Source organism: Candidatus Nitrosoglobus terrae, from assembly GCF_002356115.1.
GTDB lineage: Bacteria > Pseudomonadota > Gammaproteobacteria > Nitrosococcales > Nitrosococcaceae > Nitrosoglobus > Nitrosoglobus terrae.
On record NZ_AP014836.1, the window covers coordinates 57,672 to 115,342 of the forward strand.

At 42.0% G+C, this 57,671-nt stretch carries 55 protein-coding genes and 1 tRNA gene (2 of these 56 cut by a window edge); 34 read left to right on the top strand and 22 right to left on the bottom strand.

Translation table 11 applies throughout. The annotated features are described in order from the left end of the window. A protein-coding gene (locus TAO_RS00315; protein WP_096527683.1) for an NAD(P)/FAD-dependent oxidoreductase crosses the window boundary here: on the bottom strand, window positions 1-1,013 show its 5' portion. It extends 241 nt beyond the left edge of the window; only the first 1,013 of its 1,254 coding nucleotides appear in the window; the start codon lies at window positions 1,011-1,013; its stop codon lies off the left edge, out of view. Between the two features lie 317 nt (window positions 1,014-1,330). Here TAO_RS00315 and TAO_RS09695 point away from each other — a divergent pair, with 317 nt between their 5' ends. The 6 genes from TAO_RS09695 (at window position 1,331) to TAO_RS00345 (ending at window position 7,399) form a co-directional block, all read left to right on the top strand. Next, complete coding sequence (locus TAO_RS09695) at window positions 1,331-2,371, top strand: hypothetical protein (RefSeq protein ID WP_197702484.1); 1,041 nt, start codon at window positions 1,331-1,333, stop codon at window positions 2,369-2,371. A 147-nt stretch (window positions 2,372-2,518) separates the two neighbouring features. After that, window positions 2,519-3,733, top strand: a complete 1,215-nt coding sequence (gene coaBC / locus TAO_RS00325) for a bifunctional phosphopantothenoylcysteine decarboxylase/phosphopantothenate--cysteine ligase CoaBC (protein ID WP_096526098.1) — start codon at window positions 2,519-2,521, stop codon at window positions 3,731-3,733. Then, a complete protein-coding gene (dut, locus tag TAO_RS00330) occupies window positions 3,714-4,169 on the top strand; it encodes a dUTP diphosphatase (protein ID WP_145955161.1) in 456 nt (151 codons plus the stop codon). The genes coaBC and dut overlap by 20 nt, the downstream gene beginning before the upstream one ends. A gap of 74 nt (window positions 4,170-4,243) precedes the next feature. After that, on the top strand, window positions 4,244-5,644 hold the full coding sequence (locus tag TAO_RS00335; protein ID WP_231910514.1) for a phosphomannomutase/phosphoglucomutase: 1,401 nt from the start codon (window positions 4,244-4,246) through the stop codon (window positions 5,642-5,644). Window positions 5,645-5,679: 35 nt separating this feature from the next. After that, entirely contained in the window at window positions 5,680-6,585 is a 906-nt protein-coding gene (gene argB / locus TAO_RS00340) for an acetylglutamate kinase (RefSeq protein WP_096526101.1), read from the top strand. 58 nt (window positions 6,586-6,643) lie between these two features. Beyond that, window positions 6,644-7,399, top strand: a complete 756-nt coding sequence (locus TAO_RS00345; protein WP_096526102.1) for a sulfite exporter TauE/SafE family protein — start codon at window positions 6,644-6,646, stop codon at window positions 7,397-7,399. Here TAO_RS00345 and pyrE read toward each other — a convergent pair. Next, window positions 7,396-8,046 (bottom strand): orotate phosphoribosyltransferase, encoded by a 651-nt coding sequence (gene pyrE, locus TAO_RS00350; protein WP_096526103.1) that lies wholly within the window; start codon window positions 8,044-8,046, stop codon window positions 7,396-7,398. The two genes, TAO_RS00345 and pyrE, sit on opposite strands and share 4 nt — an antisense overlap. Window positions 8,047-8,084: 38 nt before the next feature. Here pyrE and TAO_RS10020 point away from each other — a divergent pair, with 38 nt between their 5' ends. Continuing rightward, window positions 8,085-8,948: a TerD family protein gene (locus TAO_RS10020; RefSeq protein WP_269459391.1), complete on the top strand. Its 864-nt coding sequence runs from the start codon at window positions 8,085-8,087 to the stop codon at window positions 8,946-8,948. Here the strand turns inward: TAO_RS10020 and TAO_RS00360 are convergent. Beyond that, window positions 8,945-9,655, bottom strand: coding sequence for a tetratricopeptide repeat protein (locus tag TAO_RS00360; protein ID WP_096526105.1), 711 nt, complete (start codon window positions 9,653-9,655; stop codon window positions 8,945-8,947). The two genes, TAO_RS10020 and TAO_RS00360, sit on opposite strands and share 4 nt — an antisense overlap. A gap of 183 nt (window positions 9,656-9,838) precedes the next feature. On the opposite strand from TAO_RS00360, the gene TAO_RS00365 reads away from it, so the two are divergent. Further along, the gene (locus TAO_RS00365; protein WP_231910515.1) at window positions 9,839-11,023 is read left to right on the top strand and encodes an AmpG family muropeptide MFS transporter; all 1,185 of its coding nucleotides are present in this window, start codon (window positions 9,839-9,841) and stop codon (window positions 11,021-11,023) included. A 4-nt stretch (window positions 11,024-11,027) separates the two neighbouring features. Here TAO_RS00365 and TAO_RS00370 read toward each other — a convergent pair whose 3' ends face one another. The 4 genes from TAO_RS00370 to TAO_RS00385 are packed head-to-tail and all read right to left on the bottom strand — an operon-like array spanning window position 11,028 to window position 13,501. Next, on the bottom strand, window positions 11,028-11,336 hold the full coding sequence (locus tag TAO_RS00370; RefSeq protein ID WP_096526107.1) for a DUF167 family protein: 309 nt from the start codon (window positions 11,334-11,336) through the stop codon (window positions 11,028-11,030). Between the two features lie 7 nt (window positions 11,337-11,343). Next, window positions 11,344-11,913, bottom strand: coding sequence for a YggT family protein (locus TAO_RS00375; RefSeq protein ID WP_096526108.1), 570 nt, complete (start codon window positions 11,911-11,913; stop codon window positions 11,344-11,346). Then, on the bottom strand, window positions 11,903-12,760 hold the full coding sequence (gene proC, locus TAO_RS00380; RefSeq protein WP_096526109.1) for a pyrroline-5-carboxylate reductase: 858 nt from the start codon (window positions 12,758-12,760) through the stop codon (window positions 11,903-11,905). Before proC ends, TAO_RS00375 begins: the two co-directional genes overlap by 11 nt. Window positions 12,761-12,787: 27 nt before the next feature. Next, the gene (locus tag TAO_RS00385; protein ID WP_096526110.1) at window positions 12,788-13,501 is read right to left on the bottom strand and encodes a YggS family pyridoxal phosphate-dependent enzyme; all 714 of its coding nucleotides are present in this window, start codon (window positions 13,499-13,501) and stop codon (window positions 12,788-12,790) included. 116 nt (window positions 13,502-13,617) lie between these two features. On the opposite strand from TAO_RS00385, the gene TAO_RS00390 reads away from it, so the two are divergent. The 4 genes from TAO_RS00390 (at window position 13,618) to TAO_RS00405 (ending at window position 18,623) form a co-directional block, all read left to right on the top strand. Further along, window positions 13,618-14,655, top strand: coding sequence for a type IV pilus twitching motility protein PilT (locus TAO_RS00390; protein WP_096526111.1), 1,038 nt, complete (start codon window positions 13,618-13,620; stop codon window positions 14,653-14,655). Between the two features lie 315 nt (window positions 14,656-14,970). Next, entirely contained in the window at window positions 14,971-16,458 is a 1,488-nt protein-coding gene (locus TAO_RS00395; RefSeq protein ID WP_096526112.1) for an MBOAT family O-acyltransferase, read from the top strand. Beyond that, on the top strand, window positions 16,458-17,486 hold the full coding sequence (locus TAO_RS00400) for a hypothetical protein (protein WP_096526113.1): 1,029 nt from the start codon (window positions 16,458-16,460) through the stop codon (window positions 17,484-17,486). The genes TAO_RS00395 and TAO_RS00400 overlap by 1 nt, the downstream gene beginning before the upstream one ends. Window positions 17,487-17,981: 495 nt before the next feature. After that, complete coding sequence (locus TAO_RS00405) at window positions 17,982-18,623, top strand: hypothetical protein (RefSeq protein WP_096526114.1); 642 nt, start codon at window positions 17,982-17,984, stop codon at window positions 18,621-18,623. A 202-nt stretch (window positions 18,624-18,825) separates the two neighbouring features. On the opposite strand, the gene TAO_RS00410 is transcribed toward TAO_RS00405, so the two are convergent. The 3 genes from TAO_RS00410 to TAO_RS00420 form a co-directional block, all read right to left on the bottom strand. Beyond that, complete coding sequence (locus tag TAO_RS00410) at window positions 18,826-19,191, bottom strand: DUF6164 family protein (RefSeq protein ID WP_096526115.1); 366 nt, start codon at window positions 19,189-19,191, stop codon at window positions 18,826-18,828. Between the two features lie 13 nt (window positions 19,192-19,204). Further along, on the bottom strand, window positions 19,205-20,104 hold the full coding sequence (locus TAO_RS00415) for a DMT family transporter (protein ID WP_096526116.1): 900 nt from the start codon (window positions 20,102-20,104) through the stop codon (window positions 19,205-19,207). A 134-nt stretch (window positions 20,105-20,238) separates the two neighbouring features. Further along, window positions 20,239-20,412, bottom strand: coding sequence for a metal-sensing transcriptional repressor (locus TAO_RS00420; RefSeq protein ID WP_197702485.1), 174 nt, complete (start codon window positions 20,410-20,412; stop codon window positions 20,239-20,241). 33 nt (window positions 20,413-20,445) lie between these two features. On the opposite strand from TAO_RS00420, the gene TAO_RS10125 reads away from it, so the two are divergent. Next, on the top strand, window positions 20,446-21,507 hold the full coding sequence (locus TAO_RS10125; protein ID WP_096526117.1) for a DMT family transporter: 1,062 nt from the start codon (window positions 20,446-20,448) through the stop codon (window positions 21,505-21,507). Window positions 21,508-21,521: 14 nt separating this feature from the next. Here TAO_RS10125 and TAO_RS00430 read toward each other — a convergent pair whose 3' ends face one another. Beyond that, on the bottom strand, window positions 21,522-22,100 hold the full coding sequence (locus TAO_RS00430; RefSeq protein ID WP_096526118.1) for a TMEM165/GDT1 family protein: 579 nt from the start codon (window positions 22,098-22,100) through the stop codon (window positions 21,522-21,524). 227 nt (window positions 22,101-22,327) lie between these two features. Between TAO_RS00430 and TAO_RS00435 the strand changes: the two genes are divergently transcribed. Continuing rightward, window positions 22,328-23,569 (top strand): cation:proton antiporter, encoded by a 1,242-nt coding sequence (locus tag TAO_RS00435; RefSeq protein ID WP_096526119.1) that lies wholly within the window; start codon window positions 22,328-22,330, stop codon window positions 23,567-23,569. 56 nt (window positions 23,570-23,625) lie between these two features. Here the strand turns inward: TAO_RS00435 and TAO_RS00440 are convergent, their stop codons facing one another. The 3 genes from TAO_RS00440 to TAO_RS00450 all read right to left on the bottom strand — a co-directional run bounded on the left by TAO_RS00440 (window position 23,626) and on the right by TAO_RS00450 (window position 27,247). Then, window positions 23,626-24,474: a DUF3298 and DUF4163 domain-containing protein gene (locus tag TAO_RS00440; RefSeq protein ID WP_096526120.1), complete on the bottom strand. Its 849-nt coding sequence runs from the start codon at window positions 24,472-24,474 to the stop codon at window positions 23,626-23,628. Between the two features lie 67 nt (window positions 24,475-24,541). Next, window positions 24,542-24,751 (bottom strand): heavy-metal-associated domain-containing protein, encoded by a 210-nt coding sequence (locus tag TAO_RS00445; RefSeq protein WP_096526121.1) that lies wholly within the window; start codon window positions 24,749-24,751, stop codon window positions 24,542-24,544. Between the two features lie 39 nt (window positions 24,752-24,790). Continuing rightward, window positions 24,791-27,247, bottom strand: coding sequence for a heavy metal translocating P-type ATPase (locus TAO_RS00450; RefSeq protein WP_096526122.1), 2,457 nt, complete (start codon window positions 27,245-27,247; stop codon window positions 24,791-24,793). 176 nt (window positions 27,248-27,423) lie between these two features. On the opposite strand from TAO_RS00450, the gene TAO_RS00455 reads away from it, so the two are divergent. The 17 genes from TAO_RS00455 to TAO_RS00535 all read left to right on the top strand — a co-directional run bounded on the left by TAO_RS00455 (window position 27,424) and on the right by TAO_RS00535 (window position 41,857). Beyond that, entirely contained in the window at window positions 27,424-28,005 is a 582-nt protein-coding gene (locus TAO_RS00455; protein ID WP_096526123.1) for a tetratricopeptide repeat protein, read from the top strand. A 125-nt stretch (window positions 28,006-28,130) separates the two neighbouring features. Beyond that, window positions 28,131-31,043, top strand: coding sequence for a bifunctional [glutamate--ammonia ligase]-adenylyl-L-tyrosine phosphorylase/[glutamate--ammonia-ligase] adenylyltransferase (gene glnE / locus TAO_RS00460; protein ID WP_096526124.1), 2,913 nt, complete (start codon window positions 28,131-28,133; stop codon window positions 31,041-31,043). Window positions 31,044-31,090: 47 nt separating this feature from the next. Further along, complete coding sequence (locus TAO_RS00465; RefSeq protein ID WP_096526125.1) at window positions 31,091-32,014, top strand: branched-chain amino acid transaminase; 924 nt, start codon at window positions 31,091-31,093, stop codon at window positions 32,012-32,014. Window positions 32,015-32,062: 48 nt separating this feature from the next. Beyond that, window positions 32,063-32,809: a YebC/PmpR family DNA-binding transcriptional regulator gene (locus tag TAO_RS00470; RefSeq protein WP_096526126.1), complete on the top strand. Its 747-nt coding sequence runs from the start codon at window positions 32,063-32,065 to the stop codon at window positions 32,807-32,809. Between the two features lie 60 nt (window positions 32,810-32,869). After that, complete coding sequence (gene ruvC / locus TAO_RS00475) at window positions 32,870-33,394, top strand: crossover junction endodeoxyribonuclease RuvC (RefSeq protein ID WP_096526127.1); 525 nt, start codon at window positions 32,870-32,872, stop codon at window positions 33,392-33,394. Next, on the top strand, window positions 33,391-33,984 hold the full coding sequence (ruvA, locus tag TAO_RS00480) for a Holliday junction branch migration protein RuvA (RefSeq protein ID WP_096526128.1): 594 nt from the start codon (window positions 33,391-33,393) through the stop codon (window positions 33,982-33,984). The genes ruvC and ruvA overlap by 4 nt, the downstream gene beginning before the upstream one ends. Further along, window positions 33,981-35,006, top strand: a complete 1,026-nt coding sequence (gene ruvB / locus TAO_RS00485) for a Holliday junction branch migration DNA helicase RuvB (protein ID WP_096526129.1) — start codon at window positions 33,981-33,983, stop codon at window positions 35,004-35,006. Before ruvA ends, ruvB begins: the two co-directional genes overlap by 4 nt. Then, entirely contained in the window at window positions 35,007-35,414 is a 408-nt protein-coding gene (gene ybgC, locus TAO_RS00490; protein ID WP_096526130.1) for a tol-pal system-associated acyl-CoA thioesterase, read from the top strand. It begins immediately after the preceding gene. Further along, window positions 35,404-36,081, top strand: a complete 678-nt coding sequence (tolQ, locus tag TAO_RS00495; RefSeq protein WP_096526131.1) for a protein TolQ — start codon at window positions 35,404-35,406, stop codon at window positions 36,079-36,081. Before ybgC ends, tolQ begins: the two co-directional genes overlap by 11 nt. 11 nt (window positions 36,082-36,092) lie before the next feature. Further along, entirely contained in the window at window positions 36,093-36,539 is a 447-nt protein-coding gene (gene tolR, locus TAO_RS00500; protein ID WP_096526132.1) for a protein TolR, read from the top strand. 19 nt (window positions 36,540-36,558) lie between these two features. Continuing rightward, window positions 36,559-37,677 carry a cell envelope integrity protein TolA gene (gene tolA, locus TAO_RS00505; RefSeq protein WP_096526133.1) on the top strand — a complete coding sequence of 373 codons (1,119 nt, stop codon included), beginning with the start codon at window positions 36,559-36,561 and terminating at the stop codon, window positions 37,675-37,677. 53 nt (window positions 37,678-37,730) lie between these two features. Further along, window positions 37,731-38,981 (top strand): Tol-Pal system beta propeller repeat protein TolB, encoded by a 1,251-nt coding sequence (gene tolB / locus TAO_RS00510; protein WP_231910517.1) that lies wholly within the window; start codon window positions 37,731-37,733, stop codon window positions 38,979-38,981. 38 nt (window positions 38,982-39,019) lie between these two features. Then, entirely contained in the window at window positions 39,020-39,577 is a 558-nt protein-coding gene (pal, locus tag TAO_RS00515) for a peptidoglycan-associated lipoprotein Pal (protein WP_096526135.1), read from the top strand. Between the two features lie 11 nt (window positions 39,578-39,588). Beyond that, window positions 39,589-40,368: a tol-pal system protein YbgF gene (gene ybgF / locus TAO_RS00520; RefSeq protein ID WP_096526136.1), complete on the top strand. Its 780-nt coding sequence runs from the start codon at window positions 39,589-39,591 to the stop codon at window positions 40,366-40,368. Window positions 40,369-40,399: 31 nt separating this feature from the next. After that, complete coding sequence (gene queE / locus TAO_RS00525) at window positions 40,400-41,041, top strand: 7-carboxy-7-deazaguanine synthase QueE (RefSeq protein WP_096526137.1); 642 nt, start codon at window positions 40,400-40,402, stop codon at window positions 41,039-41,041. Further along, the gene (queC, locus tag TAO_RS00530) at window positions 41,031-41,717 is read left to right on the top strand and encodes a 7-cyano-7-deazaguanine synthase QueC (protein WP_096526138.1); all 687 of its coding nucleotides are present in this window, start codon (window positions 41,031-41,033) and stop codon (window positions 41,715-41,717) included. The genes queE and queC overlap by 11 nt, the downstream gene beginning before the upstream one ends. 64 nt (window positions 41,718-41,781) lie before the next feature. After that, a tRNA-Lys gene (locus TAO_RS00535) sits at window positions 41,782-41,857 on the top strand. A gap of 391 nt (window positions 41,858-42,248) precedes the next feature. Here TAO_RS00535 and TAO_RS00540 read toward each other — a convergent pair. From TAO_RS00540 to TAO_RS00565, 6 genes are all read right to left on the bottom strand, one after another. Next, a complete protein-coding gene (locus TAO_RS00540; RefSeq protein WP_096526139.1) occupies window positions 42,249-43,418 on the bottom strand; it encodes a DesA family fatty acid desaturase in 1,170 nt (389 codons plus the stop codon). A 321-nt stretch (window positions 43,419-43,739) separates the two neighbouring features. Further along, on the bottom strand, window positions 43,740-45,398 hold the full coding sequence (locus TAO_RS00545; protein WP_096526140.1) for an ABC transporter ATP-binding protein: 1,659 nt from the start codon (window positions 45,396-45,398) through the stop codon (window positions 43,740-43,742). Between the two features lie 55 nt (window positions 45,399-45,453). After that, entirely contained in the window at window positions 45,454-46,641 is a 1,188-nt protein-coding gene (locus tag TAO_RS00550; RefSeq protein ID WP_096526141.1) for an ABC transporter permease, read from the bottom strand. 5 nt (window positions 46,642-46,646) lie between these two features. After that, window positions 46,647-48,026 carry an ABC transporter permease gene (locus TAO_RS00555; RefSeq protein ID WP_096526142.1) on the bottom strand — a complete coding sequence of 460 codons (1,380 nt, stop codon included), beginning with the start codon at window positions 48,024-48,026 and terminating at the stop codon, window positions 46,647-46,649. Between the two features lie 7 nt (window positions 48,027-48,033). Next, entirely contained in the window at window positions 48,034-49,896 is a 1,863-nt protein-coding gene (locus tag TAO_RS00560; RefSeq protein ID WP_096526143.1) for an ABC transporter substrate-binding protein, read from the bottom strand. Between the two features lie 316 nt (window positions 49,897-50,212). Continuing rightward, window positions 50,213-50,503 (bottom strand): RNA recognition motif domain-containing protein, encoded by a 291-nt coding sequence (locus TAO_RS00565; RefSeq protein ID WP_172419094.1) that lies wholly within the window; start codon window positions 50,501-50,503, stop codon window positions 50,213-50,215. 440 nt (window positions 50,504-50,943) lie between these two features. On the opposite strand from TAO_RS00565, the gene secF reads away from it, so the two are divergent. Then, window positions 50,944-51,894 carry a protein translocase subunit SecF gene (gene secF, locus TAO_RS00570; RefSeq protein WP_096526145.1) on the top strand — a complete coding sequence of 317 codons (951 nt, stop codon included), beginning with the start codon at window positions 50,944-50,946 and terminating at the stop codon, window positions 51,892-51,894. A 226-nt stretch (window positions 51,895-52,120) separates the two neighbouring features. Here secF and TAO_RS00575 read toward each other — a convergent pair whose 3' ends face one another. Both TAO_RS00575 and TAO_RS00580 read right to left on the bottom strand, forming a co-directional pair. Then, a complete protein-coding gene (locus TAO_RS00575) occupies window positions 52,121-53,041 on the bottom strand; it encodes a formate/nitrite transporter family protein (protein ID WP_096526146.1) in 921 nt (306 codons plus the stop codon). Between the two features lie 483 nt (window positions 53,042-53,524). Further along, on the bottom strand, window positions 53,525-55,822 hold the full coding sequence (locus TAO_RS00580) for a nitric-oxide reductase large subunit (protein WP_197702486.1): 2,298 nt from the start codon (window positions 55,820-55,822) through the stop codon (window positions 53,525-53,527). Window positions 55,823-56,201: 379 nt separating this feature from the next. Between TAO_RS00580 and serS the strand changes: the two genes are divergently transcribed. Together serS and TAO_RS00590 are read left to right on the top strand one after the other, a co-directional pair. After that, on the top strand, window positions 56,202-57,470 hold the full coding sequence (serS, locus tag TAO_RS00585; RefSeq protein ID WP_096526147.1) for a serine--tRNA ligase: 1,269 nt from the start codon (window positions 56,202-56,204) through the stop codon (window positions 57,468-57,470). A 76-nt stretch (window positions 57,471-57,546) separates the two neighbouring features. Beyond that, on the top strand, window positions 57,547-57,671 hold the 5' end (the start) of the coding sequence (locus TAO_RS00590) for a site-2 protease family protein (protein WP_096526148.1). 577 nt of this gene lie beyond the right edge of the window; the window shows 125 of its 702 coding nt (coding positions 1-125); it begins with the start codon at window positions 57,547-57,549; its stop codon lies off the right edge, out of view.

Here is a 57,671-nt window from a genome sequence, read left to right on the forward strand (position 1 = left end):
TCTAATTCGCTGCCACTAATAAGATGTAAGAGATTTTTTACAACTACTGGAGCTTGCTTGCGAATAGCAGCAGCTGTTTTTGAATTGGGAGTGGAGCAAGCGTCTCCAAGCCCAAAGACATTTTTAAACTGGATATGCTGCATAGAGTGTTTATGAACATCTATATAGCCGGCCTCATTGGCTAGAGGGCTAGACTTTATTACCTCCGGTGGACTTTGGGGTGGTGTTACATGAAGCATATCAAAATCTAGCGTAACCCTCTCTCCTGGTTTTTCACCGCCAACTATCTCAAAAGTTGCTTGCTTAGCTTGGCCATCAACGGCAATCAGGTTATGCTGAAATTTAGCATGAATACCGTATCGGGCTACTACTTTATCTAATTCCCGAGAGAATAGAGGAACTCCAAACATTACTGAGCTTTGAGTACAAAAATAGAGATCGCAGTCACTTAAAACTCCTTTTTTACGTAAATGATCCGCTGTTAAATACGCTATTTTTTGAGGAGCTCCTGGGCATTTAAATGGCAGGGGGGGTTGAGTGAAAATAGCCTTATCTCCCTTATTAAGACCTTGAACACATTGCCATGTATAGGTAGCGTATTTAGGGGAGTAATTACTACAAACACCATTGCTTCCGATAGTATCTGTTAACCCTTCTATCTTCTCCCAATCTAATGCTAATCCTGGGCAAATAACTAGATAATCATAATTCACTGGATCTCCTGATGCTAATGTGACTTGATTATCATGAGGGTTAAAGTTTACTGCTGTATCGTGAATCCATTCTACTTGTTGTGGGATTAAGCTACCTTCAGATCGGCGCGTTTTCTCTAGCGAGTAGGCGCCGGCACCTACAAGCGTAAAAGCTGGTTGATAATAGTGATCCTCTGATGGTTCAACGATAGCGATACTTAGATCCTTACCTTTTTGGTTACGGCGTAAAGAGGCGGCTACTGTGATACCTGCGGTACCTCCTCCAATAATCAAAACTTGGTAATGTTTAGTGTCTGCCATATGATTTTCCTCTTCTAATTTTTCTAACAACTACAAATTTCTAAAAAGCTTTATGCTTCAGTATAAGAACTAATAAGCTGTTGTAACTTATTACCTTAGCATTTAGTTTTAAGCGTAGCTATTAGCTTTAAAGATTTCCACTGAAGTTTGGATTTGCTTGGCCTTATAACATGAGTTGTTTAGATTTATTTTATAAATCCGTACTATTTAGTATTTTTTTAAAGAGATTTCACGGGAATATGCGTGAAAACTAAGATATTATAAATGGAATTTAGTAGCGCTGTGATTTTAAGTAGCCCTAAAACTAGGTGAAGGTAGTGAAGCGATTTCAGATTATTGTTTTAAATATATTTTTTGGGCTGGGATTTGTCTCTGCTTATGGATTAACTGTAGATATTCAGAGTGTAGTATTAACTGCCAAGGCTGCAGAAAATTGCTGTGAGGCTCAAAATAGAGCCCAAAAAGCCCGAAATAGGGCTGAAAAAGCTGAAGAAAAAGCCCAAAGTAAAGCCCAAAAAGCCCAAGAAAAAGTTCAAGATAAAGCGCAAGAGGCCCAGGAGAAAATTAAACAGGCTCAGAAAAAAGCCCAAGAGAAGATTGAAAAAATCCAAGAAGAGGCTAAGAAATCGCAAAAAAAACAGAAAGAAGCCCAAAAGAAAATTCAAAAACTCCAGACAGAGACTGAAAAGAAAGTTCGAAAAATACAGGAGAAGGCTGAAAAGAGAATTCAAAAACCTCAAAAGGAAGCTCAGAAAGCTCAAGAAAAAGCTCAAGAAACTCGAGAAATGACCCAAAAAACCCAAGAGGAAGCTCAAAAGATAGATGCTGTTTTTACTCATTGCGTGATTATAGCTGGAGATTATCCTGGGTTTCGAGTTATTGCTAGTGGAGCTGGTGGTCCTCCGCAGATTTGTCTTGACAGAAGCCGAGAAAAAGTAGATGCCGTTAAGTTTTGGAATGTAGCGTTCGTAGCGACAGAGGCTTTTAGCGAAGCTCGAACCGTAAGTTTTGAGCATGATTTTCGGAATGGCCCACGAGGGCTTGTTTATGGGGGCGTAAGGCTTAAAGGTTTTTTTGCGACTCCAACTGGAGTGGGTGTTCCATCGGGTAGTAAGGTTTGGTTTACAGGCTTGTTTAGTCAAACTGGGCATGATGAAATTATTGGCGAAGAGCTATCACATGAGGTAGGTGAGGTGCTAGATTCCGCACTATTGAGCAAAGATACTCAGAGTCAATTTATTCTCTCTGGCCCTCGGATTCTTAAAGGAGTCCTGAAGTTTTTACTCTTGAATAAAGGTGATAAATTGGTTTTAGAGTCGGGTACTACAGTGAGTATCGATGTTTTTGATCAGCACTAATTAAGATGGTAAAGCTGAAGTTTTTCTTTAAGAAGCTAGAAAAAACTTGATGCTACGGTATTGCAATGGCGGAATATAAAAACGGCTATTATCTTTATCGAATCTCCAGTACTTTACCAAAATTAAGGATGAGCCCTATATAGTAGAATGACTACCCTTAATCCTTTAAAAAGTAAGCGTATTTTATTAGGGGTAAGTGGTAGTATTGCGGCCTATAAAGCTGCTGATCTCGTTCGTAAGTTACGTGAAGCAGAGGTTGAAGTGAGGGTTGTCATGACTGCCGCTGCTCAAAGATTTGTAAGCCCGCTTACTTTTCAAGCGTTAAGCGGAAAGCCTGTTCATACGGAACTTATGGATTTGGCTCAAGAGGCGGCAATGGGGCATATTACGCTAGCCCGCTGGGCAGATCTACTGTTAATAGCGCCGGCCTCAGCTAATTTTTTGGCGAGGTTGGCTCAAGGTTTAGCTGATGATTTACTGGCTGCTGTATGCCTAGCTACTTCTGCTCCTGTAGCGGTAATACCTAGTATGAATCAGCAAATGTGGCAAGCTGCGGCAACACAGAACAATATTGCAACTTTACATTCCCGAGGGGTGCAAGTGTGGGGGCCTGCGAGGGGGAGTCAGGCTTGTGGTGAATGGGGTTTAGGGCGAATGCTAGAATCCCAAGATCTATTAGAAAGGGTAATTAGATCCTTTACCGCGCCTTGTTTAGCTGGTAGATCTGTATTGGTAACGGCTGGACCTACTCGAGAATCTTTAGATCCGGTGCGGTTTTTAAGCAATCGAAGCTCCGGCAAAATGGGCTACGCGCTAGCTGCTGCTGCCGCTGAAGCTGGGGCTCGAGTGGTGCTGATTAGCGGGCCGGTCGCCCTTGATCCACCACTAGGCGTAGAACGATTCCAAGTAGAAAGCGCCCAGCAAATGTATACGACTACGCTTGCTCAAATAACCGCGGTAGATATTTTGATCGGTTGTGCTGCAGTGGCTGATTACCGACCCGTTAAGCAGGTAGAGCAAAAAATAAAAAAAACAGACCAAAATTTGATCTTAGTGCTGGAGCAAAGCCCAGATATTCTTGAACAGGTAGGAAGATTGGCTAATAAGCCTTTTATGGTTGGATTTGCGGCAGAAACTGACAATCTTGAAGCTAATGCCGAATGTAAGCTTAAGGCTAAAAACCTTGATTTGATTGCTGCTAACAGTATTAAAAATGGGCAAGGCTTTGATATGGACGAGAACACTTTAACGGTAATATGGTCTGGTGGTAAAGCAGAACTATCTACAGCTCCTAAGATCCACTTAGCTCGGATGCTAATTAAATTAATTGCAAAACATTATGATGCCAAAAATCCAGCTTAAGATCTTAGACTCTCGGCTTGGTAAAGAGATTCCCTTGCCAGAGTATGCAACGGGAGGGGCCGCTGGATTAGATTTAAGAGCCTGTATAGACGATTCTTTAACGATATTTCCGGGGGCGACTGCGCTTATCCCTACTGGATTGGCAATTTATATTGCTCATCCGGGGTTAACGGCCATGCTGCTGCCCCGTTCTGGGTTAGGACATAAGCATGGCATTGTGTTAGGTAATCTGGTAGGTCTTATTGACAGTGATTATCAGGGCGAAGTTTTGATTTCTTGTTGGAATCGGGGGGCAGCGCCTTTTACGATTATGATGGGAGAGCGTATTGCACAAATGGTGTTTATGCCTGTGGTACAAGTAGAATTTGAATCGGTGCAGCGTTTCAGACCTACCCAGCGAGGAGAAGGCGGATTTGGTCATACAGGCCAGCATTAATTGAAGATAAAAATATAGACTTTTAGGTAGTAGATTACCGAGGTTTAATTTTTTAAATGATGAGGAATATAAAGGTGGAAGAAAAACTTCCTAAACTGGACGGTACTATCGATCCTACTATTTTTAAAGCCTATGACATTCGTGGTGTAGTAGGAAAAACATTAACTTCTAAAATAGTCTATAACATTGGGCGGGCAGTTGGTAGTGAAGCTGTTAGTATAGGTCAGCAAACTATTATTGTTGGACGGGATGGACGTCTTTCTGGTACTGAATTAATTCAGGTGCTGATCGAGGGTCTCCGTGCGACGGGGTGTAACGTGATTGATATTGGTTTAGTACCAACGCCTATCCTTTATTTTGCTACTCATCATTTAAATACGGGCACAGGGATTATGCTTACTGGAAGTCATAACCCACCTGATTATAACGGTATGAAAATTATGCTAGGCGGTAAAACATTAGCCTTAGAGGAGATTCAAGCATTACGCCGCCGAATTGAGATGAGCAGCTATGCTCAGGGTGTTGGCGATCTACAAACTTTGGACATGGTACCTGCCTATCTGCAACAAATAGCTAATGATATTAAGCTTGCTCGACCTTTAAAGGTTGTGGTGGACTGCGGCAATGGCGCTGCGGGAGAAGTGGTTCCGCAGTTGTTACGGGCATTAGGAAATGAAGTTATAGAATTATATTGCGAGATTAACGGGCACTTTCCTAATCACCATCCTGATCCTAGCCAGCCAGAAAATTTGGAAGATCTGATTGGTAAAGTCAAAGCAACGAAAGCTGATTTAGGGTTAGCCTTCGATGGTGATGGAGATCGTCTAGGCGTAGTTGACTCTGAGGGGCGGATCATTTGGCCAGATCGTCAACTAATGCTGTATGCAATTGATATTCTTTCTCGGCATCCTAAGGCAACTATTCTGTACGATATTAAATGTTCTCGTCATTTAGATCGGATTATTACCCAGCATGGTGGGAGATCGATCATGTATAAAACAGGTCATTCTTTGATTAAAGCCAAGATGAAGGAAACAGGTGCACTTTTGGCTGGAGAGATGAGTGGCCATATCTTTTTTAAAGAGCGCTGGTTTGGTTTTGATGATGCACTGTATACCGGAGCTCGCTTACTAGAGATTTTAGCCGCTGATCCTCGAAGCGCTAAAGAAGTATTTGCTTCTTTGCCTGATGCCGTGAGTACACCAGAATTGCGAATAGAAATGGCTGAGGGGGATCATTTCCAATTTATGGAGAGGTTACTAAACCAAGCGGAGTTTCCACAGGCTGAAATAACCTCTATTGATGGATTACGAGTAGATTTTGAGGATGGCTGGGGGTTAGTTCGTTCCTCTAATACCACTCCTTGTTTAGTTTTACGTTTTGAAGCTGATAACGTTTTAGCGCTAGAGCGGATTAAAGAGAATTTTAGACATTTAATGTTGAAAGTCGATTCAAGTTTAGTATTTCCTTTTTAAGCAAATCTTTAAAGTTTATAAGCGCTTAAATACTGATGATTTTAACGCCTGATCGTGCCATGCATATTGCTCAGGTACTTACCGAGGCACTTCCTTATATTCAGCGTTTCGTAGGAAAAACAGTGGTCATTAAATATGGTGGTAATGCCATGGTTGATGATGATCTTAAAAGTGGTTTTTCTCGGGATGTGGTCTTGATGAAGTTAGTGGGCATTAATCCGGTTGTGGTTCATGGTGGAGGGCCACAAATCGGGCGCTTGCTAGCGCGTATAGGTAAGCAGAGCGAATTTATTCAAGGGATGCGAGTAACGGATAAAGAAACCATGGATGTGGTGGAGATGGTGCTTGGCGGTCAAGTTAATAAAGAAATTGTAAATCTTATCAATCAACAGGAGGGACGGGCTGTTGGCCTTACGGGAAAAGATGGCGCCTTGATTCAAGCTGAAAAACTGCATCTAAGGCGAGATACGATTAATTTTGCGATAGATAATGCAGAGTTTGTTGATTTAGGCTATGTGGGTAAAGTAAAGCAGATTAATACTCGTGTTGTAGATACGCTTATTCAAGGTGGATTTATTCCGGTTATTGCTCCGGTTGGAATGGGGGAAGATGGTTATTCTTATAATATTAATGCTGATCTTGTCGCTGGAAAAATAGCAGAGGCTTTACGAGCAGAAAAATTAATTTTACTCACCAATATCTTAGGCCTGTTAGATAAAAATGGAGAATTGCTTACAGGTCTTACTGCTGGGCAGGCACAAAGCCTAATTGCTGATGGAACCATCTCAGGGGGAATGCTACCTAAAGTGCAATGCGCTCTTGAGGCGGTAGGAGGTGGTGTAAAATCAGTCCATATTATTGATGGTCGAGTTGAGCATGCGGTACTACTAGAGCTTTTTACCGATCAAGGGGTAGGTACGTTTATTCATGGTAATATTTAATTCCTGATATCCTGTGGAATTTAAATCAAGCTGTTTTTGATTTTGATTCCAAGTACGCATGTATTTATTTGATCAAGGTATTTTATTTCTTATTTCCCTGCTGGCTAATTTATTTTCAGCCTTTAGCGGCGGTGGAGCAGGATTAGTACAATTACCAGCGCTTATTTTTTTAGGATTACCCTTTAGTATTGCTTTAGCTACCCATAAAGTTGCCACAGTGGCCTTAGGAGCAGGCGCAACTTTACGGTATCTCAGGAATAATGCTTTAGATCGTTCCTTTGCTTTTTTTGTTCTTGCCTGTGGTTTACCTGGAGTCGTTTTGGGGGCAAATGTAATCCTTAATATCCCTGATCGTACTGCGGAGTTAGCACTAGGGGGCTTAACTTTAAGCCTAGGCATTTACTCCTTACTTAAACCAGGGTTAGGGCAAGTTCATCAAACTTTAAACCGTCACTGGTGCGGGTATTTAATCGGTGGCAGTATTTTATTTCTAATTGGCCTATTAAATGGGGCTTTATCCTCGGGTACCGGTTTGTTTGCCACTTTATGGCTAGTGAGATGGTTTGGGTTGGACTATAAGCAAGCTGGAGCCTATACATTAGTGTTAGTGGGTTTATTTTGGAATAGTATTGGTGCTTTAACACTGGGTTGGTTAGGGAATATTCAGTGGTCTTGGCTGCCCGCCTTGCTTATTGGTTCTCTGCTTGGAGGCTATTTAGGTGCCCATCTTGCTCTTGTAAAAGGTAGTCGCTGGATTAAAAGAGGCTTTGAGACCGTTACCTTGCTAGTGGGTCTTAAGCTGATTATTGGCTAGGATTTTGCTCCATATCGCTTACGATAAGCGCGCATTTGATGAAGTTGATATTCCATCATCGGATCTTTTTCCAAATATTCAATAAGATGTTCTAGGCGGGCAATACTGGTTACAGGAATATTATATTGTGCTGTAACTTCTTGAGCTGCAGACTGTTTTCCTTGCCCTATTTCTTGACGATCTAGCGAGATAACTACACCAGCAGGGGTAGCGTTAGCAGCGTGTATAATTGTTAGGGATTCTCGTGCTGAGGTGCCGGCAGAAATCACATCATCGATAATGAGTACTCGGTTACCGCGAAGCGAAGCGCCTACGATATTACCTCCCTCACCATGATCTTTAATTTCTTTGCGATTAAAAGCATATTCAATATCCTGCCCATATAGTTCTGCCAGTGCAATAGCTGTTGCTGCCGCTAAAGGAATACCTTTATAGGCTGGCCCAAATAATATGTCGAACTTGATCCCTGATGCAGAGATTGCCTGAGCATAAAAACGGCCTAGATGCCCTAGGCTATCACCACTGTTAAATAGCCCGCTGTTGAAAAAATAAGGGCTAATTCGGTCTGATTTTAAGGTAAATTCCCCAAAGCGTAGGACTCCTTTTTTGAGTGCAAATGTAATGAACTCAATTTGATAGTTTTTCATTATATTTTTTTACTTAAGATTATGAATATTAAGGCGATATAGCCAATGTAAGCTGTGTTTTAGTTCAGTTAACTAAAGTAAGAAGAGATACAAAAACTGTTTTTTACTTGGCTATGAATAATTCTCATCAAAGTTTAAAGGATATTTTAGAATCTCTTACCCTACGTATAGTATGTAATAACAACATTCTCGCTCAATATCAGCATCAGCTGATTGATAATATTGAAAATGAAGCTGCACTAATATTAGGGGAAATCTACCGACATGAGCAAGGGTTGAAATTCAGAGCTGTTAGCCAAGGGTTTGTTGGTGGCCAGAGAGCCCTTGCTGAGCATTTTGGTGCTGAGATTAAGGAAGGTGATTTAAAAGAAAATGAAATAGCGCTTCAAGAACTTCAAGAGAAACTGGCACGGCAATTTCCGCAGGAAGTGATAGATGAGCAAAGAATTGTTATTAGAGAGAAATTTGAAGCTCAGTTACCTATCATTAAACGTGCTTTTGAGGAGAACTGGAATGGGGCTAGTACTCGGAGGATTCTAAATCGCCTGCTAGAGGATGCTCTAGGTTATAGAATAGAAGAAACACCGGATGAACCACAGATAAATAATAATAAAAATGGAAGAGAAAGAGCAGATTATATCCTTTCAGTTGGGGAAGGCGATGCTATCGTTATTGAGGCTAAACGTATTAATTCAAAGCTTCAAGGGAATGAAGAAGCTCAAATCATTACTTATAGGATACAGTCAGAGATAAAATGGGTGCTCTTAACGAATGTCATTTCTTGGAAACTTTATGAAATTACTACCACTGATAACAAGAAGGTGGCGCGTTTATTTTTAGCGGTACTCATATCCTTGGGAAATCGGTACTTACTCGTACCGATCTCCCTAAAGGACTCTTAAAACTCATTCTCATTTAGTTCGCGGTATTTATCACATCCTGTCTGCTCACCTCTATCACAAGCGAGTCCATATTCCTCCTTAGCTTTCGTGTAATTCTGACGTACTCCTCCAAGGCCGTACTGATATAAAGATCCAAGCTTAGCTTGCGCTTTTGCATCACCTTGTGCAGCTGCTTTCTCATACCAGTGGCGGGCTTTTACAAAATCTTGGCGAAGTTCATATAAAAGCCCGACTTCAGATTGTAGATTTGCATCACCTTGGGCGGCTGCTTTTTCGTACCATTGATTAGCTTTTGCGTGATCTTGGCGTACACCAAAGCCTTCTTGGTATAAAAATCCAAGCTTGATTTGTGCATTTGCATCACCTTGTATCGCTGCTTTCTGATACCATTGGCGAGCTATAGCGTAATCTTGACGTACACCAAAACCATATTGGTATAAAGATCCAAGCCTAACCTGTGCCTCTGTATCGCCTTGCATTGCAGCTTTCTGATACCATTGGCGAGCTCTCGTATAATCCTGAGGTACACCAAGTCCTTGTTGATACAAGAATCCAAAAGCAGATTGTGCTGCTGGATCTCCTTTGCCTGCCCTATCAGCAATAGTTCTAAGCTTATCTAATGCGGGTCCTTCGACAGCAAAGCTAATAGAGCCAATAACTAGGCTCAGTATGGCAGTAATTACTATATAAAATAATCTTGAACTCATAGTTTTTCTCACGTATTAAACTAAAAACCTATCTAGTTTAGTCTATAAATCACTAAGCAATCATGATCAGTTTATGGTCGATGGAATTATAATTCTTTCTTATAACGAATGGCTTCTAATATTGGAGATTTTTTTTTGGCTAGAACGTGGCGGAAATACCTACTTGTTATCTTTTCAAAACATATGATTGTAGCCTTCTTTATGGGTTTTTCCAGTGGGCTACCTCTTTTACTTACAAGCTCTGTATTACAGGCTTGGATGCAGCAGGAAGGTGTTGATCTGACTACCATTGGTTTATTTGCTTTAGTAGGGCTGCCTTATACCTTAAAATTTTTTTGGGCTCCTTTTTTAGATCGTTATCAGTTGGGTCGTTTGGGTCGGCGTCGCGGCTGGCTATTATGGGCACAGATAGGTCTTATTTTAGCGTTAGTCGGGCTAGGGTTTACAAAACCCGCCGTTAGCCCTATCAATGTTGCTGGAGCTGCTTTGTTGGTTACCTTTTTCTCAGCAGTACAAGATATTGTTATTGATGCTTATCGCCGAGAAATTTTAACTGATCATGAACTAGGTTTAGGTTCTGCCCTGTATGTGAATGGTTATCGATTAGGTATGCTGTTGGCCTCTGGTGGGGGGCTTATATTGGCTGATTATTTATCTTTCCCTCAGATTTACGAGTTGATGGCACTCATCATGCTGGTTGGTGTAATAACCACATTACTAGCGCCAGAACCTAAAACTTTTATCGATACACCGAGAACCATACGAGAAGCTATAGTAGATCCTTTCCTAGAGTATTTTCAACGCCAAAATGCGGTACTGATTCTATTTTTTATTCTGTTTTATAAGATTGGGGATGCGATGGCAAGTCATATGACTATTCCTTTTTACCTAGATTTAGGTTACTCCACCACTGAAATCGGTATGATTGCTAAAGGGTTTGGGTTTGGGGCTACGGTTTGTGGCAGTCTACTTGGCGGAATTTTGATGCTACGGATGGGTATTTATCGGTCATTATGGCTGTTTGGTATCTTGCAGGCAGTTTCAACGGTAGGTTTTGCCGTGCTAGGGAGTTATGGTTACAGTTTGCTGGGTCTTGCTTTGGTGATTGCTTTTGAAAATTTAACTGGAGGAATGGGAACAGCTGCTTATGTAGCATTTATGGCAAGTTTAACCAATAAGAAGTTTACAGCTACCCAATACGCCTTACTTTCTAGCTTAATGGGTATTCCCCGCGCTATCATCGCTGCACCAGCGGGTTTTTTTGCTAAAAGCTTTGGCTGGGTATCATTTTTCTCTTTTTGTGCCTTAATTGCAATTCCGGGATTGCTTTTATTACGTCATCTTCGGCCTAAGCTGCTAAAAATTTAGGGGTTTATAATTTAATATTTGCTTTTTGCAAAACCGTATTGAGCAGTAATTTATCTGGGTTTTTAATTCGTATACGTTTATTTTGGCTTGTAGCCCCGGAAAGTAGATGGATTCTATCTTTATTGGTATGGAAAAATTTAGCTAAAAATTGGATTAAATAGGCATTAGCTTTTCCTGCTATTGGAGGGGTAGTAATTCTTATTTTTAACTGATCTTTATAGAGGCCAATGATTTCATCACGGCTAGCTCTTGGCTGGAGTCGTACCTGAATAATCAGAGAATCCTGATCCCATAAATACCAAGAATTAGCCATTAAAATCTCAGATAAGGTGAGGAAATAAAGGCTCGATAAACATAGAGACTACTTGTAAACCTAGCAAAACGACAAGCGGTGACAGATCTAAGCCTCCCATGAGAGGGATTACATTTCGAGCAGGGCGTAATAGTGGCTCATTAAGGCTATATAGAAGGGTAGTGATAGGATTATAAGCTGCTGGGGCTGGGGCTACCCAGCTTAAGATGGCCTGAATGATAATAGAAATCTTGAAAACCTCAAATACCAAACCGATTAGATCGCCCATACTTGCCAAAAGTAATAAAGGTAATGAAGGCGTACTTGATATTAAGCTTGAGACAATAGTCAGTTTAACTATGGTAAGGGCTAAGAGTAAGACAATAGAGGCAGTATCAAGGTTACCAATAGGAGGTAGGGAACGACGCAAAGGGTGAAGTAGTGGCTGGGTGATAGTAACTAAAAACTTTGCTACTGGGTTATAAAAATTAGCGCGTACCCATTGTAGAATCAGGCGCAACATTAATACGAGGATGTAAAAATTAAATAACGTATTAATAATAAACACTAAAGGATTAATAAAATAATCACCGGTCATGAGTAGCTCCAAGCTCCTTGGCAAGTTCTTGGGTACGATTACGGGCAGCTTCCAATGCATCAGCAAAAGCTTGGTGGATACCAAATTTCTCTAAAGTAGCAATAGCACGTTCGGTAGTCCCACCCGGTGAGGTAACCTGCCGCCGTAGACTGGTAGTATCCTCCTTACTTTCTAATGCCATTTTAGCGGCTCCTAATGCGGTTTCAAGGGTTAATAAGCGGGCGCTATCTGGATCAAGTCCTAAATGGATAGCCGCTTTTTCCATGGCTTCCATTACCAGAAAAAAATAAGCAGGTCCACCACCTGATAGCGCAGTCACAGCTTCCATTAAATGTTCGCTGCTAAGCCATAAAGTCATCCCTACGGCTCGTAATATAGACTCGGCTAGCTGTCGCTGTTGGGAAGTAGTCTGAGGGCTAGCAAACAAGGCTGTGGCGCCCGCTTGAACTAATGCGGGTGTATTGGGCATTGCGCGAAGAATGGGCGCTGAGCATCCAAGCCAATATTCTAAATCGGAAATTCGAATCCCGGCGGCGATGCTTATCCACAACGGCTGACTTGGCGTAGCTAGTTGTTTTAGGGCGATACTCGCGGTTTTTATCTGTTGTGGCTTAACTGCTAGAACAACTACCTCCGCTTTCTGGGCTGCTTGAAAATTATCCAAAGTGGTATTAATACCAAAATGGTGATAGAGCCTATCTAGTTTACTTTGATCAGGATCGGCAACCCAAATAGCTTGGGCATCATAGCCATTAGCAATTAAGCCACCAATAAGGCTAGTGGCCATGTGACCCCCCCCGATAAAGGCAAGGGCTTGCTTATTTGTGGCTTGATTTTTTAGCTTCATGTTCAAATCCAGAAATGGTACAGAATATTAAAAGGGCTGTTGTGGTTTAAGGGGTTTTTGTGGTCGAGAGCCAAAGATGGCGGTGCCGATGCGAACTAACGTAGCGCCTTCAGCAATAGCAGCTTCCAAATCATCTGACATTCCGATGGACAGGATATCTAGTGCTAGTCCCATCTGGCGAAGCTCGATCCATAGCTGATATAAAGCTCGAAATGGTTGGCGTTGTTCTTCAAAATCAGAGGTAATGGCGGGTACAGTCATTAATCCTCGTAATGAGAGTCGAGGTATTTCGGCTATCTCTTGTGCCAGCTTAGGAAGATCTTCAGGCATAACGCCGGATTTGGAATCTTCATCGCTAATATTAACTTGCAAGCATATATTAAGATCCCCTAGTTCCGGTGGCCGTTGATCGCTAAGGCGCTGGGCAATCTTTAAGCGATCAACGCTATGTACCCAATCAAAGTGAGTGGCAATATCGCGAGTCTTATTTGATTGGATAGGGCCAATAAAATGCCATTCGTAGTGTTCTGATTCCAGTTCTCTAATTTTTGGTAGTGCTTCTTGCAGATAATTTTCACCGAAAGATCGCAATCCAGAAGCGGCTGCCGTACGAATTGCATCTACCGAGCAGGTTTTAGTGGCAGCTATCAGCGTAACGCTCCCTGCAGGGCGGCTAAAGCGTTGTTCAGCTTGAGTAATTCTAGCGCGGACTTGTGCTAGTTGTTGTTCAATCAGTGCCATATTTTATTTGCTACCTCCTAGCTAACAGAATAACTTTAGTTTGGTTAAGTTTAACCGATATTGCTAATGAAAAACTGACCATTCTCCAAATACCTTAAAAATTATTGAATAAATTTATGGATATCACTGCGTTACTGGCTTTTAGTGTGAAAAATTCTGCTTCCGACTTACACCTCTCTGCGGGGCTTCCGCCAATGCTTCGGGTAGATGGTGAGATACATCGGATCGACTTACCGGCTCTGGATCATAAAGAAATTCATAGCACTATCTACAGTATCATGAATGATAAGCAACGTAAGAGTTTCGAGGAATTCCTTGAAACTGATTTTTCCTTTGAAATCCCTGGATTGGCTCGTTTTCGGACTAATGTATTTACCCAGAATCGCGGATTGGCCGCGGTGTTCCGCACTATTCCTTCCAAAGTATTAACTTTAGAAGAACTTAATGCTCCCTCCGGATTTAAGGATATTGCTAATAATTCTCGGGGAATTGTATTAGTAACAGGGCCAACAGGTTCTGGGAAATCCACTACCCTAGCGGCTATGATTAATTATAAAAATGAGAATGATTTTGCGCATATTTTGACTATTGAAGATCCTATTGAGTTTGTGCATGAGAGCAAAAAGAGCCTTATTAATCAAAGAGAAATACATCGAGATACTTATGGTTTTAATGAAGCGTTACGTTCAGCCTTACGGGAAGATCCTGATATTATCTTAGTAGGTGAAATGCGAGATCTAGAAACCATTCGCTTAGCTTTAACAGCGGCAGAGACAGGTCATCTAGTTTTTGGTACTTTACATACCAGTTCAGCAGCAAAGACGATTGATCGTATTATTGATGTTTTTCCAGCTACGGAGAAGGCTATGGTACGTTCTATGCTTTCTGAGTCCCTGCGAGCGGTTATCTCTCAAACTCTACTTAAAAAGGCAGGTGGGGGTCGAGTAGCTGCCCATGAGATTATGGTAGGTACGCCCGCCATTCGTAATCTTATTCGTGAGGACAAGATCCCTCAAATGTACTCTGCTATTCAAACGGGGCAGAGTGTAGGTATGCAAACCCTAGATCAATGTTTGTTGGATCTAATCCGCCGTAATGTCGTCACGAAACAGGAGGCGGTCAAAAAAGCGGTGAATAAGGATATTTTTCGCTAGAGTACTGATAATTACGGGGTATTTACTTAGAAAACAATACTTATGATTTATACGATAGCAAGAAAAAATTTGATATCTATGATTATGCTATATCAATCTTTGGAATTGCTACATGTTTATTTAGTGTCTTGGCGTATTGAAAAAGATAAACTGGTTGATACCCTTGTTACTCACAATCAGATCTCTAGATAGGGCTGCGTTAGTAAAGACGCTTTAAGAATGGAAATTTTGTTACTTAGATTGATTTAAGATAAGCTCTAGCGCGAATAATTTCAAATAGTTTCAGAAATAGCTTAAACTTTCTTACCTCTTGCTGTGCTTTTTACATCCGCCTTATTTTCTTTTCTATATCTGCCCATTGTTGCAACAGGTTTCTTTATATTTGGTCGCTATCCGCGGGCAGCATCGGCTTGGCTTGGGCTGGCCTCCATATGTTTCTACGGCTATTGGATGCCGAAATACATTGTATTATTGCTAGTATCAATTGTAGTTAACTACGGGTTTGGGGTTGTCATTGGCAGATTACGTGACAAGGATAGTAATTCCAGCGGAATATCTGCACGTATTGCATTGATTTTTGGCTTAATCTTTAATCTTAGCTTACTGTCTTGGTTTAAATATGCAAATTTTTTGCTGGATACACTACGGGCAATTAGCAATTTAAATTTGTCCGAAATCGATGTAATTTTGCCCATTGGAATTTCATTCTTTACTTTTACACAGATAGCCTTTCTGGTTGATACGTATACAAAGGGAACACGCGAGTATCGTTTCATCCATTATTTATTGTTTGTTACCTATTTTCCACATTTAATTGCTGGGCCAATTCTGCACCATGCCCAGATGATGCCTCAGTTTGCAAGCCTTGAAATCTATCGTCCTCAAATAGCAAAAATAGCTGCTGGGCTTGGGTTATTTGCATTAGGCTTAATTAAAAAAATTATACTGGCAGATGGTATTGCTCCCTATGCTGATGCGGTATTTGATGCTACAGCGGCTAGTCATTTGCCAACTATGCCTGAGGCTTGGATAGGGGCGGTTGCTTATACGTTACAGCTTTATTTTGATTTTTCAGGTTATTCTGATATGGCTGTGGGTTTATCGATGATTTTTGGAATTCGGCTACCCTTCAATTTTGCTTCACCTTATCGTGCTACCAATATTTCCGAATTTTGGCGTCGTTGGCATATGACTTTATCTGCTTTTTTGCGTGATTATTTATATATTTCACTTGGGGGTAATCGGCGTGGAGAGTTGCGACGTATCATTAATCTTATGGTAACGATGCTTCTTGGCGGTCTTTGGCATGGCGCGAGCTGGACATTTGTAGTTTGGGGAGGAGCGCATGGACTTTACTTAGTAATGCACCATAGTGTTGGTAACGCGTTTACCCGATATCTTGCTTTTCTAGTGCCCCGCTCTTTTATTACATTGGCGGCTTGGTTAATGACGATGTTTGCTGTTATTGTAGCTTGGGTCTTTTTTCGCGCTACTGATTTCACGTCGGCTAGCATTATATTATCAGCCATGTTCTCAATTGTAGATGCCGACTCTTTCCCAAAGGTTTTGTTTAATGCTGGATTAAGCACATCTCGTGGTGTTTGGTTAATTCTGGTATGGAGTTTAATTGCAGTGCTGCCAGTAAATTCAAATATGTTATTTGATCGACTACTTAAGGTTTGCATCCAATCTCAATGGATTGCTTGGTTCAGTACTGGGGCAGCGACTACTATGGTAATAGCGCTAATCATTATTAACGAGCTGCGTGCCAGTATAAGCCCATTTATTTATTTTAGCTTTTAATGTTTCATAAAATTTTACCCTTAGCCCTCGGATCGCTAGTTTCACTCATTGCTATGGAGCTGGTGCTGCGTGTTTTACCAACGCCAACAGCTACTCATATGGGGCAATACATTGATCCGTTTATAACGACCTATCCACCAAACTTTGAGTTTCAGAGTGCTACTGGGTGGGACTTTCTTAATCCTCAACGACAACGCTCGAACGAATTTGGGTTTATTCCTAATCGGTCATTTTCATCTTCATTGGGGGCTGTTGCACTGATAGGAGATAGCCTAGTTGAGCAATCAATGCTTGCTCCATCAGATCGCTTGGCAGCAAAGCTTGAAAATGAACGTAATGGTGTCCCTGTTTTTTCATTAGGGATTCCGGGTAGCAGCTTGTTTGACTATCTTGAACGAGTTAGGTTTGCATATGATACGCTAGGTATTAGAAAGTTTTGGATTGTTGTTGAACGCGCCGATGTTCACCAAAGTCTTTGTGAGCATGCTTCCTATACAGATGTCTGTCTGGATAAAAACGGTGAACTCTTTCACAAGAAGAAGCTGGCTCATAGCGCTCTGCGAGATCTTCTTGCACACTCCGCTATCTTGCAGTATTTTTTCGGTGTATTAAGGTTATCAGCTGGAACTTTAACCAAGATTATTAACCCTTTTTCTACCCTAAATATGGGAGCTAATGTCACTACAGTAATAGATGATAGGCCCTCACCTCTCTCGTCGGCTGAAACTCAAGTGGTTAAACGATTTTTCCAAGATCTCACAAGTTTTAGCTCGATAAAAGCAGGTATTGTACTTGATCCACAAGTTGGAAATCTTAATCGTAGCGAAGAGTTTATTAGTCCTGCACTGGAGTCAATGTATAAACAGGCAATTGCAACGGGTATTGCAGTAATTCATCCTTTTCAAGATTTAAAACAATATTCGGATTCAACTAGGCTAGAAATGCGAGTTGGCCCTTATGATGCACATTGGAATGCACGAGCAAATATTATTATCGCTAAAGCAATCCTCAGGGACGCACCGATGTGAATCTAGAGAGAATATAACTAAGCAAAACCCTATTCTGATCTCTAAAGATCCTTGATGGTTTAATCTCTGAAAAAGGGATATAGTTGTGTTATTTATTACGTTTTTCTGCGTAGCCTTATGCTAAATTTCCTCAACTCCTTTTCATATTATTAGCTTTTTTATATTACATGCGAGTAATTAATAATTACGCTAATGAGTGGGAATAATTAATATGGTGCCTTAAAAAAATCTGACTTATTATTAAGAGAGTGTTTAGTAAGATTTTTAAATTTTTAGCACACTATGCGCAAGATAGTAGCAAATTAATGTTATCTATGGATTAGTAATAAATAATAGATAAGTGGGCAAATATTAGCTATATACTTAAAAGTTAAAAATATATTAATAGATAGTTTTATCACGATGATGAGGCCTAATTATTGCCTAATCCAGAAAGGATCCACCTGCTTTCCTGCTTATTTAAAGAGGTCGGTAGGTTAGAGAGGAAAGAGAATAATGAAAAAATTATCACAGAATGCTTTTTTTCTTACCATAACTGCTCTTTTCTGTATATCTCATGCTTGGGCACAAGGAAGTAGCCAAACGCAGCAGCCCGGTTACATAGGACTACCTTGCGTTACAACGGATAAAGGGTATGTCGTTCATTTTACTGCCTACCAGCCAGCAGCAGGGACGATGGAGAAAGAAAAAGAAAAAGAAGGGGAAGTAAGATCAGCATTTCAGCGTTTTTGCCATGATCTACCTATAGCAGGTGTTACCTATATCACAATTGATCTTGTTGACAAATATACTAGGAATCGACTTGTTGCTCTTCGGATTGTGGAGGTGGAAGCAGGTGAGGAACCAGATTCCATAACAGAAGTACGCACATTAATAGATGTCCCAGAGAAGAAATATCGTACAGGTCTGGTGGAAACTCAGGTGACGTTTGATCAAAAAGGTTTATATGCGGCTATTTTAACTATAGGAGGGGAGGAGCTCACTATTCCGGTGCGAGTGGGAATAGAAAAGGAGATTCCATTAGCGCGACGGATATCAAATATAGTTTTAGGAGTTTTAATACTTTCTATACTTGGTTATGTGCTTTATCATTTTAGATTACAAATTTTAGCGAAGATAAAAAATAAAAAAGCATAGCTCACTTATATCTTAAAATAGATACTCCGATTGCCCAATTGCAATGTAGGCAAGAAAATATCTATGCTTGGGTAGTCGGATGTTTTTGTTGATAAAGCCATTGTTTTGCTAATGATTATTCTAAGTACAATAGTCGGTTTTTCTGACAGGAGATATAAGACAGATAGAAGTATGGTAGGCTGACGATCTCTACGCCTGCTTGCTAGTTTCCAAGGCTTATGAAGGGCTTGATAGATAAATAAAGTATTATAATAATTAACATTAGATGGGATATTATTTTAATAGGATCTTTTTTAATTCTATCAATAATAGTTTCAGTTTTTCCTTCCCTTTTTAATTTTTCATGTTCTTTTCTTGCTTTATAAGCCTTCTCCGTTTGGTATCTTGTAATGAGTAAATTTGCTTTTTCTAGTAGATGCTCATTTTTTAAATAGATAGCTGCCGTCGATATTCCCCATATGCTGGAAGGAGTTTCATAATAGTTTATTTCATTTTTATTCAGTAATTCCCGAATTTCTTCGGCTTCATCTTCAGATACATCTCTAAGTGAGAATAATTTACAAGCCATAGTTAATTTTACGCTAATTACTATTGATGTTAGTTGCATTTTTATTTTCGTAAATAGGCATTCTTCGGCTGATTGCTACTGTAGTGACTACTAGCCAGGCAAAGATAACAGTGGTGGTGTTTATTTCTTCTCCAATAAGTATTTGTGAGGCAGCAATGGTAATAAATGGTTGAATTAATAGTGTTTGGCTGACACGAGCAACGCCACCAAGGGCTAAGCTTTTATTCCAGAAAAAAAGCGCAAATAATTGCGATACCAATGCTAGATATAGAAAACTGACCCATATATTAATGGGTAGCTTATAAATTTCTTCTGGAGCAGTGACTATTGATGGAACGAGTATAATGGGCAGTGAAAGTACCAGTGCCCAACAAATTACATTCCAGCCTCCTATTTCTCTAGCTAGTATCCCCCCTACCGCATAACCGATTGCCGCAGCAATCGCCGCACCTAGCAGGGCAATATCTCCCCATAAGAGATTCCCTACCTCTTGTAAAAAAACGTAACTTATTACTAAGGTAGCCCCTAATATGCTTGAGAGCCAAAAACCCAATGAAGGTTGTTCTTTTCCTATCTTGGCTCCAACAGTTGCTGTAATTAATGGTTGAATACCTAGTACGACACCGCCATGGGAGGCAGGAACAGTCTTCATAGCCCAAGCAGATAAAATAGGAAAACCAATCACTACCCCGAGCGCAACAATAATAAGCTGTAAAATCTGTTTTTTACTAGGAATTATTTCCTTTGTAAGTAGTAGCCATAATCCTGCAATTGTGGCGGCAATCACTGCCCGTCCTGAACTAATAAAGATAGGATCAAGATAAACTACCACTAAGCGGGTAACAGGTAAGGTTAATCCAAATCCTATTACGGCTATTAGGCCCAGCATCAGCCCTTTTTTCTCATTATTCATGCCAGTGAGATAGTCCAAGAAAGGTAGAATGATTAATAGACGAAGATAGCAGCGAGCAAATTAAAAAGTATTTTACTTTATATTTTGGGAGGTTAAAAAAATTATCTCTAGAAGCAGTACTAGCAACGTAGTTTTTAATGGCTTTGGCCATCAGGCTCTGTGCAGTACCACCTACGGCGGCAGTCTGATGCAGCTACTTCAGCGCAACCCTGCTCAGCATCTAGTGCCCGCTCAATGGCTTCTACTTGGTTGCGGATGCGACGTACGCATGCTAGTAATTTAGCTTTTCCTTGGACGGTATGGCTCATGGCAATATATATAGATGTAGGGGATACATTATTATGAAAACTCGTATTTTCTGGTCTTCTGCCATCTACGCGGCTCTGGGGGCTGCTGCATTGTTTGGTGCCAGTACTCCGCTTGCAAAAGCGCTGCTACATGATACTCCCCCCGTTTTGCTGGCTGGCCTGCTGTATCTTGGCAGTGGAATTGGCCTAGGGCTGGCGAGGCTAGCGCGTGATCGCAGTTGGTGTATCCCGACAATGCCACGAGCCGAGTGGTTATGGCTGCTACTTGCCATCGGATTTGGTGGGGTGTTAGGGCCTTTGGCCTTGATGTTGGGGCTTACATTTACGCCCGCATCGACGGCTTCTTTGCTGCTTAACTTGGAAGCAGTGCTCACAGCAGTTTTGGCTTGGGTTGTATTCCATGAGAATGCTGATGGCCGTATCGTTCTTGGCATGATACTTATTGTGCTGAGCGCGTTGCTGCTAGCGCTACCGGGATCATCAGATGTTGCCTCTCTCAATTGGGGCAGTTCTTTGGTAGCCGCCGCTTGTTTGTGCTGGGCGCTTGATAACAACTTCACCCGTAAAGTGTCGGCCACCGATGCCCTCTTTGTTGCCGGTACCAAGGGCCTGATGGCGGGCGTTGTGAATGTCGGAATCGCACTGTGGATTGGCGTCAATTGGCCTACTGCCCCGTTCATAGGGATGGCGATGGTGGTTGGCTTTCTGGGCTACGGCGTGAGCTTGGTATTGTTCGTCCTTGCCTTGCGCGGACTGGGAACAGCGCGCACTGGCGCGTACTTCTCTACTGCACCGTTCATTGGCGCTGCTATTGCAATCTTGGCTTTCGGTGAGCCCACATCTTGGATGTTTTGGGCTGCCGTGTTGCTGATGGCTATAGGTGTTTGGCTTCATTTAACCGAGCGTCATGAGCATATGCACATGCATGTACCCATCACGCACACACACCCCCACGTGCATGACTCGCATCATCGGCATACTCACGACTTTTCTTGGGATGGGAATGAGCCACACACGCATGAGCATGCGCATACGCCCATTACACACAGTCATCCTCACTATCCAGATATTCACCATCAGCACCGACACACGTAGGTGAGAGGTGAGACTCAAAGTTTTAATCCGCCCCACGCACTCCACAATGTCACCGCGCCAAGGATAGTAAATGCGGTGGCAGCAACCGTACGCACCAGCTTCATCGGGATTTTGGAGCCCAGTTTATCGCCCATGAATACGGCGGGAACGTCCGCAACAAGCATGCCGATTGTCGTGCCGATGACTACCAGTAACGGTGTCCCATAGTGCGCCGTTAGGGCGACGGTGGCGATCTGGGTTTTATCGCCCATTTCGGCAAGGAAGAAGGTAATCAAAGTGGCACCAAAGACGCCGAATCTCCTAATGGCGGTGGCCTCTTCATCATCCATACTGTCTGGAATCAGGATCCAAGCCGCCATCGCGATAAATGAGAAGCCCAAAATCCAGTGTAGGATTTCAGGGTTCACTGCAGAGGTGATCCACGCACCCAAGGCACCGGCAAGGCCGTGGTTGACGATGGTGGCAACGAGAATACCGAGGATAATTGGTAGCGGCTTTTTAAAGCGAGCCGCTAAGACAAAGGCAAGAAGTTGTGTCTTGTCGCCTATTTCGGCGAGGGCGACGACACCAGTCGATACAAGGAGAGCTTCCATACAAAAATCCCTAAGCTAGATGACAGACGAATGACTATAATGCATCTGAAAATAACATAGCTTGGATGTAATTCTTAAAGTGGATTTAGCTATTTTCACTCACGTTTAGAAGTATGCTGGAAATTCTCTCCTATTCTTGGTTGGAGGATCTGGCTATTTTTTGCTGTCCAGTAGCAAAATTCATGCTCATTCTTTAAAAAATAGCAAAACCATCAGATAATCGGGGGATGAGTATACTTAATATTATTACTATTTTAGTCGTATTGACTGCTATTTTGGGTTATCTAAATGCTAGATTCCTGAAATTGCCCGATACTATTGGGGTAATGGTGACTGCCATTGTGTTCTCTATCCTTATCTTGGTAGTGAATAGTATCTTTCCAGAACCTTTTGTTTTTGTAAAAGAGTTAGTTACAAAAATAAATTTTACAGAGGTATTGCTTGACGGATTTTTAAGTATTTTTTTGTTTGCGGGCGCTTTACAGACTGATGGGGATTCTCTGAAAACAATGCGTGGCCCTGTGCTTTTGTTTGCTACTGTTGGCGTTCTTGTATCTGCTCTTCTAATAGGGGCAATGATGTTTGTGGGGTTTGAGCTATTAAATTTTAAAATCCCATTTATTCATTGCTTATTGTTTGGTGCCCTTATCTCACCTACTGATCCTATTGCTGTTTTAGGAATCCTGAAAAAGGCTAGAATATCTAAATCATTAGAAATAAAAATCGTTGGAGAGAGTCTTTTCAATGACGGTATGGGTATTGTTATATTTCTCACTGTCTTCCATGTTGCTCAGCTTGGGGGTGGGAAGATAACCAGTATTGATATCAGTTTATTATTTGTTGAGGAGATCGGTGGGGGTATTTTACTGGGATTAAGCCTAGGATATCTGGCTCATTTTTTAATGGGATCTATTAATAATCCACAAATAGAAGTATTGATTACACTTGCCGTAGTCCTTGGGGGTTACTGGTTGGCTAACCAGCTGAATTTTTCCGGGGCTTTAGCTATGGCAATTGCTGGACTAATGGTTGGACATAAAGGCTTTCATACTAATGATATATCGGAAGCCACAGAAAATTATGTGGATAGATTTTGGGAGCTATTAGAGCTGTTTTTTAGCACTATCCTTTTTTTACTGATTGGTTTGCAACTCATTATTATTCCATTCAATTTGCAATACTTATTAGCAGGTGTTTTAACCATACCTATAGTATTGCTGGCACGTTATGTTTCGGTATTTTTTCCTCTTTACGTGTTTGAGAAATCTCTTACTCTTGCCTTGCAGGAAGGGCTAATCATGACTTGGGGCGGCTTGCGCGGGGGTATTTCTATTGCGCTAGTCCTTGCCTTAGAACCTGACATGTCTCGTGAACTACTGCTTACCGTCTGTTATATTATAGTAGCATTTTCCATTATTATACAGGGGCTTACCGTAGGAAGGTTAGCTAAGAAATACCGTAATATCTAAGTTTTGAGGATGGAATGTTAGAAAATAATTAATAAACAGATGCGCCTTGCGCTAAGCTACTGTATAGCAAAGCTACTTAAGTAATTAGGTTTTAGGAATTGAGCAAATATATAAGCTGGAACCTCAACGGTTTGAGTACCGCTTGCATACGGTGCGATTTGATAGGGTGGAAAAACTAGAATAATCCCAGGGCTAGCAGTCTGTATGTTAGCCGCTGATTGTATGATAAATGCGGCATAATTCTCAGCGGTGGGTTGAGTACCCTCGTTCAGCATTTGCCTCATGCGGAATCCCCATTCCTGAACAGCTTCGAGGGATCCTTCATCTGATTTGGGGGCTTCTATCTGGAATTTTTCTAAGAGTGTACTGCGAGCAAAATTAGCTAGTGCGCTAAGGGCAGGATTGAAGCTAGTAAATAAATCAGCCAAGGTGATGAGCTTACCCAGTTTGCGATCGTATACAAAAGTGGCTTTGATCGGTATTGGATGGGCCCCTCCAGTATTTGAGCTACCCGTTTCTAGGATACTAATAAAAGTGTCAATTTGGCTGATAACTTTGAAGTCTATTAGTAAGTCAAACTGGCGATCGGCAAACTCGGGTAGGTGTTTCCAATCAGGCAGTGCTTGCAAGAACTCATGCTTAGCGTTATCGGCAGCGGTGCGTATTGCGTCGACCAGAGGTTTTTCATCGGCAGTCAATGTTGGCAATGTAATTGTGATCTTATAGCGCTTGGTGATGATGCGATCACCAGATAACGGTACAATGCTAGTGGGTATAAGATCTATAGTAGCTTTACTGTTAGCTACTTGCGCTGAATGTATCATCTCTGGTGTTACTATTATTCCTAGCATCGTGATAACAATAAAACTTACAAGCACAATCAGGAGCCATTCTTTAGCTTTCATTTATTTACCAGAATAAATAGGCCCCTGATTTTTGCCCATAGTGATTATTTTTGCATTATCCTATCCGTTAAGATAATACTGGGCCTTCATAATCAAAGCCTGCAGCCTCCACAGCTTGGGCAATGAGTACATCATCATCAATTCCGGTAACGGTAATTTGTTTCTTTTCCAGATTAACTTTAACGATTGCCGTAGTTGCTGCCGTAGTAATAGCCCTTTCAACGGATTTAGCGCAGCCATTACAGGTCATACCGTCTACTTTATAAGTTTTTTCCATGATGATAGGTTTCCTCTAAAATTAAATTTAACGTTGATTTTAAATTAGTTTTGGCTGCCATCGGCGCAACAACAGGGAATTTGAAACTACACTTACAGACGACATGGCCATAGCAGCGCCAGCAACTACGGGATTCAGCATCCCGAAGGCTGCTAAGGGTATAGCGAGTATGTTATATACGAAAGCCCAGAACAGGTTTTGGCGAATCTTCTGGTAGGTTGCTCGAGAAATAGATAAAGCAGCAGTTACTAAGCTGGGATCACCCCGCATCAGAATAATCCCCGCTGTTTCCATAGCTACATCGGTGCCCGTTCCCATAGCCATACCTACATCTGCTGTTGCTAAGGCAGGGGCATCATTTACCCCATCTCCCACCATAATCACTCGACGGCCTTGGGCTTGTAATGTTTGGATTTGATTGGTCTTATCTTCAGGTAAGACTTCAGCAATGACTTGTTTAATGCCTATTTTATCTGCCACCGCCTGAGCAGCGCCTGAGTTATCTCCCGTTAGCATCACTACGGTTAACCCTCGTGATTGTAATGAGGAAATGGCTTGTGATGTTACTGCTTTAATGGGATCTGTAGCGGTTAGGATTCCAAGCAGCCGGGATGGTGAGTTAATCTCAGCGACCCAGATAATCGTATGGCCCGTTTTTTCAAATGTTGCCGCCTGTGCTTGTAAAAGAGAGATATCTATCTGATTTTCCTCCATCAAGCGACGATTACCCACTAAAATAGTGCGTTCCTGAATTTGAGTGCTAAACCCCTTTCCTGGAAAGTTACGAAAATTTTGAGGTGGGCTTAGCGCCATCCCCTGAGCTTTAGCCAGCACTGCCTTAGCTAGAGGATGTTCACTACCCTGCTGGGCAGAGGCCACGAGCTGGAGTAATGTCTCTGCACTATCTTCTACTGGGAGGACAAGATCTACTGCCGGTTGACCCTCAGTAAGAGTGCCCGTTTTATCGAAAACTACCGTATCGCTATTTTGCGCGCGCTCTAAAGCAATAGCATCTCGAATTAAAATACCATGACGGGCGGCGGTGCCTGTGCCCACCATAAGCGCTGTGGGGGTAGCTAGCCCTAGGGCACAAGGGCAAGCGATAACCAGTACCGATATAGCTGCTTTAAAGGCAGTTTCTGTAGATCCCTCTAGTAGCCACCAACCGGCAAAGGTTAAAAAGGCAATGGTGACGACTACGGGAACAAAAATATGGGTCACTTGATCGACTAATTTTTGTACTGGAGCTTTACTGGACTGAGCATTTTCCACTAATTGGATGATTCGCGCTAGGGTTGACTCCGCCCCTACGGTGGTGGCTTGGATACGCAATAACCCCTCTCCATTCACTGATCCTCCCGTAATAGCTTCTCCTTTTCCTCTGGCAACAGGGAGGCTTTCGCCGGTAATCATAGATTCATCAAGCTGGCTACTTCCCTCAATAATCACGCCATCAACGGGAATGTGCTCTCCAGGTCGTACCAGCACAATATCATCGGTAACTACCTGTTCAGCCGGAATTGTAATAATTTTACCCGCCCGTTCTATCTGAGCTGTTGCCGGTCGTAGTGCCATGAGGGCACGAATTGCAGAGGCTGCGCTACGCTTTGCCCGTCCTTCTAATCGCCTACCCAGTAGAACTAAGGTAATAACCATTGCTGAGGCTTCAAAGTATAAATAATCATTACTAGAGATCAAAATATTCCAAGTACTTAATCCCCAAGCAGCAGAAGTACCTAGGGACACAAGTACATCCATGTTACCTATTCCCCCGCGCAAAGATTTATAAGCCCCTACATAAAAATGACGACCGATCCAGAATTGAACTGGGGTAGCTAATAGAAATTGAATCCAAGGCGCTAAATCAATATGGATACCAAAAGGCATCATGAGCATGGGTAAAGTTAAGGGAAAGGTTAAAAGGGCAGCAAGCTGTAGCTGTCTTAGTTCATATCGATCTTTAGCACTGGTCTGTGCTTTTTCCTGCGCTTCCCTGTCTGCTACGCTTAATAAAGGCTTGGCAGTAAAGCCCGCCTGTTGTACTGCGGTGATAACCGTGTCGGAGCTAAGTACCCCAGTAGGTGCGGTTATCATTGCCTTTTCCGTGGCTAGATGAATAGCCACCTTACTCACTCCGGATAGGCGATCTAAGACTTTTTCTAACCGAACGGTGCAAGCCGTACAAGTCATTCCATCAATATTAAAATCTAGCGTTTCCATAGGTACAGTAAAACCGGCTTGGGTAATCAGTTGATAGATTGCTTGGGTAGAGATTAATTTAGGGTTAAAGTGAATATGAGCCTGTTCTAAGGCTAAGTTGACTTGAGACTGGATTATGCCAAATTGCTTACTTAGTACCCGCTCTAACCGGTTAGAGCAGCTAGCACAGGTCATGCCTTTAATCGGTAAAGTTAGGGTTTGGATTTTTTCTTCCAGTTTAGCGCTATCTTGCGAGATAGGCGTTTTAATCGCATTTAGGGCTGATGTTTTGGGCATAAACTGACCTCACGTCTGCTGTTTATAGATGGATAACCCCATTAATATGGGGGTGGCAATAAAAGAATGCAATCCCAAATGCCCCTTAATGTAGATAACTCTAGTTGCAGTCGGTAGATAGTGATCCGATGCTTGATTGATATAAAGTTAAAAATAGTTGAAATAATAGGCGATAGATGATGATAAGAAAGTGTATTGCTGGATTTTTGCTGATTGTTTTTGGGAGCGGGTTATTAATGAATAATAGCCTAGGGGCTACGGTCAATACGGCTGATACGGTCAATACGGCTGATACGGTCAATACGGCTGATACGGTCAATACGGCTGATACGGCTGATACGGCTGAAGGTAGTAAAGAGGACGTAACCGTAAAATCTACCCAGAAGCTGGCTGAGCAAGGAGATGCTAAAGCTCAATCTCTCCTTGGGTACATGTATGCTAATGGTCATGGTGTACCGCAGGATGATAGCCAAGCGGTAAAGTGGTTTCGGAAGGCCGCTGAGCAAGGGCTTGCTAAGGCGCAGTACAACCTTGGGGTTGCCTATTCTAGAGGCCAAGGCGTTCCTAAAAATAAGGTTGTGGCCTATGCTTTGTTTAATTTAGCGGCGGCAAAGGGTGTCAATTTAGCTACTACCACTCAATCTGAATTAGTTAAGGAGTTATCTAGCCAGGAGATATCTGAAGGAAAAACCTTAAGTAGCCAGCTATTTGATTCAGGAAGTTTAGTACCCATAGAGGTTTATTTACATCAGAAGTAAATAATCATTTGCTAGCCAATTCTTAGTCATGGTTCTTTTAAAATGGCGCACTCTTTTTTTAAGAAGCCAGTTTGTGTTTTAAGCTTCCTGTTTTTGAATGATTTTAGGATTTTTGAGTAAAGTCTATGGATTGGCAAGCAAAAATTCAGGAATTACCTCCTCTTTTACAGGGGCGCGTTAAAAGGGATTTAGCCCGTTTTCAAGAATCCCTAAATCAAAATGGCCCTGAGATAAGGCTGCAAACAAAGACTAAAGAAACGCTATGTTCTGTATGGGCTGCCAGTGATTTTGTGGCCAGTAGCTGCATTCGCCAGCCTTCGCTGTTATTTGATCTACAAGAAAGCGGTGATTTATTTCGAACCTATGAGCCTGATTTTTATTCTAAAGCCCTCAAACAACAGCTTGCTCACGTTACTAATGAAACAGTATTAATGACCGTATTGCGGCGTTTTCGTCGTCGGGAAATGGTTCGTATTATTTGGCGTGATTTAGCAGGTTGGGCTGACCTTGAGGAAATATTAGGAGACCTTTCCCAGTTAGCAGAAGATTGTCTTAATAATGCGTTAACTTGTCTGCACCATTGGCAAAGTCAAGAATTGGGTACGCCTTATGGGTTTTACTCTGGAAAGCCGCAGACATTAGTTATTCTTGGAATGGGTAAATTGGGCGCTCGGGAACTTAATCTTTCCTCAGATATTGACCTTATGTTTACTTATCCAGAAAACGGAGAGACTCAGGGGGTAGAGAAAACTCGGAGTAATGAAGAATATTTCACTCGTTTAGCGCAATGTATCATTCGTTGCTTTGAGATGCGTACAGAAGAAGGGTTTGTGTTTCGGGTAGACATGCGATTACGACCTGATGGTGATTCTGGACCATTAGTAGTCAGTTTTGAGGCTATGGAAAACTATTACCAGAGTCAGGGGCGAGATTGGGAGCGGTATGCCATGATCAAAGCGCGGGTGGTAGCAGGTGATTACTTGGCGGGGAAACGTCTACTCGCCATGTTGCAGCTGTTTACTTACCGCCGCTACCTAGACTTTGGGGCTATCGAAGCTTTACGGGATATGAAGATGTTGATTGTCCAAGAGCTACGGCGCCAAGGAAGTAAAGCGGATATTAATATTAAATTGGGACTTGGAGGTATTCGTGAGATCGAATTTATTGGGCAATCCTTTCAGCTGATTCGAGGGGGGCGTGAGGTAGCGCTTCAAGATCGAAGAATCCTACGCACTTTAACACTATTGGCAGAAAGAAATTACCTTCCTGTTTATGTTAAGGAAGATCTGTGCGCAGCTTATGTGTTTTTACGCCGGGTTGAGCACCGGTTACAAGCCTATCGAGATGAGCAAACCCATATATTACCTGATTCAGCAGAGGGGCAAGAACGTCTCGCTTTTTCTATGGGTTATAAGGACTGGGAAGGATTTTTATACCAGCTCAATAGACATCGACATCGAGTTCAAGAGCATTTTGAGCAATTATTTGCGGCCCCTCATATTGGGGCTTTGAAGCAAACGGAACAACCTAATGATCTGACTCAAGTTTGGTTAGCCTGCCATTTATCTGAGGCGATATTGGCAGTTTTAAGTACAGCAGGTTATTGCTCCCCGGAAAAGGTAATACAAATGCTGGCTAGATTACGGCAGTCTTATACAGTGAGAGCGCTTAATAGCCGTGGTCAGCGACGTTTGACTCAGTTAATGCCCTTACTATTGGGGGCTATTGGCAGTACTGATCAGCCTGAACAATGCTTACAGCGAGTACTCATATTATTAGAGACAATAGCAAAACGAGCAGCTTATTTAGCTTTGCTGATAGAGAATTCTATGGCGTTGTCTCAATTAGTTAAATTATGCGCAGCCAGTCCCTTTGTTGCTCGCCAGCTTACTCGTTATCCATTATTGCTAGATGATCTACTAGATCCTCGTGCACTCTATCAAGTGCCCAATTATAGTCAACTGACAGAAGATCTAGTGCAATTATTGATCTCTGCTTCTCAGGATGATTTGGAACAGCACATGGAATTGTTACGTCACTTTCGCCAGCGGCAGTCTTTACGTGTAGCAGCGGCTGATATTACTGGCATTTTACCTTTAATGAAGGTGGGGGATCACCTGACGTATTTAGCTGAAGTAGTACTACAAAAATCCCTAGAGCTTAGCTGGCAACATTTGGCGCGTCGCCATGGTTATCCTCACCCTAGTTGTGGAGATGAATTAGAGAATTGTGGTTTTGCTATTATTGCTTACGGTAAGCTAGGTGGATATGAGTTAGGGTACGGATCTGATCTGGATGTGGTTTTTCTGCATACCGCTAAACTAAACGATCCCCTTACTAAAGGTGACAGACCATTGCACCCCATTGTATTTTACAGTCGCTTGGGACAGCGACTAATTCATATACTGCAGACTTTAACTCCTTTAGGAAAACTTTATGAAGTAGATACCCGTCTCCGCCCGAGTGGAGATTCTGGATTATTAGTCAGTAGCCTAGAGGGCTATTGTGATTATCAACGTACTCAAGCTTGGACTTGGGAGCATCAGGCGTTAGTGCGGGCACGTTTTATTGCTGGGGATAAAAAAATTGGTATTACTTTTGCTGCCATGAGAGAAGAAATTTTAGTCCGCCAGCGAGATTTAACTAGATTACAGGAAGAAGTCCGTAGTATGCGGACTAAGATGCGTAGCCAGCTGGATCAAAGCCGAATAGGGGTTTTTGATCTTAAACAAGGGAAGGGGGGTATTGTTGATATAGAATTTATAGTCCAATATGGGGTTCTTGCTTGGGCTCATACTTATCCACATTTATTGGTATATCCTGACAATATTCGTACTCTGGAGGGGTTTACGCAAGCCGGATTGATGTCACAGGAAAATAGTACATTGTTAATAAAATCTTATTGCGCTTATCGAATGGCCACTAACCGACTTAATTTGCAGGAACGGGAGGAGTGGGTAGAAGAAGGACAATTTGCTAAAGAACGTGACGCTGTTCAGCGTTTGTGGTCTGTATTACTAGAAGCTAAGATAGCTTAGGTGACTATGAATAATACATTCGAGCTAAGAGAAGGAGATAAAATATAATGAGTACTATGGATGACCGTGATGGTGTCATCTGGTTAGACGGCAAGCTAGTACCTTGGCGTGAGGCGCAGATTCATGTATTGACCCATACTTTACATTATGGGATGGGTGTTTTTGAAGGAGTACGCGCTTACCAAAGCGTACTGGGTACTGCGATATTCCGCTTACAGGAGCACACTGAGCGTTTATTTCGCTCCGCGCATATCTTAAATATGGCAATTCCCTATGATAAAAAGATCCTAAATCAGGTTCAGAAATTAGTAGTACGGGAGAATAACTTAGATACTGCCTACATTCGTCCTATGTGTTTTTATGGATCAGAGGGTATGGGGCTGAGAGCCGATAATTTACAAGTCCATGTAATGGTAGCGGCTTGGTCTTGGGGGTCTTATTTAGGCGCTGAAAACATGGAAAAGGGTATTCGGGTTAAAACGTCCTCTTATACTCGGCATCACGTGAATATTACGATGTGTAAAGCTAAAGCTAATGGAAATTACTTAAATTCTATGTTGGCTTTGCAGGAGGCTTTAGGGGCGGGTTGCGATGAAGCGCTATTATTAGACTCTGAGGGGTATGTTGCCGAAGGAAGCGGAGAGAATATCTTTATTATTCGTGACGGTGTCCTTTATACTCCGGATCTGACTTCAGCTTTAGAAGGGATTACGCGAGATACGATTGTTCAACTTGCCCAAGAAATGGGATTCTCATTACGAGAGAAACGAATTACTCGAGATGAGGTCTATATAGCTGATGAGGCATTTTTCACGGGGACGGCGGCAGAAGTGACTCCTATACGAATGCTGGATGGGCGGAAAATTGGAAGCGGTGGCCGAGGGCCTATTACTGAGCGCTTACAAACATTATATTTTGACCAGGTTCATGGTCGTAGAAAAACCCATCCGGAGTGGCTCACTCCAGTATAGGATTAAAACTAGATAGTAACTAACTGGTGAAGAAGCAAAAGGATATCTATGGCAGGACATAGCAAATGGGCCAATATTCAACACCGTAAAGGGGCTCAAGATGCCAGGCGTGGCAAGATTTTTACTAAATTAATCCGAGAGATCACAGTAGCCTCACGTCTTGAAGGAGGGGATCCAGCTTCTAGTCCAAGGTTACGTACCGCTATTGACAAGGCGCTTGCTGCTAATATGCCTAAAGATAAGGTCGAGCGGGCTATCAAACGGGGTACAGGTGATATAGAAGGGATAACCTATGAGGAAGTTCGGTATGAAGGTTATGGCCCCCATGGTGTAGCGATAATGGTCGATTGCATGACAGATAATCGTAATCGCACAGTAGCTGAGGTTCGTCATGCTTTTAGTAAAGGAGGCGGAAGCCTTAGTACTGAAGGATCAGTAGCTTATTTATTCAGCAAGAAAGGAATTATTAGTTACCCTAAGGGAAGCCCTGAAGAGAATATTATGGAAGTAGCCATTGAATCAGGTGCTGAAGATGTGGTAACTCATGAGGACGGCTCAATAGAGGTATTGATAGATCCAGAAGCTTTTTTAGTTGTTAAAAAAGCGCTTGAAGACGCTGATCTAAAGCCGAGGCAAGCAGAAATTACCCAACATGCTTCAACTACAGTGTTGCTGGAGTTAGAGGGGGCAAGGAAAATGTTAAATTTGCTTGAATCCTTGGAAGATTTAGATGATGTACAACAAGTATATAGTAATGCAGATTTTTCTGAGGAGACGCTGGCTCAGTTAGCGTAGACAATAAGCATGCTAGAGACAGAAAATATGCCCTGGTATTTAGCAAAATCTCCTTAATTTATGACAAGAATCCTCGGTATTGATCCTGGATCTCGTATTACGGGCTATGGGCTTATTGAAACCGACGGCAAGGAAATTTCCTATATTACAGCTGGGCATATCCAGACAGGTGATGGACTATTGGCTGAGCGATTGGGAGAGGTTTTTAGAGGTATTACCTCAATTATTGAGCGTTACCATCCTGATGAGGTTGCAGTAGAGCAGGTTTTTATGCATCAAAATCCTGATTCTGCTCTAAAATTGGGGCATGCTCGGGGCGCGGCTATTTGTGCTGCTGTAAATGTAATACTTCCTGTTTTTGAATATACCCCATCCCAAATTAAGCAGGCTGTAGTGGGTCATGGACGGGCAGCTAAATCTCAAATTCAGTATATGACGCGGTTGTTACTTCAGCTTTCATCTGAGCCTACAGTAGATGCAGCTGATGCTTTAGCTTGTGCGATCTGCCATAGTCATGCAAGTTCTGTATTATCTGAGCTGGCGGAGCAGGTCAGAGGTCGTCGGCGAGGACGCTATTATCGATGATTGGCCGTTTACGGGGGATTTTACTGGAGAAAAAAGCCCCTTTTTTATTACTCGATGTTCAGGGTGTAGGGTATGAGTTAGAAACACCGATGTCTACTTTCTATGCCCTTCCTGAAATGGGCGCTGAGGTGACTTTATACACTCATCTGATAGTGCGGGATGATGCTCATTTACTATATGCGTTTGCTAGTGCGAAAGAGCGGGGATTATTTCGCAGTTTAATTCGGGCTAATGGTGTCAGTGCGAGGCTAGGATTAGCTATTCTCTCTGAGATTGACTTTGAATCTTTTATCCGCTGTATTCAGGAAGGAGATGTGGCCAGTTTAACTCAGATTTCAGGGGTGGGTAAAAAAACGGCGGAGCGCCTCATTGTAGAGATGCGAGATCGGCTTGCTAATATTCCTAGAGGTAGCGTAGAAGGGAGTACAGCTGATCAAAACCGAGCAGTAATAGCAGATGCAGTTAGCGCGCTAATAGCATTAGGCTATAAGGCTCAGGAGGCTAGTCAGATAGTGCGCCAATTCGATATTAAAGGATTTACAACCGAGGAGATCGTTCGTCGAGCTTTACAGATAGGGATGAAATCATGAACTCAAGCCAGCGCTTATTATCCACTCAAGAAACCAGAGAGGAGAAGGCCGTTGGATTTTTTGTACGCCCCACCGTATTGGCTGATTATGTAGGTCAGCCAAAGGTACAGGAGCAGATGAAAATTTTTATTTCAGCAGCCCGAGCGCGGAGAGAGGCTATGGATCACGTATTGATTTTTGGACCTCCCGGTTTAGGTAAGACGACGCTTTCCCATATTATTGCCCATGAGCTAGGAGTAAATTTGCGCCAAACTTCTGGGCCAGTGCTAGAACGTCCGGGTGATTTAGCAGCCTTGTTAACTAATCTAAAACCAAGAGATGTGCTCTTTATTGATGAGATTCATCGATTGAGTCCTATAGTAGAAGAGGTGCTTTATCCGGCTATGGAAGATCGCCAAATTGATATCATGATTGGTGAGGGCCCTGCAGCGCGTTCAATTAAACTAGATTTAGCTCCGTTTACTTTAGTAGGGGCTACTACTAGGGCTGGGCTATTGACTTCTCCTCTACGGGATAGATTTGGTATTATCCAGCGCTTAGAGTTTTATGCACTTGAAGATTTAGTCTTGATTGTGGAACGGGTAGCTCGTATTCTGGGGTTACTTTTAGAAGCTGGGAGCGCTTTAGAGGTGGCACGTCGCTCTCGAGGGACCCCTAGAATTGCTCATCGTTTGTTACGGCGAGTGAGAGATTATGCTGAGATCAAAGGAGATGGCCGAGTAACGTACCAACTAGCACAAAGAGCATTAGATCTGCTGGATATAGATATTAATGGTTTTGATACTTTAGATCGTAAACTACTGCTAACAATAATAGAGAAATTTGATGGGGGTCCCGTGGGAATCGATAGCTTAGCGGCTGCTATTAGCGAAGACCGGGGTACGATTGAAGATGTAATAGAACCATTTTTAATTCAACAAGGCTTTATAACGCGGACATCACGAGGCCGAATGGCAACGCGCAACGCCTACCTTCATTTTAGTTTAACCCCAGTAGAGCAGGAATCCTCAGATCTTTTTTGAATGAATGAGTTTGTATTGCCAATCCGAGTTTATTACGAGGATACGGATAGCAGTGGCATAATTTATCATGCTAATTACTTTAAGTTTATGGAGCGTGCTCGAACTGAATGGTTACGCAGCATTGGTTTTGAGCAAAATGATTTGCTTAAAGAATACGGAATAGTATTTGTGGTACGATCTTTAAGCCTAGATTATCTGCAACCAGGGTATTTTAATGATTGGCTGAAGGTACATACGCGTATTCTGCGCTATGGCGGTGCAAGCTTAAATTTTACTCAAATAGTACAGCGAGAGGCGGGAGATGACCTGTGTCGGGCTGAAGTTAAGGTGGCATGCTTAGATGGACAGACTTTTCGCCCCCGCCCTATTCCTAAGCTGATAGTTACGGAGATTTCCGGTGGCTGTTGATCTTTCTTTAATTGGTTTAGTAACTGGAGCTAGCTTTTTAGTTCAGTTAGTCATGCTGTTATTATTAGCGACTTCTATAACTTCTTGGACTCTTATTTTTCGTAAACGAAACGAGCTGCAGCAAGCTAAAAAAGCTGCTGATGAATTTGAAGATTACTTTTGGTCGGGCAAAGAACTCAATAGCCTCTACGCTGAATTGGCTATGCGTGAGCCTCCGTTACGAGGTATGGAAGGAATCTTTCTTTCTGGATTTAGAGAATTCGGGCGATTGCGTAAACAGGCAAGCGCAGAGCAACGAGCGGTGTTAGATGGCTCTCAGCGAGCCATGCGGATTTCCTTAGCGCGGGAGATGGATACTCTGGAAGCTTCATTACCCTTTTTAGCAACCGCCGGATCTATTAGCCCTTATGTTGGTCTTTTTGGTACTGTTTGGGGAATCTTAAACTCCTTTCGAACCTTGGGAGGAGCTCATCAGGCTACTTTAGCGATGGTGGCTCCTGGGATTGCCGAGGCATTAATCGCCACTGCCATGGGACTATTTACGGCTATTCCTGCAGTTGTTGCTTATAATCGTTACGCTCATGAGGTGGAACGTTTAATTAATCGTTATGATGCTTTTCTGGAAGAGTTCTCTGCTATTTTACAGCGCCAAATTTATATCTCCTAAATTAGAACAATATGCGTTTTTCTCAGCAATATAAGCGACGTCGGCTTATGTCTGAAATTAATATAGTACCGTATATTGATGTTATGCTGGTGTTATTAGTAATTTTTATGATTACAGCGCCTATGCTAACTCAAGGCGTAAAAGTAGAGTTACCCCAGGCAAATGCTAATCCGGTAGAGTCCTCTAAAGACCATGAACCTTTATTAGTGAATATTGATAGCCAAGGGCGCTATTATATTGATATAGGTAAAACGCCAAATCAGCCAGTAACCGCTAATGAGTTACTGGATAAAGCTACTGTGATTTTGCGCCACAAACCTAACACACCTGTTCTTGTTGGAGGCGATCGTAGTGTTCCTTATGGTGAAGTAGTAAAGCTAATGGCTTTATTACAGCAGGCGGGCGCTCCCCATATCGGATTAATTACTGAAATGCCCGTAAAACAGAAGCCCCATTAATTTAATTTTGATCTTGTTCATGGAGAGCTTACGCAGGACACCATCTCCCTTTTCACTAGCTTTATTAGTACATGGAATTCTACTTGGAATAGTCATGGTTAGTTTTAGTTGGACACCCCGATCTAAGCTAGCAAATACTTATCCTCCCGCTATTGTCCAAGCCATAATTATAGATAAAGAAAGTCTTCTAGCTAAGCTAGATCAGCAGCAGAAAGTTATCCCAGACCCTCAGAAAACAATACCTTCTAAGCTTAAAGTGGCTGAGCAACAAGCTATAGAACTTCAGCATCAGCAACAAGAAGTAATTAAAAAAGCACAGCAGGAAGTAAAGAGGCAACAGGAATTAGAACAAAAAAAACGACAAGAACAAATACGACTTAAGCAGATAGAGGCTGAAAAAAAGGCTAAGGAAGAAGCACAGTACAAAGCAGAAGTAGAAAAAAAACGAAAACAGGCTGAGGAACAAAAAAAACAACAGGATCAAGCCCGGCTTAAGCAGATAGAGGCTGAAAAAAAGGCTAAGGAAGAAGCACAGCACAAAGTAGAAGTAGAAAAAAAACGAAAACAGGCTGAGGAGCAAAAAAAACAACAGGATCAAGCCCAGCTTAAGCAGATAGAGGCTGAAAAAAAGGCTAAGGAAGAAGCACAGCACAAAGCAGAAATAGAAAAAAAGCAAGCTGAAGCTAAGCGACGTTTAGAGGAAGAGAAGCGTCAAGCGGAAGCGACTAAACGAAAAGAAGAAGATCGTAAGAAAGCAGAAATAGATCGTCGTAAGGCTGAAGAAGACGCACGCCGCCAACAGGAACTACAAGCCAGTATTGATGCAGAACAAAAGGCCACGCAAACTAAGATAGCCATTGAACATTTTATTCCGCAGCTACAAGCACGGGTACAACGTTATTGGATTCGCCCTCCTGGTACTCAAGATAATATGGTTACAGTACTGCAGGTAGAATTACTTCGAACTGGTGAGGTTCGTAATGTTAAAATCGTTGAAAGTAGCGGTGATCTGACCTTTGATCGTTCGGCGCAGGCAGCTGTTTATAAAGCCTCCCCTTTACCACTACCTGCAGATGCTGCAGCGGTAGCAAAGCTGCAAAGCTTCAATTTTAAATTCTGTCCTGGATCGAGTTGTTAATAATGAATATAAAGATATTTAAATTTTTGTCGATACTGTCTCTGTTAATATTTATGCCAAATGTATCAGCAGTACTCACCATTGAGATTACTGGGGGTATAGAGGCTGCCTTGCCTATTGCCATTGTCCCGTTTGGGAATGAGGGCGGTGCCAGTGCTCCGCCGGAGGATGTATCTGCTGTTATTAGCGCTGATTTAGCTCTCAGTGGGCGTTTTACTCCGCTTCCAGAAAAAGATCTGCCTTCTAGACCCCATGAGGTTTCTGAAGTTAGATTTCAAGATTGGCGGCGATTAGGATCGGAGGGGTTGGTTATTGGTAAAGTAATTAATTTAGGAGGGGATCAATATGAAGTAAGCTTTCAGCTACTTGATGTATATAAGGCACAGCAGCTAGTAGGACGACGCTATAAAGTGCCGGCAGGAGATCTGCGCCATTTATCTCATCAAATTGCTGATTTAATCTATGAAACTTTAACTGGAGAAAAGGGGATCTTTACTTCTAGAATAGCTTTTGTAACGGTTGCAAAGGCAGCTAATGGAGGGAAAAAGTATGCTTTACAAGTCGCTGATATGGATGGGTATAATCCTCGTACCATATTACAGTCAAAGGAGCCTATTTTATCACCAGCTTGGTCGCCGGATGGTGCTAAATTAGCTTACGTGTCTTTTGAGCAAAAACGATCAGAGATCTTTATCCAAGAACTGCGTACTGGCCAGAGACAATCAGTAGCCGCATTTCCTGGAATTAATGGCGCACCAGATTGGTCACCTGATGGACGTAAACTTGCCTTTGTTTCATCTAAGGACGGTAATCCTGAGATCTATATTTATAGCTTAGTGGATGGTAAACTAGCTCGCCTTACTCGGGATGCTGCTATTGATACTGAACCTGTTTGGGCACCTGATGGAAAGAGTATTGTATTTACTTCTGATCGGGGGGGGCAGCCGCAGCTTTATCAGGTTTTAGCTGTAGGTGGCCAAGCAAAACGTTTGACTTTTGAGGGAACATATAATGCTTCTGCTTCTTTTGCTCCAGATGGTAAGCGTATAGCGTTGACTCATAGGGAAAATAAAGGGGGACAATTTCATATCGCTGTTCTTGATTTAGGAAGTAAAAATTTGCAAGTCCTGACTCAAACCCAGATGGATGAATCTCCAAGCTTTGCACCTAATGGCCGCATGATTCTCTATGCTACCGCAGGCCCTCAAGGGGGGGCTTTAGCTACTGTTTCTGTAGATAGGCGCATCCATCAACGTTTGATGCAACAGGGTGATGAAGTTAGGGAGCCCGCGTGGTCACCTTGAAATTAAAGAAATAAAATCTTAAAGGAGTTCTTAGCAATATGCGTCTAACTATTCCCATTCTCCTGCTACTAGTCTACTGGTTAGCAGGATGTGCAGGTGGTTCTGCCACAACGAAAAACGAGCCTTCTGCGATGCTGGCAGCAAACAAAAACCAAACTTTAACCGATGAAGGTGCAACAGCTTCAGGAGATGAAAGTGCAACGGCTTCAGGAGTATCCGAAGGAGAAACCTACCAAGGCGATCCTCTGAACAACCCTGATAGTCCCTTAGCTAACAAGGTATTTTATTTTAAATTTGATAGCGATGAAATCCAAGAGGATGATCGACCTTCTATTGAAGCCCATGGCGATTATCTAGCAAAACACCCTAATATCAAAGTATCTCTTGAAGGCCACACTGATGAGCGCGGATCTAGAGAATATAATTTAGCGCTAGGTGAGCGTCGCGCTAATGCGGTTCGTCGTCTATTACTTTTGATGGGCGCTTCTGAGGAACAAGTCAAGGTAGTAAGCTATGGAGAAGAGCGTCCAGCCGTAGAAGGCTATGATGAGGGGGCTTGGCAGCTAAATCGTCGAGTCGAGATAATTTATCCTTAAAATAATTAATAATGGCTTTTTGTCGTCAGTCTTATTGGTTTCTTGTTGGAGGAATCTTAGTCCAAATAGCAACGGTGGCTACTACGGTTGAGGCAGGTGATAAAGCTAACCTGGAGCAACGTGTTGAGCACTTGGAGCGTATTGTTCAAGGACAAGGATTGTCCGAGTTGCTATTGCAAGTGGAACAACTACAAGTGGATGTACGTCGGTTTCAAGGAGAGATTGAGGAATTACAGCATGAGATAGATGGCCTGAAGGACAAGCAACGGGAGCTGTATTCAGATTTGGATCGGCGGCTACAGGATCTAGGCTTATCTGATGGAGCATTATTGCCATCTTCTACAGAAGAGGTATCTAAAGATGGAGATACTGAGGCGTCTTCTGCAGCATCTGCTGATCCAGATCCAGATACTCAAGCATATCAGACTGCACTTGGTACGTTAAAGAAAGGGCAGTATAAAGAAGCTGCTACTGCTTTTAGCCTTTTTCTACAAGAGTATCCAGATAGTAGTTATCGAGATAATGCTCAATATTGGCTAGGGGAGACTTATTACGTGCTGCATGATTTTAGCGCAGCTGTAGAGGCTTTTCAGTCTCTGATTAACCGATATCCGGAGAGTCCTAAAATTCCTGGAGCTATACTTAAGCAGGGACTCTCTTATTATGAATTGGAGCAATGGGAGCAAGCAAAAGCTAAGCTCCATGAAGTACTTACTCATTACCCTGATTCTACCGCCAGCCATATGGCTGAAGAATATCTTGAAAAGATGAAGCGCGGGGGTCATACTTAGAAATCACGACTATAGCTATCTATCCCTAACTATGAGTCGGCTTCGCATTACTGAGATTTTTTACTCTTTACAGGGAGAAAGCCGCACTGTTGGTTATCCCACTGCATTTGTGCGTTTAACTGGTTGCCCCCTCCGTTGTCGCTATTGCGATACTGATTACGCTTTTCAGGGAGGGGTTTGGATGAATCTAGAGCAGATTTTCACTACGGTAGCTACGTTTAGTACCCACTACGTAACGGTAACTGGTGGCGAACCTTTAGCGCAGCCGGCATGTTTAGAGTTCCTAGCTCAACTTTGTAATGCCGAATACGAGACTTCATTAGAAACCAGTGGTGCGTTAGATATTTCAGCCGTTGATCCACGAGTGATTAAGGTTATGGATCTTAAAACTCCGGGATCAGGGGAAGAAAATCGTAATTTTTATGCCAACCTTGATTACTTACTATCTCATGATCAAATAAAGCTAGTCCTCTGCGATCGAGAAGATTACGATTGGGCTAAAACAATACTTGAAAAATATCGTTTGTTTGGGCGCTGTGAAGTGTTATTGTCCCCTAGCTACAATCAGCTTAATCCTACTGTATTAGCTGGGTGGATATTAGAAGATCACTTACCTGTAAGAATGCAAATTCAGCTGCATAAATACCTTTGGGGAGAAGAACCTGGACGATGATTCTCCTACAGCAGTGATTCTAGTTTCTGGGGGACTTGATTCTGCTACGACATTGGCAATTGCCAAAGATCTAGGGTTTGCTTGTTATGCTATAAGCTTTGACTATAGTCAACGGAATCGAGTTGAGCTTCAAGCAGCAGCAGAGATTTCTAGCTTGCTAGGAGTAATTGAACATAAAGTCATTAGAGTCGATTGGGGAGGAATTGGTGGCTCAGCATTAACTGATTCTAATATCCCAATACCAGAGAAGATAGCTGTAGGGGCTATTCCAGTGACTTATGTGCCTGCTAGGAATACGCTATTTTTAGCCTTTGCTTTAGGCTGGGCTGAAATATTAAAGGCTCAGGATATCTTTATTGGGGTTAATACTATAGATTATTCTGGTTATCCGGATTGCTGCCCAGAGTTTATTAAGGCTTTTGAATATCTTGCTAATCTGGCTACCTGTGCTAGCATGAAAGGGCAGGTATTTCATATTCAAGCACCTTTACTTTATCTTTCAAAAGCTGAGATTATTCGAAAAGGGATAAATCTTGGAATTGATTATTCTCGTACAGTTTCCTGTTATCAGGCAGATGAGGCAAAGCGTGCTTGCGGAGTTTGCGATAGTTGTCGCTTTCGTAAGCAAGGTTTTCTAGAAGCAAATATTGCTGATCCTACTATTTATTATCGTTAAATACTTACTATAGCTTGAGATTTTTGGCAACTCAGGTAAAATTAAGTTTTAGCTATTCTACTTAGGGCCGTTAGCTCAGTTGGTAGAGCACCGGGCTTTTAATCCGTGTGTCGAAGGTTCGAATCCTTCACGGCCCACCAAGTAAAACCTATTCTCATAATTTTTAGCAGCTCTATAGTCTAGCTAAAAAACCTTTCCCATTATCCATCGCTATTTTTAATCTCTATTTAGAGTAGAAACAAAAAATATTCCAAGAATAAAAATCTATTTTTAGCATTAAAAAATTAACATTAGGCTAGACTGCAATGCCGATGCGATCAAGACTTGTATACTAGCTATACTATAGATGGCTTTATTATTATAGAAGGTAAGGTAAAAGACTATTTCGGTTAGAGCTAAATAACTCTGTGGTAGGGTTGAATTGAGTAATTCTACCAAGATTCTAGGAGATGATATAAAGTCTTTATATCATCTCCTAGTAGGCCATTCATCTATCAGCTAACTTCCTAGCTAAACCGCAGAAAGTCACTGCTATGCCTTTTGTAGGGAATAACGGCGTAGGGAAAGAGAAAAATCTTCTAGGGCCTTAATTCCTGATTGCTCGGCCTGATGACACCACTCTTGAAGTGCCTGCAGTATGGATTCTTGATTTAACCAAGCTTGGGACCAAATCTCTTGCAATTGCTGACGAAACCGATAGACAGTTTCCAATTGATGGTGCTCTTGTATCATTGCTTGAAACTCAAGATGAGTTTTGGCATCAATCAATGCTTCATTACTGGTTAGCCAGCTTTGTATCTGCCGATATAGCTGTTTCCCCGGGAAGTGAATAGCTTCTTCCTTGAGTACGGGCAGCATAACTTTTTGGCCATAGGTGGTTATTAAATGGAAACGATGAGCCACTACTGCGCGAACAGTATCCTTATCAATTCCTTGTTTATCATTTCGAATGAGCAGCTTAGGTGCGATTTTTTTTACTCGCGCTAGCCCTAGCGCTTGAAAGAGGCAAATATACATCCACCCAAGGTCAATCTCATACCATTTTGATGAGAATTTTGCTGAACTACCGTAGGCATGATGATTGTTGTGTAGTTCCTCTCCTCCAATGAGGATACCCCAAGGGAGGATATTAGTGGAAGCATCGGCTACTTCATAATTACGATATCCCCAGTAATGGCCTATTCCGTTGATTACCCCTGCTGCAAAAAAAGGAATCCAATGCATTTGAACCCCCCATACAAGTATTCCTGGCACTCCCAATAAAATTAGATCAAGAAAGAACATTAGGGCAATACCTAAGAAACTATGTTTGGTATATAAATGGCGCTCGATCCAATCATCAGGGGTAGCATGCCCATATTGCTCAGATACTCGAATATCTCGAGCTGATTGTCGATACACTTGAGCCCCTTGCCAAAGCACTTTTTGGATACCTAGGATTTGTGGGCTATGGGGGTCGTCTTCGCCTTCACATTTAGCATGATGTTTACGATGCACTGCAACCCATTCTTTAGTAACGATCCCTGTAGTAAGCCAGAGCCAGAAGCGGAAAAAGTGGCCCAGCCACGGATGAAGCTCTATGCCACGATGAGCTTGGTGGCGGTGCAGATAAATAGTTACACTCACTATTGTTAAGTGAGTTAAAAGCAATGTTATTGCTACATATCCCCAGCCAGATAAATTTAATAACCCAAAAAACATAAGGTTTAATCTCCAATTATATAAAATCTCGTCAGCAAAATTAGCTCTCTAGTGGCTAGATTGACACTTTAGGCTATTTTAGATGAATGGATTTTATTATTATTTCAGCCTACTATACTTTAAATTCCCAACGGTTATTTTATTAAGTTAAATTACCTTGTCGATGATAGGAAACCATTTCTTAATTTTATACTTTTCCCCTTAGTATGGATATTTAAGGGTAAAATTACTACATAGTGTATTAAATTTCTATTTCCATGTAACTACTTATCTTTAGTGAGAGATTTTTCAAGGGTAAATAACAGATACAACCCTTATTATTTATAGTACTACTTTAGGTACAGATTCTAGTAGTTTTTGCGTATAAGGATGAGTAGGTGCCTGATAAATATGTTCCGTGGAGCCTTGCTCAATAATGCGTCCACTGCGCATTATTGCCAATTTATTGCTAATATATCTTACTACGCCGATATTATGCGTGATGAACAATAATGTAAGGTTACGCTTATATTGTAGCTCTAGAAGTAATTCTAAAATCTCAGCCTGCATGGATACATCTAAAGCACTTGTAATTTCATCACAAACGATAAAACGAGGCTCTAAAGCAAGCGCTCTGGCAATACAGATACGTTGACGTTGGCCGCCAGAAAATTCATGGGGGTAGCGCCATAGATAATCTTCTTTAAGGTGTACTTGCTGAAGTAGAGCGCTGGCTCGATCAAGGCGATCTTGAGGAGAGCCGCCGATACCATGGGCCGCCATGGGTTCAGTCAAAGTTGTGGCAATAGTGAGACGAGGATTTAGTGATGATAAAGGATCTTGGAAAATAATTTGTAACTCTCGCCGATAGCGGCGTAGTTCATTATGCCGTAATGTAGCCAAATTAGTACCCGCATAGCAGATTTGCCCTCCAGTAGGTTCTACAAGGCGAAGTATGGCTCGTCCTAGCGTAGTTTTACCACAACCGGATTCACCCACAAGCCCAAAGATCTGACCTACTGGAATAATTAAATTGATTCCATCTACGGCTCGGACATAACCCGCCGTACGTTGTAGTATGCCTTTGCGGATAGGGAAATGTACCTGTAGTTGGCGAAGTTCTAATAGGGGGGGATCTTCAGTGATTGTAGTTGTATTGATCGTCTTTGCTGTTGTTTTATGATGTTTGAGGTTCTCTGGTAGCGCTGCTAGGAGTTGACGGGTATAGATATGCTGAGGGTGATGTAAAACGTCTTTTAAAGATCCGGATTCGACAATTTTCCCTAGTCGCATAACGGCTAATTGGTGTGCTATTTGCGAGACTACCCCGAAATCATGAGTAATGAATAAAATACCCATATTCCGCCGTGTTTGTAACTCACGCATTAAGCGTAAAATTTCAGCCTGGATAGTGACATCAAGCGCTGTTGTTGGCTCATCAGCGATGAGTAGATCCGGCTCACAAGCCATGGCCATAGCGATCATTACTCGTTGACGCTGGCCACCAGAGAGTCGATGAGGGTATTCATCAATACGCTGCGCTGGGTTTGGGATTTGTACCTGATCTAAAGCGGCTATAGTTCGCTCCCGTGCTTCAAACTCATCCATATTAGGGAAGTGTAATTGTAAAGCTTCTATAATTTGTTCACCAATCGTAAATACTGGATTTAGGCAGGTCATAGGCTCTTGAAAGATCATAGCAATTCTAGCACCACGGATTTTTCGCTTACGTGGCTCAGATAAATGCAATAAATCTACCGTTTCATGCTGGCCATTATTATGGCGCCAATCAAATAGGATCTGCCCATCAGGGTGACTACTGATATTTTGAGGAAGTAGTTGAATTACTGATAAAGCGGTAATAGATTTACCGCTACCTGACTCACCTACTAAACAAAAAGTCTCTCCTCGATCGATGGTAAAGCTGACTCCATCTACTGCCTTGATGGTTTTATTACCTGTTCGGAGATAAGTTTTTAGGTTGTTAACTTGTAGTAGCACAGCGTTTGATTAATACCAAAATGAGCATAGAGTGTAGGTGATCTGTTGTTATGATTTAAGATTTCTTTAGGTAAGGATCGATAGCATCACGAAGAGCTTCGCCAATTAGATTATAGGTGAATACGGTGAGAAAAATTGCCCCACCAGGAAAGGTTGCCATCCACCAATTAAAAGTAGAAGATTTTACTGCTTGATTGAGCATTTGACCCCATGAGGGATCATCTACTAAGCCTAAACCAAGAAAACTCAATACAGCTTCCGCAAGAATAGCAGAGGCTACACCAAAGCTGGCCGCTACTAGGATAGGCCCGATCCCATTAGGTAGCATGTGCCGAAATAGGATGGAGCGCAACGGTAATCCGCAAGCGATGGCAGCTTGAACAAAGTCCTGTTGCCGTAAGCGTAGAAATTCAGCACGTACATAACGAGCATAACTTGACCAGCTCGTGATACCAATGATTACCATGAGCATATATAAATTATGACCAAAGAAGGCGACAAAAGTAAGTAATAGGAACAGCGTGGGTACCGCCTCGAAGATTTCAACTAGACGCATGCCAATAATATCTATCACCCCGGAAAAATAGCCCATAAAGCCGCCGATAAGAATACCAATTACCATAGCAATACCCGTAGCAACAAAACCAATACCCAGTGAGATGCGCGAAGCATAAATCATTCGCGATAAAACATCAGCTCCGTTTTCATCAGTACCAAGCCAGTGATTTCCTGTTGGAGAGTCAAGAGGTGGCTGTAGCCCAGGCTCGTTTCGATCTCGTTGGTAGTCCTTAGGAGAGTAAGGAATGGGAGCGTATATCACCCAGTTATAGGTTCCAATAGCTTCCTGCTGTCGATATTGTTCGTAGATAGTTAGAACTGGAGGATGTATAAAAATAGCGCTCAATACGCCAGTAAAAATCAACGTGCTAATAAGTCCCCACAGCCAAATATATAGAGGTGGCTGCATCAAGCTTAAAGTAAGGCCAGTAAAAAATAATGCTAAAAGAATCAGATCAATAGGAGCGAGATAATGTAGCAAGGGGCTACTAATATGGCCGTTTTGGCTAAGTAATAGTGGGTGGCTGTTAGCTAGAAAGGGAGCAAATACCGCTAAAAATCCTAACAGCCCTATCCAGACTAGTCCTAAGCGCGCGCCTCGATGGGCAAGCACCTCATATACTATTTGGATGGTATAGCTGTGGTTTGGTTTTAGTAGTGCTAATGAGCGAGCAATATAGCCCATGTAACTTAGTCGTAGCTAACCCGAGGGTCAGCAATAGCATAGCAAATATCAGCAATAAGATAGCCAAGTAGGGTTAATAGGCCGCTAATGAGGGTAATGGAAAGTACTAGCTCTCGATCTCGAGCCTGTACTGATTCTACTGCTAATTTACCCATACCTTCAATGGAGAAAATAGATTCTACAATAACTGATCCAGCTAGTAATCCAGGCAGGAGCGTAGCTGAGACAGTAATAAGTGGTAGCAAACTATTGCGGAATACATGGTTCCAAAGAACCATATTCTCTGCTAATCCTTTTGCTCGTGCAGTACGAGCATAGTTAGCCATTAAATTTTCTAATATGGCAGTGCGGGTTAATTTTGCAAGAAAAGCAAAACTACCGTAAGTTAAGCATAATACGGGTAGAATTAGATGCCAAAGCCGATCTAATAGAAACCCGCGAATAAATTCACCACTATACCATTGGGTACTCATCAATAGCCCTGTTCCTGCCCCTAACAGAGCCATTATTCCTGTGCGTAGGCCAGTGTGATTTATATAACTTAGCCCTCCAGCAGTGATAGCTAGTATTTCTCCTAGAAATACGGCTGACTCTATAGAAGGAGTAGGTAAGCTAAGAGTCATCCAGAGACCAAACCCCAGTCCTAATCCGAGCAGTATAATACTACGGAGCAGCCGTGGAGTTTTCAGCGCTAACCCTATACCAATGATCGTACCAATAGCACTAGCGCTAAAAAGCTGGATAACATCATAGATGGAGCTCCAATGGGGCAAAAAAGGCATATCTAATGCCTCCCGTGTGCTTAACCCTGCTGTAGGAAACCAGTGCCAATATTGGTTACTAGCAAAGAATCCGATTAATAGAATCCCAGCCAGCATAGTTGGAATTGACCATAATCCTAGCATTAAGGTGCTTGAGCTTAAATCAAATGCTTTGCCTCGTTCAGTAGCGGCGTGTACGCCAACAGTAATAGCTAAAATGTAAATCAAGGGGAGAGAAAGTATATTTAACAGTAGCGTGATAGGCACCCGTTCTTTAAGTAGATCAAGGGCTGGGCGGCCATAGTGAAAACTAGTCCCCAAGTTTGGTTCCTTCCAAAAGGAGAATCTTCTGGTGTTAGTTTTTGAGTCATGAGTAAATCCGATAGGTGAGATATTATTTAACCAGCGTAGATACTGGATAGCAGGTGGAGAATCTAAACCATAGAGCTTATTGTAATAATCTTCTAGTGCTTTTTTTGCCTCAGGTTCCAGATTTTGGCCGCCGATTAAGCTTTGAGCGCTTATACCGCCAGGCGAGGCTGCCATAACGGTGAATACAACTAGAGTAATACCAAGCAGTGCCGGAATCATTAACAGAAAGCGGCGGATAATATAGGCGAGCATGGATTATTTAATGGGTAGTATATTTTTGTTCAGCCTTTGGTATATACCATTCCACCGGTGTTATTCCCAAATTTAAGCCAAGCTGAGTAGTTTTCACATTACGTATTCGTTGATCTACAAATACCAGCGATTTGCTTCGTAATAGAAAAGTATAGGGCTGATCTTCGTAGAGAATACGCTCACAATTTTGCCATAAATCCATGCGCTCGGACTCGTTAATTGTAGTTCGTGCTTGATCGATGAGGGCATCAAGTTTTAGGTTTCGATAGCCAATGAAATTATCACCGCCAATTATAGTCTGACTACTATGAAACATTGGGTAAATATCGATTTCAATTCCACCCGTCCACCCTATGGTAATGGCATCGAAATCTTTCTTATTAATTTTATCAAGCATCACTGGCCATTCGGCAGGTTCGGGTTCAAGTAAGATACCGGCATGAGCATATAAATCTTTAAGTAATAATATCAGGCGCCGAGTATCATCTAGATCTTGAAAAAATACCAATTTAAACTGAAAAGGTTTGCCTTCAATATCTTCTATAACGCCATCTCCATTCCGATCAGCGTAACCGGCTTGCGCTAATAAGTTTTTAGCTTTAGTGAGATTAAAAGGCTGTGGAGTTAGTGTTGGATCATGTTGAGGGCTGCTGGGGTTAAATGGGCTTATTGCTGGATCTGCGTAACCTTCCATAATTTGGTTGATGATTCGCGCTTGATCAGTCAGAGCGGTCATTGCCTGACGTACTCGTCGGTCAGCAAAACGGGTAGGCTGCCCATCGCGTTCTTCATTCCAAGCGATGAAATTATAGCCAGCTGTAGGGTTTCTATACTCAAAGTGCTGGGTATGCTCTGTAAAGCTGTGATCTTTAAGTAATTTCTGATACTCCAGTGGCCGAGCACTATAAATATCAATATTGCCATTGCGAAATGTAGTTAGGCGTGCACTGTCATTAGCAATAACTTTCCATAATAACTTATTAGCAGAAGGCTGTACTGGTCCCCAGTAGCGGGAGTTATACTCTAATTCTACTAAGCCCTGATCTGGGGTCCAGCCTTTAGGATCCTTAAGTCGATAAGGCCCTGATCCTAGTAACAAGCCTTTAGATTGGTTAAATTTCTCTGGTTGATCTAGATAAGATTCATAGAAATGTTGGGGCAATACAGGTAAGCTACCAGCAAGTGCTAGGCTATCAAAGTAAGGTTCTTTAAATTTGAACTCAACTAGATCAGAGCTAAGGGCAGTAACGCTCTCAAGTTTATTGTAATAAGCACGTTCCCGTGGTGCTGCAATAGCCGGATTCATGATAAAGGCAAAGGAGAAAGCAATATCCTTAGCAGTGAGAGGCTCACCATCAGAGAAAGTAAGCCCCTTTCGTAAGTGAAATTGAATTGTAAGCTTATCCTCATTAATACTCCAGTCATGAGCTAGCAATCCTTGCCACTCTAGAGATTCTGGATTACGGCTAAGGAGTGATTCAAGCACGTAGTTTTGGATCTCAGCCGCATAAGCATCGCTGGAGACCAGTGGTGTAAGAGTCTTAAGACCTACGCTAAAAGCTTGTATGAGCCAATCTCCAGAACTGTAATCTGGTTGCTGCGTAGCAGCGTAGGCGCGATGGAATACCAGTGGAATATCTGCTGTATCATTTTTTTTAGTAGTGGTAGCTAATCCATTAGTGGCGGCTGCTTTATATAATAATTGATGTAATCTACGTAAATCTTTAGCTTGCTCCGTTAAGGCTTGATTTATCTCGGCCAATTTAAGCCATTGCCGATCAATCATATACATAGCAAGTAGGATGAGCACCCCTAGTAGGCTTAAAGACAAGAATAAGAAAAAATTTTTAACTGTGAGTCGGCGTGCCATGGTGAGGTGCTGTAGGCTGGTTTTGGGTGATTGTGAGAAGGTTTGGATAAAATATAATGACCGTACTTATTTTAAATAAAAAACTATTATGGATCTATTATATATAAAATTTTAAAAATATTTAGGGTGCTTAGTATGACTTGCGTACAGATAGCCTTACTTAGATAATGCTATACAGGACTCCGAGATGGTGGGGTAGGGAGCGAAGGAGTTCGTTATAATAGCAATTACAAAAAACCACCTACTATCTATGATAGTAAGTGGTTTGATTATTAGTTATTCTATACTAAACTAATAAAATAATGATAGTTAGAGTCTAGAAGCGTTTTTGACGATCACCAAACCTCTCACGGCGAGGCTCTTCACTGCGGGGACGCGCCTGATTAACTACAATCTGCCGCCCCTTTAGATCAGTGTTATTCATTTCTTTAATAGCGGTTTCGCCATCCTCTTTCTTAACCATTTCAACAAATCCAAACCCTTTAGATCGGTTTGAAAATTTGTCCATAATCACTGTAGCTGAGGAAACCTCACCATAATTTTGAAATGCTGATCTTAGATCTTCATCTGTTACTTGATAGGAGAGATTTCCAACGTAGATATTCACTGTGCATATTCCTGAATTTATACGTGCCATTCGACCAATATCATCATAATCTTAACTAATGGCACGTAAATCAAGACCTGATGTATCATAAACTTAATAACTTAAGATTCGCTTATCTTTGAATTCCGCAAACTTAAGTAATGAGCATAGCATAAATTAAGCATGCTGCAAGTACTAGCATTAATTTTTTATAGGATGCTCGTATTATCATCTTTTTTAAAGACTATCTTTTAATAATAGTTAGTACGCTTAGACTGCCCTGCTGTGATTTACTTTGTACAATGCATGTGTTTATTTTATCGCTAGATATAACAAAATCCTTGGGTATCCTAAGATCTAGGATTAAAATATCTTAATTTGCAAATGTTATAGAGATACTATGAGGGTTTCTTAGGTAGTTTACCTAGGATATTTCGATAGCAACCTAGTTAAGGCACATAATGGAAATTTTCAAGAAAAAGACCCATTTTGATTTTATGGGTAAACGACGTTTAGCATTAATGTTGTCAACGGGAATAAATCTTTTATCTATAGCTTTTCTTATTTTTCGCGGGCTTAATTTTGGCCTTGATTACACGGGGGGTATGCTATTAGAGATTGGCTATGAACAACCAGTAGAGCTCTCTGAGGTGCGAAAAAGTCTAGCTGAGATAGGTTACCAAGAGGCATTAGTACAGCATTTTGGTACTACACGAGAGGTTATGATTCGGCTAGCACCGCAGGAAGGAAAAAATAGCCAAAAAATTGGAGATGAGGTACTAAAAGCCTTAAAAACAGGAAATACAGGAAATGATGATCGTATCAATCTACGTCGGGTAGAATTTGTTGGCCCAGAAATGGGTGAAGAACTGGCAACGGATGGCTGGATGGCCATGTTTTATGCCACCATTGGTATTCTTATTTATGTCACATTTCGGTTTGAGTATCGATTTGCCACCGGCGCTGTAGTAGCCCTTGTTCATGATGTACTTGTAATTCTTGGTATATTTTCGATGTTTTGGCTTGAGTTTGACCTGACTGTATTAGCAGCCGTACTTGCAGTGATTGGTTATTCTCTTAATGATACAGTGATTATTGCTGATCGAATTCGAGAAAATTTCCATAAATTACGTAAAGCAACCACGATTGAGGTACTTAACAGCGCTATTAATGACACTCTGTCACGTACAATAATGACAAGTGCTCTTACATTGATGGTATTAATAGTTTTTTATTTTCTAGGCGGAGAAGCCCTTCATGGTTTCTCTCTTGCCCTTATTATCGGCATTATAGTAGGGACTTACTCCTCTATTTATATTGCAAGCCCCATTGCTTTAGTTTTGGGTGTAAATAAGACTCATTTTTTAGTTAAGAGCAAGGGCATCACTACTAGTAAGGATAATCTTCTATAGCTGATATTATATTGTTGAAAACAGGAAAATATTTAAGAGTAGCTCTTGTAGTGTAGGGTTGTTTAGGAGTAGGCGGGTTTAACCTAATTCTTCTGTGATAGTGGTGTGAGGGAGTGATACTTATTTTGAGAGATCATGTAAAGGTAAGCAAAAAATATCAGAGTGGTAAGAGAAGAGAAAAAGCAAAGCGGCGGGTAAGCCGCTTTGCTTTAGTATGATTACTGACTCATTTATAAGTTGTTGTACTATGGGTGTAATACCAAAGGGTAGAATTAAAGACAGCTGCACCAAGGATATTGCCGATAGTCACAGGGATTTGATTCCACACCCACCATTCATAAATACTGACTTTCGCACCAGAAAGTATTCCTGCTGGGAAAACAAACATATTGACTACGGTATGCTCAAAGCCTAGGGCGAAGAAAGTACCAATAGCTATCCACATCAATACCACTTTTCCCGGAACGCTGCGAGCCGCCTTAGACATAATAGGCCCTAGACTCACTAGCCAATTACAAAGGATTCCCATCCCGATAGCTGTTAACCACCCTATAGCGCCATAATGCACATACTCAGCTTTATGCTCAGCTACGTGCGCTATAGTGACTAGGAGCGGTGGTGGCGGAACAGAGCCACCCTTGGTCAAAGAGAACCACAGTAAGCAAGCAAAGAAAATCCCCCCGAGGAGGTTTCCTAGGAAGGTCAAAGCCCAATTACGGATCACTCCCAACGGAGTAACCCGACCTGCATACATTCCAATAGGCATGACTGAAAAGCTTCCAGTAGCCATTTCAAGGCCTAAAGTTGACAACATAACATAGCCTACTGGAAATAATAGGCCAGCAGCTCCACTAGGCCATCCTTGCGCTATAAGCAAGAATGAGAGTGCCGCTCCATAAGCCAAAAAAGGGGTACATAAAAACCCCCGTATTAGTGTGTGGTGAGCAGCAAAATGATCTTTTTTAACCGCGTCCTCAACAAGATCTTTCCCCATTTGGACTGGGGGTACGGCATCAAGTAACGGAGGGGGATCGGATTTTGGAGGAGCCGTGTTAACTGCTGTCTCAGTGCTCCTAGTGGCTGTAGCACTAGCCGCTGGTCTATCGGCATAGCCTGGTTCGTAAGTTTTACTGAAAGTATCACTCATGCTATTGCAGTCTCCTTATTGTTTTAAGATTGGCTATTATTCATACTAGATCTTCTCAATCTCCTGCTAATTTTGTGCCATATTAAATAACAATAAATAACATATTGTTTTTAAAACAAAATAAGAAAATTAATATTAAGCGAGTAACTCAAATTACAAGAGTTTTACAACGCTAGTGGCTCATAATGGTTGATTTCAACCAATTTTCCTACTCTCAGGAAATTTTGAATGATATTTATAGGTAGTGTAGCTAAAACGGCTTGATACATTGATGCCGCTTATATTTACCAGTAGGCAGGTAATTGCTGAAGTGAGTAGCCAACATGGTCGATCTCATGCTCAATTTTATCTAACCGCCTAATCCTAATATAGAGACTTTGAAGAAAGCTATTAAAGTTAATAAATCTAGCTAGCTTTCTGTAGGTAATAAGCGATAGGGTTCTGCGCTAAGTCACTCCCTAGCGTAGAACCCTATTAGTTAAATTAGCGAGATTCAGTGCTAGTTGCGCGTACGCTTAACCAGCCTTTGGTTGCAGCAATGAGCAGCGGTAAAGATCCGAAAACTATAAAGACTACATCGCCAGGTAAGCGTAACCACTCAAGTAGGCGTGCAGTATCGCTTGCTGTATATTCAAGGCTGCGAGCGTGCCAGTAACCGTTCTGGAGTACATCCCATACTTGTAATACTCCACCAGGAAACAGGCTCATGACTATCATCATCCCAAGGCCAATATTAGTACCGAAGAAAGCCATCTTGAAATATTTTTCAATACTAGGCCAGCGTGTTTCCTCTGTAGTTTGGCGTAATACGAATGCCATCATTGCGATAGCCAGCATTCCAAACACACCCATGAATGCAGCATGCCCATGATTAGGTGTTAGGATAGTACCTGTTTCATAGTAGCTAACGATAGGTAAATTGACTAAGAGACCGAATACGCCAGCACCAGTAAAATTCCAAAACCCCACAGCCATAAGAAAGTAGAAGGTCCACTTATGAGGTAAGTTATCTAGGTTACCTTGTTCATGTTGTCCGCTACGAGCTGTTTGTACAAAGCCCCAAGCTTCTAAGGTGATGAGGGTTAGGGGGACCACTTCTATGACTGAAAATAGCCCTGATAAGGCCATATTAAAATGAGTTTGGCCATTAAAATACCAATGATGACCCGTGCCTACAAGTCCTCCGAGAAAGACTAAGATGCAATCAAAATAAACTGCACGTAGTGCGGTATTACGGCTTACAAGGCCAATCTTAAAGAACACAAGGGCAACTACGGTTGTAGCAAAGAGTTCAAAAAAACCCTCAACCCATAGATGTATGATCCAAAAACGCCAAGTATCGACTACGGTAAAATTAGTTTTAGCGCCATAAAATAAGGCCGGAATATAGAATATTGGAATGGCCAGTGATGTTAGTAGAAACATTCGCGCCAGTGGTTTGACCTCTGGATGACTCACCTTACGTGGATGAGCTAACCACCATAGCACCCCAAACCAAATTAACAACCCAGCCACCAACAAATATTGCCATAGGCGACCGATTTCAAGAAATTCCCAGCCTTGATTGCCAATCCAAAACCAAAAATCACCTAACATATTTACCATTCCTAGCCATTCGCCTAGCAGGCTTGCGCCAATAACGACTGCAAAAGCGCAGAATAGTCGATTAACCCAAGTGGTTAATCCATCAGGTTCATCATCTCGTAAGGTACGGCCGAGGAACAGAGCAGCAGCTACGTAGGCAGTAGCAATCCAGAAGATTGCTGTTTGTAAGTGCCAAGTGCGTATTAAGTTGCTGGGAAAAATTTTATCGATTGGAAGGCCGTAGAAATCGCCTGGCTCAGCCCGGGAATGGGCAGCAGCACCACCTAATAAGGTTTGTATGAAAAATAACAGGGCTACTACAACAAAGAACTTCACTAGAGCACGTTGTCCAGGGCTAGCTTGACCTAGCAGTATATGCGGGGGCCCTTGATGACGACCACTCCAGCCTAGAAATTCAAATCTACCAGATGACAGTAATACAGCTCCAATACCACCTAATAGCACAACTAGGCTTAGTGCGCTCCATAGCAATGCTCCAGAAGTAGGTTGATTACCTACACTGGGATCATAGGGAAAATTATTAGTGTAGGAGAAATTTTCATCAGGACGATTGGCTACCGATGCCCAAGCAGCCCAAGTTACAAAGGCAGTAAATTGCTGCAATTCTGTTGAGTCAGTGATTGTGTCAGGCTTAAGCCCGCCGTTGGTAGTTGGATCTTTAAAATAATCGGTCCAGTGTTTGATTTCTTGGCGGTAAGCTTCAGTTTCAGCGGGTGTTAATTTAAGTACCCCAGTAGCACTATCATAGCGGTTAGTTTTCAGCATAACGGTTACTTCGGCTCTCACCGCTGCTTGTTCAGATAGTGTGAGTTGCGCCATATTTTTATGATAGCGCTCCTGAGCAAGTGTTGCCGCTATACCTTCACCAATACGATGTAGCGCTGTGGCGGAGTAGTCAGGGCCAAGATAGGCCCCATGGCCCCAAATACTGCCATTATTCATTAGGCCGTACTTTAAGAATACTTCTTGACCACCACTAATGTCATCGCTAGTGAATAATATATTTCCCTGAATATCCTCTATCTTTAGCGGAATAGGTGGGGCATTATGGTAAGCCTTGTGAGTAATCGACAATAGCAGGGCAAAGCCGATTACCATTACCATGATAATACTTCTAATCCACCATGGCGATAACGGACCACTGTCTTCATTGGAAGCAGATGCAAAGGTTTTCATATATCCTCCTAAAGCGAGTAATTAAATACCTAACGATACCGTTAAACCGTAGATCGTTTTTCTAGCTATCCTCTTACATACCAATCCGCTTTTAAATTTACCCCTTATGTGTTTATCATAACTATATTATTTATCATGAATTTAATTTCAAGCTAAGCAAATTATTGGAAGTTTTAGGATTGAGGTAAGTTGATTGGAATAAGTTTTATCAAATCTTTTTGATGTAATCAAGATACATGTTTAATTATAGTTATTAAAAAATAGGGATCTTTGTCTTGGATTACCTAGGGATTTCTAATAGATCTAGTCAAAGCTAAGGCTGGTATAAGGATGGTTTATGGTTTGGCAATTAATCTAGATTTTAAAAATAATCAATAAAATGCTTGATCCAAAATTACTGAGATATGCTTTAGAAGAGACTGCTTTGCGATTGGAAAAGCGGGGCTTTATCTTAGATAGAACTATTTTTACTACCCTAGAAGAAAAGCGCAAAGAAGCACAAATTTTAGCCCAAAAACTACAGGCCGAGCGTAATGTTCGATCTAAGTTTATTGGTAAAGCTAAGGCGTGTGGAAAAGATATTGCTCCCTTACTAGTAGATGTAGCTGATTTAGGAGATCAGATTACAGTCGCTGAAATTTGTTTAGAAGAGATTCAGCAGCAGGTCACTGAGATTCTGATGGGGATTCCTAATCTGCCTGATGCAAGTACCCCTGAGGGTAAGGATGAAAAGGACAATGTGGAGGTACGACGATGGGGAGAGCCACCTGTTTTTGAGTTTGCTCCTAAGGATCATGTGGAATTAGGCGCCGTATTAGGAATGGATTTTGAGGCTGCAGTAAAAATTAGCGGCGCTCGCTTTGTCACTCTTTTAGGCCCTTTGGCTCGTTTGCATCGGGCGCTTATTCAGTTTATGTTGGATATGCATACTCGAGAACACGGCTATACTGAAGTATATGTTCCTTATTTGGTGAATCCACAATCTTTACTAGGAACGGGGCAGCTACCTAAATTTGAGCAAGATTTATTTGCTATCAAGGATACCAGTTATTATTTGATTCCAACCGCTGAAACCCCAGTGACTAACATCGTTAGATCAGAGATTATATCTGCTGAGCGGCTACCCTTAAAATATGTTGCTCATACGCCTTGTTTTCGTAGTGAAGCCGGATCTTATGGTAAGGATACTCGTGGCATGATTCGTCAACATCAATTTGAGAAAGTGGAGCTGGTGCAGATTGTACGGCCAGAAGATTCTTGGCAGGCTCATGAGGAATTGACTGGCCATGCAGAGGCTATATTGCAGCAATTAGAATTGCCTTATCGAGTGGTGAACCTTTGTACGGGCGATCTTGGATTTGCAAGTAGCAAGACCTATGATCTAGAAGTATGGCTACCGGGGCAACAAACTTATCGAGAGATCTCTTCTTGTAGTAATTTTTTAGATTTTCAGGCTCGCCGAATGCAGACTCGTTGGCGAGATCCTAGTACTCAAAAAACGACTTGGGTTCATACACTAAATGGCTCTGGGCTAGCAGTTGGTCGCACATTAGTGGCAGTCATAGAAAATTACCAACAAGCTGATGGAAGTATTCAAGTGCCAGTGGTATTACAGCCCTATATGGCTGGGATCTCTATTATTGGTTAATTAATTAAATAAAGAGTCGAGTTATTTTTAAGCGCTTGGAAAAATAAAAATTAAATTATAGGTATATAATAAGTTAATGGAAGAGTTATCAATAGCACAACGCATCGCTGTTTGGGTACTACCTATATTATTCGCCATTACTGTCCATGAAGTAGCCCATGGCTGGATGGCGCTTCAACTAGGTGATCGCACTGCACAAAT

Excerpts from the sequence above, each read along its gene's own strand:
- coaBC (WP_096526098.1), top strand. The coding sequence starts at position 2,519 with ATGACTACCCTTAATCCTTTAAAAAGTAAGCGTATTTTATTAGGGGTA.
- dut (WP_145955161.1), top strand. The coding sequence starts at position 3,714 with ATGCCAAAAATCCAGCTTAAGATCTTAGACTCTCGGCTTGGTAAAGAG.
- argB (WP_096526101.1), top strand. The coding sequence starts at position 5,680 with ATGATTTTAACGCCTGATCGTGCCATGCATATTGCTCAGGTACTTACC.
- TAO_RS00345 (WP_096526102.1), top strand. The coding sequence starts at position 6,644 with ATGTATTTATTTGATCAAGGTATTTTATTTCTTATTTCCCTGCTGGCT.
- pyrE (WP_096526103.1), bottom strand. The coding sequence starts at position 8,046 with ATGAAAAACTATCAAATTGAGTTCATTACATTTGCACTCAAAAAAGGA.
- TAO_RS00360 (WP_096526105.1), bottom strand. The coding sequence starts at position 9,655 with ATGAGTTCAAGATTATTTTATATAGTAATTACTGCCATACTGAGCCTA.
- TAO_RS00365 (WP_231910515.1), top strand. The coding sequence starts at position 9,839 with ATGATTGTAGCCTTCTTTATGGGTTTTTCCAGTGGGCTACCTCTTTTA.
- TAO_RS00370 (WP_096526107.1), bottom strand. The coding sequence starts at position 11,336 with ATGGCTAATTCTTGGTATTTATGGGATCAGGATTCTCTGATTATTCAG.
- TAO_RS00375 (WP_096526108.1), bottom strand. The coding sequence starts at position 11,913 with ATGACCGGTGATTATTTTATTAATCCTTTAGTGTTTATTATTAATACG.
- proC (WP_096526109.1), bottom strand. The coding sequence starts at position 12,760 with ATGAAGCTAAAAAATCAAGCCACAAATAAGCAAGCCCTTGCCTTTATC.
- TAO_RS00385 (WP_096526110.1), bottom strand. The coding sequence starts at position 13,501 with ATGGCACTGATTGAACAACAACTAGCACAAGTCCGCGCTAGAATTACT.
- TAO_RS00390 (WP_096526111.1), top strand. The coding sequence starts at position 13,618 with ATGGATATCACTGCGTTACTGGCTTTTAGTGTGAAAAATTCTGCTTCC.
- TAO_RS00400 (WP_096526113.1), top strand. The coding sequence starts at position 16,458 with ATGTTTCATAAAATTTTACCCTTAGCCCTCGGATCGCTAGTTTCACTC.
- TAO_RS00405 (WP_096526114.1), top strand. The coding sequence starts at position 17,982 with ATGAAAAAATTATCACAGAATGCTTTTTTTCTTACCATAACTGCTCTT.
- TAO_RS00410 (WP_096526115.1), bottom strand. The coding sequence starts at position 19,191 with ATGGCTTGTAAATTATTCTCACTTAGAGATGTATCTGAAGATGAAGCC.
- TAO_RS00415 (WP_096526116.1), bottom strand. The coding sequence starts at position 20,104 with ATGAATAATGAGAAAAAAGGGCTGATGCTGGGCCTAATAGCCGTAATA.
- TAO_RS00420 (WP_197702485.1), bottom strand. The coding sequence starts at position 20,412 with ATGAGCCATACCGTCCAAGGAAAAGCTAAATTACTAGCATGCGTACGT.
- TAO_RS10125 (WP_096526117.1), top strand. The coding sequence starts at position 20,446 with ATGAAAACTCGTATTTTCTGGTCTTCTGCCATCTACGCGGCTCTGGGG.
- TAO_RS00430 (WP_096526118.1), bottom strand. The coding sequence starts at position 22,100 with ATGGAAGCTCTCCTTGTATCGACTGGTGTCGTCGCCCTCGCCGAAATA.
- TAO_RS00435 (WP_096526119.1), top strand. The coding sequence starts at position 22,328 with ATGAGTATACTTAATATTATTACTATTTTAGTCGTATTGACTGCTATT.
- TAO_RS00440 (WP_096526120.1), bottom strand. The coding sequence starts at position 24,474 with ATGAAAGCTAAAGAATGGCTCCTGATTGTGCTTGTAAGTTTTATTGTT.
- TAO_RS00445 (WP_096526121.1), bottom strand. The coding sequence starts at position 24,751 with ATGGAAAAAACTTATAAAGTAGACGGTATGACCTGTAATGGCTGCGCT.
- TAO_RS00450 (WP_096526122.1), bottom strand. The coding sequence starts at position 27,247 with ATGCCCAAAACATCAGCCCTAAATGCGATTAAAACGCCTATCTCGCAA.
- TAO_RS00455 (WP_096526123.1), top strand. The coding sequence starts at position 27,424 with ATGATGATAAGAAAGTGTATTGCTGGATTTTTGCTGATTGTTTTTGGG.
- glnE (WP_096526124.1), top strand. The coding sequence starts at position 28,131 with ATGGATTGGCAAGCAAAAATTCAGGAATTACCTCCTCTTTTACAGGGG.
- TAO_RS00465 (WP_096526125.1), top strand. The coding sequence starts at position 31,091 with ATGAGTACTATGGATGACCGTGATGGTGTCATCTGGTTAGACGGCAAG.
- TAO_RS00470 (WP_096526126.1), top strand. The coding sequence starts at position 32,063 with ATGGCAGGACATAGCAAATGGGCCAATATTCAACACCGTAAAGGGGCT.
- ruvC (WP_096526127.1), top strand. The coding sequence starts at position 32,870 with ATGACAAGAATCCTCGGTATTGATCCTGGATCTCGTATTACGGGCTAT.
- ruvA (WP_096526128.1), top strand. The coding sequence starts at position 33,391 with ATGATTGGCCGTTTACGGGGGATTTTACTGGAGAAAAAAGCCCCTTTT.
- ruvB (WP_096526129.1), top strand. The coding sequence starts at position 33,981 with ATGAACTCAAGCCAGCGCTTATTATCCACTCAAGAAACCAGAGAGGAG.
- ybgC (WP_096526130.1), top strand. The coding sequence starts at position 35,007 with ATGAATGAGTTTGTATTGCCAATCCGAGTTTATTACGAGGATACGGAT.
- tolR (WP_096526132.1), top strand. The coding sequence starts at position 36,093 with ATGCGTTTTTCTCAGCAATATAAGCGACGTCGGCTTATGTCTGAAATT.
- tolA (WP_096526133.1), top strand. The coding sequence starts at position 36,559 with ATGGAGAGCTTACGCAGGACACCATCTCCCTTTTCACTAGCTTTATTA.
- tolB (WP_231910517.1), top strand. The coding sequence starts at position 37,731 with ATGCCAAATGTATCAGCAGTACTCACCATTGAGATTACTGGGGGTATA.
- pal (WP_096526135.1), top strand. The coding sequence starts at position 39,020 with ATGCGTCTAACTATTCCCATTCTCCTGCTACTAGTCTACTGGTTAGCA.
- ybgF (WP_096526136.1), top strand. The coding sequence starts at position 39,589 with ATGGCTTTTTGTCGTCAGTCTTATTGGTTTCTTGTTGGAGGAATCTTA.
- queE (WP_096526137.1), top strand. The coding sequence starts at position 40,400 with ATGAGTCGGCTTCGCATTACTGAGATTTTTTACTCTTTACAGGGAGAA.
- TAO_RS00540 (WP_096526139.1), bottom strand. The coding sequence starts at position 43,418 with ATGTTTTTTGGGTTATTAAATTTATCTGGCTGGGGATATGTAGCAATA.
- TAO_RS00550 (WP_096526141.1), bottom strand. The coding sequence starts at position 46,641 with ATGGGCTATATTGCTCGCTCATTAGCACTACTAAAACCAAACCACAGC.
- TAO_RS00555 (WP_096526142.1), bottom strand. The coding sequence starts at position 48,026 with ATGCTCGCCTATATTATCCGCCGCTTTCTGTTAATGATTCCGGCACTG.
- TAO_RS00560 (WP_096526143.1), bottom strand. The coding sequence starts at position 49,896 with ATGGCACGCCGACTCACAGTTAAAAATTTTTTCTTATTCTTGTCTTTA.
- secF (WP_096526145.1), top strand. The coding sequence starts at position 50,944 with ATGGAAATTTTCAAGAAAAAGACCCATTTTGATTTTATGGGTAAACGA.
- TAO_RS00575 (WP_096526146.1), bottom strand. The coding sequence starts at position 53,041 with ATGAGTGATACTTTCAGTAAAACTTACGAACCAGGCTATGCCGATAGA.
- TAO_RS00580 (WP_197702486.1), bottom strand. The coding sequence starts at position 55,822 with ATGAAAACCTTTGCATCTGCTTCCAATGAAGACAGTGGTCCGTTATCG.
- serS (WP_096526147.1), top strand. The coding sequence starts at position 56,202 with ATGCTTGATCCAAAATTACTGAGATATGCTTTAGAAGAGACTGCTTTG.